This window comes from Nonomuraea aurantiaca (assembly GCF_020215705.1).
GTDB classification, from domain to species: domain Bacteria; phylum Actinomycetota; class Actinomycetes; order Streptosporangiales; family Streptosporangiaceae; genus Nonomuraea; species Nonomuraea aurantiaca.
This window is the reverse complement of sequence record NZ_JAIWNB010000010.1, coordinates 113,505-170,861: the sequence shown is the minus strand read 5'-3', so window position 1 is coordinate 170,861 and position 57,357 is coordinate 113,505. Positions and strand designations below refer to the sequence as shown.

Genomic DNA, 57,357 nt, shown 5'->3' with positions numbered 1-57,357 from the left:
CAAGCTGCTGGAGAGCCGTGGCGAAGCGGTGACCCACCCGCTGGTGGTCCGGCTTGACGGCAACAACGCCTTGCTCGGGCGGCAGATCCTGGCCGACGCCGCGCTCCCGCGCGTCGAGCTGGTCGACACGATGGACGACGCGGCCAAGCGGGTCGCCGAGCTCGCTGCGGTAGGTGCGTGACACATGGCTATCTGGCTGACCGAGAACAGCAAGATCATCGTTCAGGGCATGACCGGCGGTGAGGGCACCAAGCACACCCGCCGCATGCTCGCCTCCGGCGCCCGCGTGGTCGGTGGCGTCAACGCCCGCAAGGCGGGCACGACGCACGAGGGCCTGCCGGTGTTCGGCACGGTGAAGGAGGCCATGGAGCAGACGGGCGCCGACGTGTCGGTCGCCTTCGTGCCCCCGGCCTTCACCAAGGACGCCGTCAAGGAGGCCATCGACGCGGAGATCCCGCTCTGCGTGGTGATCACCGAGGGCGTGCCGGTCCACGACTCGACCGAGTTCTGGGCGTACGCGATCGCCAAGGGCAACAAGACCCGCATCATCGGCCCGAACTGCCCCGGCATCGCCTCGCCCGGCGCCTCCAACGCCGGCATCATCCCCGCCGACATCACCACGGCCGGCCGCATCGGCCTGGTGTCCAAGTCGGGCACGCTGACGTACCAGCTCATGTACGAGCTGCGTGACTTCGGCTTCTCGACCGCGGTGGGCATCGGCGGTGACCCGGTCATCGGCACGACGCACATCGACGCGCTCCAGGCCTTCCAGGACGACCCGGGCACCGACGCGATCGTGATGATCGGTGAGATCGGCGGCGACGCCGAGGAGCGGGCCGCGGCCTACATCGAGCAGCACGTCACCAAGCCCGTGGTGGCCTACGTCGCGGGCTTCACCGCCCCGGAGGGCAAGACGATGGGCCACGCCGGCGCCATCGTCTCCGGCTCCGCCGGCACCGCGCAGGCGAAGAAGGAGGCCCTCGAAAAGGTGGGCGTCCGCGTCGGCAAGACTCCGTCCGAGACCGCGCGCCTCATGCGCGAGATCATGCAGTCGCGCTGATTTTCGGCTGAAGAACGCCCCGCCCGTTTCGTGGCGGGGCGTCTTTTTTGTGCCGAGCCGATGGGTGGCGTCCCCTGTGAAACCGCGGAGACCCCCCAAAGAGGGCGAAAAATGGGAGAGGGAAAGCATCCCGCGCGGCGCGTCAACCAAGCGTTGGTTGGTAAAGCTTGAGAAAATAACTACTTGTGACGGCGCTCCTCGAATCGGTACTAGGTCGGCTGCCCGGCGTCTCGAGTGATGACGACGAGACGCGCCGGCCGCTGCCCGTGTCCGGGATGCTCGCCGCCGCCATCACGCTTGGCGTCGGCCTGGCCGTGCTCACCACGCTGACCCTGGTCGGGTGGATCGCCGCGCCGCGCGGCGCCCTGGGCGCGGGGCTGCCGGGCGTGTTCCGTACGGCGGCGCAGGTGTGGCTGGCCGCGCACCACGCCGGGTTCGCGATCCCCGGTGGCAAGGTGGGGCTGCTCCCGCTCGGCCTGACGATCCTGCCCGCGATGCTGCTCTACCGCGCCGGGCGGTGGATGGCGCGCGACGCCGACCTGCGGCTGAGGCTGCCCGCTCGGCTGCCCAAGAACAGCCCGCGCGAGCAGGCCAACGCGCGCCGCCGGGCCCAGCTCGTACTGGTCGCGCAGGCCGGGGTCTCGCTGGCCGCCCCCTACGCCCTGCTCGCCGGGCTCATCGCGCTCGTCGCCCGCAACGACATCACCCAGCCGTTCATCGGCGAGGCGCTGATCAGCCACTTCGCGCTGGCGTTCTTCGCGGGGGCGCTGGCCACGGCGCGGACGATCGGCCCGTGGCGGGCGATGCTGCGCCTGCTGCCCGAGCGGGTGCGCGCCCTGACCGTCGGCACGGCCGTCGCCACGTCGGTGCTGCTCGTCGCCGGGCTCGCCCTCGTGCTGACGGCCCTGATCGTGAACTTCGGCCAGGTACGCGAGCTGTCCAACGTGCTCGCGCCCGGCTTCGTGGGCGGCGTGCTGCTCCTGCTGGTCCAGGTCCTCTACCTGCTCAACACCGTCATCTGGGCCGCCTCCTACATCGCCGGGCCGGGCTTCGCCGTCGGCGCCGACACCCTGGTCGCGCCCACGGGCGTGCAACTGGGCACGGTGCCGAGCCTGCCGCTGCTCGGCGCGCTGCCCGAGAGCGGTCCTGTGCCCGGCTGGACGATGGCGGTGATCGCGCTGCCGTTCGCCGCCGGGACCGTGGCCGGCATCGTGGTGGCCAGGATGGCGCCGTCGCCGTCGTACGAGGCCGCGCCGCTGTGGGGGTTCTTCACCGGGATCACCACCGGGCTGGTCGCCGCGCTGCTCGCCGCGCTGTCCGGCGGCCCCATCGGCGGCGGGCGGCTGGCCACGGTCGGGCCGTCGCCGTGGGAGGTGGCGCTGTCGGTGGGCCTGGAGGTGGGCGTCGCCGCCGGCATCTCCGCGGGCGTGGCCAACGTGCTGCTGCTCAACCGGCGGGCTCGCGCCCCGCTCGACAAGGCCGCGGTCCCGGTACGCAAGGCGGGCGCCGCGATCGCCAGGGCGGCGAGCAAGGTCGGCCTGGCCGAGGCCGACGCCCGGCCCCTGCCCGGCCACTGGATGGACGCCACCGAGGCCGACACCCAGGCCATCCCGGTCATTCGCGACGACTGGCAGGACGAGCACGCCTCGGCCGCGGCGGAGACGCTGGCACAGGCCCTGCCGGTCCTGCCGGAGCGGGATCGGCCGCGACGCACGGACATCGTCGACGAGTCGGACGACCGTGGTGGTCACGTCATCTACGTCGACCCGTATGCGTGGGACCGCGACTAGTCCAAGGGGTTCCTGGATGGTCCGTCACACGACCGTCTCGATCCCTGCGACGGTCCGTGGTGGCTGGGGTCCTTGGGGGAGACCCCCTCTGGGGGAGGGGAAGTAGACGGTCCGTTGTGGTCGGGGGTCCCTATGGCGGGATCCCCTTCAGCCGAGGGAAGGGCCTAGGGCTGCACCGCGCCCAGGAGTTCGAGTACGTCCGGTGGGAGCTTCTTCTGGGCCGCGTCCCTGAACTGGGTGAAGCACTCGCCCTGCGACGAGACGGTGCCCGCGCCCTTCATGCAGTTCTGGTAGGCGGAGTATTCGTCCATCAGATAGAGCTGCATAGCCGTGGCCAACGCCGACAGCGTGAGGGCGATCGAGGAGACGGCGATGCCGCCCACGGCGATGCCCGGCGGCTTGCCCGCGTTCTTCAGCTGGGGCAGCGCGCGGATGCCCGCCATCAGCGCGAACACCGCCATGACCAGCCCCGCCAGCGGCAGCATGAACGTCATGGCCAGCGCCGCGATGGCCAACCAGATGGCTCGGCGGCCCGCGGAATCCGCGGGCTGCTGACCCGCCGGTGCCTGCACCGGTGTCGACACCTGACCTCCTCTGCGTCGCCGGACGAAGAGCGGATACGCTTGCAACCCCACCCCGGTTTTCCCATTGGAGTGCGCGTGTCAAAGGCTGGGCGGCTCGTCGTCCTCGTGTCCGGCTCTGGAACAAACCTACAGGCCCTGCTGGACGCTTCGGCCGACCCGTCCTACGGCGCCCGCGTGGTGGCCGTCGGCGCGGACAGGGACGGGATCGAGGGACTGGCTCGGGCGTCGCGGGCTGACGTCCCTACTTTCGTCGAGAAACTGGGTGATTACGAGAAGCGGTCAGAGTGGAATATCGCGCTCGCGAACCGGATCGCTTCCTACGAACCCGACCTCGTGGTGTCGGCGGGCTTCATGAAGATCATCGGCGCCCCGACGCTCGACGCGTTCCCGGTGCTCAACACCCATCCCGCGCTGCTGCCCTCCTTCCCGGGAGCGCACGGGGTGCGTGACGCGCTCGCCCACGGGGTCAAGGTGACGGGCTGCACGGTCATGCTGGCCGACGCCGGCGTCGACAGCGGGCCGATCGTCGCTCAGGAGGCCGTGGCCGTACTGCCGGATGACGACGAGGCGGTTCTGCACGAGCGCATCAAGACCGTCGAGCGCCGCCTGCTCGTCGAGATCGTCGGCCGGATGGTCCGTGAGGGCTGGACGGTCAGCGGACGGACCGTCCGTATCGGTGACCGACCAGAGGTCGGCGGACAGACCGTTCGCATCGGTAACCAATCAGAAGGGGAATCGAAGTGACTCGCATCGCCATCCGGCGCGCGCTGATCGCGGTGTACGACAAGTCCGGGCTGGAGGAGCTGGCCAGGGCTCTCGACGGCGCGGGGGTGGAGATCGTGTCAACGGGCGGCACCGCCGCCGCCATCGCCTCCTACGGCATCCCCGTCACCAAGGTCGAGCAGCTGACCGGGTTCCCCGAGTGCCTCGACGGCCGGGTCAAGACCCTCCACCCGCGCGTACACGCCGGGCTGCTGGCCGACCTCACCAAGCCGCACCACGTGGCCCAGCTCGACGAGCTGGAGATCGACCCGTTCCAGCTGGTGGTGGTCAACCTCTACCCGTTCGAGCAGACGGTGGCCTCCGGCGCGTCCGACGAGGAGTGCGTCGAGCAGATCGACATCGGCGGGCCCGCGATGATCCGCGGCGCCGCCAAGAACCACAGCACCTGCGCCGTCGTGGTCGACCCCCGCTTCTACGGCGACGTGGTGGGCGCGCTCGGCGAGGGCGGCTTCACGCTGACCGAACGCCGGCGGCTGGCGGGCATCGCCTACGCCCACACGGCCTCGTACGACGTGGCCGTGGCGTCCTGGTTCGCCAACTCCTACCGGGTCGACGACGGCTGGCCCTCGTTCATGGGCGCCACCTGGAAGCGCAAGTCGACCCTGCGCTACGGGGAGAACCCGCATCAGTCCGCCGCCCTCTACACCGGCGGCCTCGACGGCTTGGCCAACGCCGAGCAGGTGCACGGCAAGGAGATGTCCTACAACAACTACCTCGACGCCGACGCGGCCTGGCGGGCGGCCTGGGACTTCGCCGACCCCTGCGTCGCGATCATCAAGCACCAGAACCCGTGTGGCATCGCCATCGGCTCCGACGTCGCCGACGCGCACCGCAAGGCGCACGCCTGTGACCCGGTCTCGGCGTACGGGGGCGTCATCGCGGTCAACGGGGCCGTCACGGCCGAGCTGGCCCGGCAGATCGCCGAGGTGTTCACCGAGGTCGTCGTGGCGCCGTCCTACGAGCCCGAGGCGCTGGCCGTACTGACGCAGAAGAAGAACGTCCGCCTGCTGATCTGTCCCTCGGGCCCGGCCAACCCCGCCGAGTTCCGCCGGATCGACGGCGGCCTGCTCGTCCAGCAGAGCGACCGGGTCGACGCGCCCGGCGACGCGCCGGAGCAGTGGCAGCTCAAGGCGGGCGAGCCGGTCTCCGACGAGATGCTGGCCGACCTGGCGTTCGCCTGGCGGGCCTGCCGCTCGGTCAAGTCCAACGCCATCCTGCTGGCGTCCGGCGGGGCGACCGTGGGCGTCGGGATGGGGCAGGTCAACCGGGTCGACTCCTGCCGCCTGGCGGTGAGCCGCGCCGACGCGCGGGCCAAGGGGTCGGTGGCGGCCTCGGACGCGTTCTTCCCGTTCCCCGACGGGCTGGAGGTGCTCATCGAGGCGGGCGTCAAGGCCGTTGTGGAGCCCGGCGGATCGGTCCGCGACCAACTGGTCATCGAGGCGGCGGAGAAGGCGGGCGTGGCGCTTTACTTCACGGGGACGCGCCACTTCTTCCACTGACGGTCTACTTCACGGTGGCGCGTCACTCCTTCTCTTGAGAGTCCAACGCGCCACTTCCACTCACGGTCCAGGGTAAAAGGGCGGTATGAAGCCGCCCTTTTGCGCACAAGCATAAGTAATGTCCGGTTACGCTGTGGGCCTTGCCGCTCATCCGTTCTCCGGGAGTACTCCTTATGGCGCCGCTTGATTCGGTTCTGTATGCCTTCGTGACCATGAACGGGTTCGCCACCAGCCCGGTCATGCTGGTGGTGCTCGCCTTCCTGGGCGCCTACCTCGGGGCGCGCGTCGTGGAGGTCATCCCGTTCACTCGCCGCATCCTCGAGCGGCGCGCCGCGGCCCAGACGGCCGAGCGCGAATAGCCCACCCGGCCGCCTGAGCGTCTCAGGCGGCCGTACCTGAACTTCTCAGGCGACCGTACGGGACTGGCTCCAGGCGAGCTTCGCGGCTCCGGCGAGTCCGGCCCGTACGCCCAGGGTGGTCGGCTCCACCTTCACCGCCCTGACGAACGCCAGCCCGGCCACGTCGTCCAGCGCCCGCGCCAACGGGTCGAACAGGACCGGTCCCGCCGCTGAGACGCCGCCGCCGATGACCACCTTGGTGAGTTCGACCGCGGCCGCGGTCGAGGCGATCATGCCGGCGAGCGCCCTGGCACCCCGTTCGAACGCCGCCACCGCCACAGGATCCCCACCTGCCGCGTCCCGCGCCAGCGCCCGCGCGTCGGCCGTGCCATTCGGCGCGTCGGCCACGCTGTTCCTTGCGTCGGCCGTGCCCACCCGTGTGTCAGCCGCGCCGTTCCGCTCGTCGGCCGTGCCGTCCAGTCTGTCGGCTGTGCCGTCCAGCCCGTTAGGTCGGCCTGGGGTCCAGCCGTTGGCCAGCGCCCAGCGGGCCAGGTTCGGGCCGCTGGAGTAGTGCTCGACGCAGCCGCGCCCGCCGCACTCGCAGCGCTCGCCGTACGGGTCGATGGTCATGTGACCGACATGTCCGGCATTTCCGTTGGGGCCCAGGAGCGGGACGCCGTCGATCACCAGGCCACCGCCGATCCCGGTGGACACCACGATCCCGAGCAGCGAAGAACTCCCGCGCCCCGCGCCCAGCCAGTGCTCCCCGAGCGCCATGCACTGCGCGTCACCCGCCAGCATGGTCGGCAGGCCGGTCAGCGCGCGGACCTCCTCACGCAGCGGGAAGCCGCGCCAGCTGGGCATGTTGACGGGGCTGACGGTCCCGGCGGCCAGGTCCAGCGGGCCGGCACAGCCGATCCCGACCGCCTCCGGCGCCGGGCCGCCTCCGGTCACCTCCTCGACCAGAGCCGCCAGGGCGACCATGACCTCCGTCCGCGGCGTGGGCCGGGTCGCGGAACGCAGCATGGAACCCGCCTCGTCCACCAGCGCGGCGGCGAGCTTGGTTCCCCCGATGTCGATGGCGAGTACGCAGGCCATCAGTGTTTGTGGTGGTTGTCGGGCTGGCGGGGATCGCCAGGATGTTCCAGTCCGGGCACGAGTTCGACCTTGGCGGCCCGCGACTCGTCGAGCCACCGCGCGAACATCCGGCGCCGCGCCGCTTCCCGCTGCGAGACCGCACCGGGGGAGGGGGATGGGGTAGGCGCCGGATGGGCCACCGCTACGTGCCAGCCCAGGGCGTCCTCGACCGGACCGACGAGCATCCCGTACGGGCGGCGCGGGATGGCGTCGGCGATCGCCGCGGGCAGGGAGCCCAGCGTCACCGGCCCCAGCGGTTCCAGATCGTCGGCCGTGGCGGCGGCCGCCTCGGCGCGGTCGGCGAACACCCGATGGCGTACGACATGCCACGCCACCCCCTGCGCCGTCGCCTGCGCCGCCCCGTCCGCTGTCGTCTGTGCCGCCCCCTGTGCCCTCGTCGGCGAACGCCACTCCGGTGGTACCTCGACCGTGGCCGTCAGGTGCTCGAACAGCGCGCGGACCCACGGGCTCCCGTTGTAGGCGGAGGCGTTGATCGACCCCAGCTCCACGGCGGCCAGCGGGTCGAGCCGCCCGACCTCCACCGGCGACAGCCCGCGAGCCGCGGCCTCGTCCTCGCACAGCGCCTCGGTGAGGATCACCTGCGTCAGCCACCTGGCCAGCTGCCGGTCCTCGGAGCTGCCCGGCTGCGGCAGCGCCGCGCTGAGCGGGCTGTCGCGCAGCTCACGGACCCGCCGGTCCAGCGGCTCACGGGAGATCGGCCGCCCGCCGACCCAGCCGATCACCGCGCCGATGTCGGGCGCGGTGGCCGCCCCGGTCGCGGCGGGCCGCTCCCGTACGGGGCCAGCCGTCCCGGTCGCGCCGGGCAGTTCCCGTACGGGACTACCCGTCCCAGTGGTGGCGCGTTTCTCCTGTACGGGACCGCCCGCCGTATCGGTGAGAGCGTGGTTCATCGGGTTACCTCCAAGCGGACGGCGGGGGCGTACTGGCAGCGGCCGTACCACATGACCTTGGCCAGTGCCCAGGAGTGCCCGGCCGCCATGTCGTAGGGCACCTCCACGGGGAACGACACGTCGACAGTCTCGCCCGGTGCCACGGTGAAGCCCTGGATGACCGAGGGCAGGAGCTCCCACGAACCCCATGGGGCCGCGAGCTGCGACTCGCCGTGTATCTCGTCCGAGGTGGTGTTCGCCAGCCGTACGACGAGTGAGGTGCGGTCGCCGGGGCGGAGGGAGAGCGACTCCGTGAGGGCGGTGACGGACAGGCCGGTCGCGCGGCCCTCGGTGGCCCTGGTTCCGTTGAACGCGTCCCTCATGTTCGGGACGGCGCCCTCGACGGGCAGCTCGGGCGCCTCGCCCAGCGCGACGGTGGCGACGTCCTCCACCAGCTGGCCGCCCACCGAGGTGCGGGCCGAGACGAAGTACAGGCCCTGGCCGGGGGCGGGTGTGACGGTGACGGGGAAGCGGAGGTGGCCGCCGGGTTCGAGGCGGAAGGCGCGCTGGGCGGGCGTGGCGCTCCAGCCGTCCGGGACGCGGATGTCCACCACGCCCTCGTGCGGCGCGTCGACGAGGTGGGACGACACCACGACCGACACCTCGACCGCCCCCTGCGCGGCCGCGATGCGGTCGGGCGTGACGAGACCGGGCGTGACGGCGACCGACACCGGAAGGTAGCCGAGTGGCGCGGGCCCCTTGTTGTGCAGCCAGTAGCGGCTGTAGACGGGCTGGGCCTGCTCGGCGGTGGCGCCCAGGTCGGGGCGCGCCGGCCGGGGCGGGGCGGGGGCGAGGTAGGTGGCGACCTCGGCCCCGGCCAGGTCGAGCGTGGTCACCGGGTCACCGGGCCGTTCCAGCAGGTCGGCGTGGATGAGGCCGTCGAGGTCCAGGACCGGCGACTCGATCGCGGCCCGCGAACCGAGTCCGGTCGACTCCACGAGCCGGATGGTGACGCCGCCGGTGGGGGACAGGCCACCGGTGGCGGACTGGCCGTCGGTGGGGGACTGGCCGTGGGCGTGCGGGTTGCCGGTGGCCTTGATGGTGCCGAGCAGGACGTCCCGGGCGGGCTCCACCCGCAGGAGCGAGTGCACCTGGGGCAACGTGCCGTCGGCGGCCGGCGCGACCTCCCGCGCCAGCAGCGGCGTGATGAACTCCTGTCCCGCCGCCGGCAGGCGCAACGCCCGCCAGTCGCCGTCCCCGCCGGCCAGCGCGTACGAGAACTCATGCGTCCAGTGCTGCACCTGGAACCCCGCCCCATCAGGGCCGGTACGCCGAGGCGGATCCAGCCAGACCCCCGACGGCCACCCGGTACAGGACCGCATGAGCGACAGATGCAACGCCCCAGCGGAATCCACCGCGAACCCCGGCAACCCATATGTGAGCAGCGCGACCGTCCGAGACTCCAGCACTTCCTCACCCACCGGGCAAACGGCGGAGATCACCGCGTCCGCCAGATCCGCGACCAGTGCCTCCACCGGCCCGGCGACGATGAGCGCGGGCAGCGCGCGTACGTCACGTAGGTCGGCGCCGGGCTGCCACACCTCGGCCAGCGGCCGTTCGGCGGGCACCCAGACCAGCGGTGCCCCCGACTTGAGCGCGTCGAGGAAGGCCGGGTCGCTGCGGGAGAGGAGCTCGGCGGCCAGCGGGTTGGTGTCCGGGCCGCCCAGGAGGATGCGTACGTCCGGCAGGTTCGAGTCGACGTCCAGCCAGCCGTACCGGGACCCGGAGGCGGACGAGGTCGTGGCGGTCACGCCCGCGCGGGCCAGTGCCACGACCAGCGAACGGGCCCCGGGCGCGTCCTCCAGAGTGGGCACCACCACCTCGGCGACCCCCAGCGCCCGCGCGCCCGCCTCGCCCAGGTCCACCCTGGCCGTGGTGGACAGCCCGAACCAGGTGTTGGCCGGGTTGTCGAGCGTCCACGGGTGCTCGGCGGTGTCGACCTCGGGCTGTGCGAACCCGCGCCCCACCACCGCGCCCGCCACGTCGGAGACCGGCAGCGCGCCCGTCACGTGCGCCGGGAAGCGGACCCGGAGCAGCCGGTCGGCGCCGGTGTAGTCGAGCACGCGGGTGGTGAACTCGACCCGGTCCGAACCCGTCCACAGCGTGACGATCTGCTCATAGGACACCTCGCCCACCTGGCCGGTGATGGTCAGGCGCTGTCCAAGGGGACTCTGGGAGGCGTGTACGGCCAGCGCGGCGGCCTCGCCGGAGCCGGTGGCGTGACCGGTCGGCAGCAGGTGCCACGGTCCCTCGCCCATGTCGGGGTGTGTCGGGTATTCGTCGTACAGCCGCAGCTCGTTCCCGAGCCCCGACAGCAGTTCGCGGCCCGAGGCGCGGTCGAACACCGACTCCAGGCCGCCGCCCCGCGCCGGATCGGCGACGACGCGCCACCGGTCGTTCGAGATCGAGGTGGTCCCGGGCAGCGGCTGCCAGGTGTCGGCCGGCCCCTCGACGATCCGGTACGTCCGCCAGCCCATCGAGGGCACGTCCTTGGCCAGGAAGACCAGCGTGCCGTCCTCCTCGACCGCCGGGACCTCCGTCTCCACCCGCTCACCCGGCGCGAGACGTACCCGCACCAGGCCGTCACGCGCGAACGGCAGCGTGTTGGTGACCACGACGCTGCGGCCGTGGAGCGAGATCTGGCCGAGCAGCGCGTCCAGCGCGCGGTCGCGGGCGTCGGCGGCCAGGTCGTGCGCCTCGCGCCAGCCCGTCAGCAGGTCGATGTAGACCTGGTCCGACTCGGAGCCGGTGATGCCGTCGTGGTGCGCGCCGTACGCCAGCTGCCGCCACACCTTGTCCAGCGCGGTGTGCGGGTAGCCGCCCAGCCCCAGCAGCGACGCGAACGCCGACAGCCGCTCGGCGTCGAGCGCCGCCACCTCGGCCGCGCGCTGGGCCTGCTTGGTGTCGATGTACGAGACGTCTTTGCCGGTGTAGATGGGGTTCATATCCCGGGTCTGCGGGCTGAATGCCGATATTTCCCCGCGCACCGCGTCGAGGAAGTCCCGCGGCGTGCCGCAGACGAACCGGGGCCAGACGTAACGAGCCGCCCAGGTCCGGTGGATGTCGGTCACCCACTTGTTCGGCGGGGTGTAGTCGGTGCCGACGGGCAGCAGGATGTTCCGGGTCGCGGCCACCGGCTTCAGCGAGCGATAGAGCTCGTACGTCGCCCGCGTCGCCTCCTCCAGCGACGGCGAGGAGTCCATCCACCAGCCCGCCGAGTAGTGGGCGGGCATGTAGTGCGTCAGCACGCCCTGTCCCGACGGCGAGATCCACTCGAACTCGCTCGGGAACTGCATCAGGGAGGCGTCGTTCTTGGCCTCCCTGAAGTTCTTGCTGATCGGCCCCCACTGGTGGAACGGCCCCCGCGCCCACGCGCTGCCGGTCAGCCCGGCCGCCGCCAGGTAGCCGGGGAACTGCGGGTCGTGCCCGAACACGTCGAGCTGCCAGGCCGTACGCGGATCGCCGCCGAGGATGTCACGCTGGTAGCCGATGCCGTACACGATGTTGCGGATGGTGCTCTCGGCGCCGGTCAGGTTGGTGTTCGGCTCGTTGTAGGTCCCGCCGAGAAGCTCCACCCGGCCCTCGTCGAGCAGCGCGCGCAGGTCGGCCCGGCGCTCGGGGTGGGTGTCGAAGAACGGCTTGAGATAGTCGACCTCGGCCAGCACGAACCGGTAGTCGGGATCGCGCAACGCCAGCTCGATATGCGCCTCGACCAGCGCGAACGCGTTGTGCTCCCATAGCGGCCGGGTGGTGGAGTCGACCGAGAGCAGCTCCCAGGGGCTGGTGTAGGCGGCCTGCGTGTTCCACCAGACCGGGTCGTAGTGGAAGTGCGACACCATGTACATCGTCCAGCCCGGCTCCTCGGCCGTGACCTCGACGTCGAGCGACGCGTCGCCGTAGGTGACGGCGCAGGGCACCACGGTCCCGTACGGCACGGTGACGTCCAGCGGCACCTCGACGGTGACCGGGCCCACCCCCGCCGGCACGCTCACCGGCGCCGCGCAGGACACCCCGGGTCCGCGGACGTCGAGCGGCGTCTCCTGCCCACTCTGCTCCAGCGTGACCTTGAGCACCTGGTACGGTCGCTCCGCCGTGCCGACGAACAGGTCGGTCGACTCTGCGGACAGCAAGTGAGCAGGCAAGACGACTCCTTAGTGGGCACATAGGCGGTGACGTCACCATATGCCCTTCCAAGATCCATGACAACGATGTCATCGCCGCTCCCAGCGAACCCATGGAAGGATGACGAGACATGAGCGCAGTGAAACTCGACGGCAAGGCGACCGCGGCCAGGATCAAGGCCGACCTCACGACGCGGGTGACCGCGCTCAGGGAGCGTGGCATCACCCCCGGTCTCGGCACCGTGCTGGTCGGCGACGACCCCGGCAGCCAGATCTATGTGGCGGGCAAGCACCGCGACTGCGCCGAGGTGGGCATCTCCTCCATCCGCGTGGACCTCCCGGCCGACGCGACCCAGGCCGAGGTCGAGGCGGCCATCGACGAGCTCAACGCCTCGCCGGAGTGCACCGGCTACATCGTCCAGCTTCCCCTGCCCCGCCACCTCGACACGATGGCGCTGCTGGAGCGCATGGACCCGGCCAAGGACGCCGACGGCCTGCACCCGGTCAACCTGGGCCGCCTGGTCCACATGGTCGACGCGCCGCTGCCCTGCACGCCGCACGGCATCGTGCTGCTCCTTCAGGAGTACGGCGTGCCGATCAAGGGCGCCGAGGTGGCCGTGGTGGGGCGCGGCATCACGGTGGGCCGCTCGCTCGGCCTGCTGCTGACCCGGCGCAGCGAGAACGCCACGGTGACCCTCTGCCACACCGGCACCCGCGACCTGGCCGCGCACGTCCGCCACGCCGACATCGTGGTGGCCGCCGCGGGGGTGCCCGGCCTCATCACCCCGGCCATGGTCAAGCCGGGCGCGGCCGTGCTCGACGTGGGCGTCTCACGGGTGGACGGCAAGATCGCCGGCGACGTGGCCGCGGAAGTGGCGGAGGTGGCGGGCTTCCTGACCCCCAACCCCGGCGGCGTCGGCCCCATGACCCGCGCCCTCCTGCTCTCCAACGTGGTCGAGGCAGCCGAACGCACCTGATCCCACCCACCGTCTCGCTAGGGCTGGAAGTCGGGGTCCACGGCGACGGTCACCTCAAGCAGCAGGGGCTCCTCGCGGTCCACAAGCGTGGGCACCACCTCGTCGAGCACCGCCGCGAGCTCCTCCGCGGTGTCCACCCGCTTGGCCGCGCAGCCCAGCGACCGGGCCATCCCGCCCATGCTGACCTCGGTGAACGCGGGCCACGGCGCCTTGCCGCCCGCCTTGTCGGCCAGCCGGTCCATGATCGCGTACCGGCCGTTGGCGAGCACCACGAACAGCGCGCCCACCCGGTAGTGAGCCGCGCTCCACAGCGCGTGCACGCCGTACAGCGCCGAGCCGTCACCCACCACCGCGACCACCGGCCGGTCGGGCAGCGACATGCGCAGGCCGACCGCCGCGGGCACCCCGAACCCCAGCCCGCCCATGGCGGCCGACACGAAGCCGAGCGGGTTACGGGCCGGAACCAGCCGGTGCAGGTCAGGGCGCGACGACGGCGTCTCCTCGACAAGCACCGCATCGGCGGGCAGACGCCTGGCGAGCTGGTGCAGGACGTGCGCGGCGCGCAGCACCTCGCCTTCCGGGGGCAGCTCGGATCCGCCGGGCGCGGGCCGTAGTGGAGCGGGCCGGGCGGGCACGAGTACGGCCAGCCGCTCGCAGACGGCGGCCGGGGCGGCGAGATAGGCCAGATCGGCCGGACTGCGGTGCGCCTCGGCCGGGTCGTCGGTGACCAGCGCGACAGTGGTGCCGGGCTCGACCAGCGGACCGGTGTCGAACGGGTACTGACGGAAGACCGGGGCCCCCACGGCAAGCACCACGTCGTGCGCCGCCAGCGCCGCGCGCAGCCGGGCGCGATCGGCGGGCAACACCCCGGCGTACTGCGGATGGTCCTGCGGGAAGCCCGCCATGGCGCCGAACGACTCCTGCCAGACCGGACACCCCAGCCGCTCGGCAAGCGCCACCACCGCCGCCCAGCCCGCCGCCCGGACACCTGAGCCCGCGACGATCGCCGGGGAGCGGGCATCGGACAGCAGTGCGGCCAGGGGCGCGAGCGACTCGTCCGGCACGGCGGCGGGCCGCAGCAGCCGCGTCGGCGCCGCGATCGTCTCGTCCTCGAACGGCGCCGCCCAGTCGTCCAACGGCACCACCACCAGCGCGGGCCCCCGGAACGTGACCGCCTCGTGGTAGGCCCGCGCCAAGGCCCCTGGCACGTCCTGCGCCCGCACCGGTTGGTCGACCCACACCGGATAGTCCCCGGCCAGCCCCGCCAGCCGTCCGGTCAGGAACGGCTCCAACGCCAGATGGCGACGATCCTGCTGCCCGACCAGGATCACCAGCGGCACCCGATTGGCCCGCGCGGTGGCGATGGCGCCGACCGCGTTGCCCAGACCCGCCGCGGTGTGCAGCACGGCCAGCCCCGGAGCCCCGTGACCGATCGCCCACCCGGTGGCCATGCCGACCACCGACCCCTCATGCAGGGCCAGCACGAACCGCAGATCGTCGGGCAGCCCGGTCAGCAGCGCGACCTCGGTCGAGCCGGGATTGCAGAAGATCGTGGTCAGCCCGAACCGCCGGAGCACCTCGAACGTGACCTCTCGAACCGTGCTCACCGCGCTCACCGTGCCCGCCTGAGTCCGCCCACCGTGTGCCTCACAGAGCCCGGCTGACCTTGCTCACCAACCATGATCACTGTGGGTGACGACGATAGCACGACCACCCGTTGTCGCAGGTAGGCCGCCTGGAGAACCTATTGCGGCGTCCACGAACCTTCGCCGGGCTTCCACTCCCCGAAGGGGCGTTTCTCCCTGGGACCTCAGCCACCAAGGACGGTCATCTTCCGTCCCCCGGAGAGGGCATCCCTCCCAAGGGGCCTCAGCCTCCAGGGATCGTCAACTTCCGTCCCCGAAAGGGCCGTCCCTCACAAGCGACAGGGTATCCCCAGAAGGACCCCAGCCTCCACGGACCGTCACAAGGATCGCGACGGTCGTGTGACAGACCCCTGGGGTCCAGTGCGATCACCGCGCTACCGGCGCCGATAGCGGTCCGTGGCCTCCTTCGTGGCGCGGATCGCGGCGTCGGCCCTGTCGTACGTGCGCTGCGCCAGCCCGACGAAGATGCAGTCGACGATCAAAAGCTGGCTGATCCGGCTGGCCAGCGCCCCAGGCCGGAACGCGGTCTCCCGCCCCGCCGACACCAGCGTGTAGTCGGCCAGCCCGGCCAGCGACGACCGCGGATTGTTGGTGATCGCGACCACCAGCGCCCCCGCCTCCGCCGCCGTGCGGGCCGGGTCCAGCACGTCCGGCGTCTCCCCGCCGCAACTGATCGCCACCACCACGTCGCCCGCCCGCAGCAGGGCCGCGCTGGTCAATGCCAGGTGCGCGTCACTGAACGGGTGGCTGGACAGGCCGATCCGCAGCAGCTTCTGGGACATGTCGGCCGCCACGAGCCCGGAGGCCGCCACGCCGTACACGTCCACCCGCCGGGCCCCGGCGATGGCCGTGACGACCTCCCCGAGCGGCTCGGGGTCGAGTTGCGCCGCCGTGTCGGCCAGCGCCTCCGACTCGGCCCGCGCCACCTTGGCGATGACGTCGGTGAGCGGGTCGTCGGGGCCGAGGTCGCCCGGCACCAGCCGCTCGGGCTCCTTGGCGACGGCGGCGGCCAGGGCGAAGCGCATCTGCGAGTAACCGGCGAAGCCGAGCGCCCTGGCAGTGCGTACGATCGTCGCCTCGCTCGTCCCCGACACCCCGCTGAACTCGGTGATCGTGCTCCGGACGACCACGCCGGGGTCGGCGAGGATGATGCGCGCGATGGCCTGCGCGGCCGGCGTCAGCGACGGCAGCACCGCACGGACGGCGGCCACCGGGTTGGCCGGCTCGTTCATCCGCCCGCCCAGCCCGTCGACAGCCAGCCCGTCCAACTCGTCAACAACGAGCCCGTCAACAACGAGCCCGTCAACAGCCAGCCCGTCGATAGACGGAGGTGCCCGGTCATCGGGTCAGCCATTCGGCGGCCGCCTGCGCCGAGACGCGCGAGATGCCGTGCGTGACCAGGTGCGCCGCGCCGTCGGGCGCCCCGGGGATGCCGGTGTCCACGACGATCACCTCCGGCCGCACCTGTACGGCCCGCGCAACCGTCTCCCGTACCCACGGATAACGGGCGGCGTCGTGCACCACGAGGACGACCGGCCGGTCGTCGAACGGCGGCAGCTCGCCCTCCGGCTCCATCTGGATCCGTGTGGTCCCCGGCAGGAGCGTGCTGAGCGCCGCGGTGATGCCGGTCGGCGTCGAGGGGTCCACCGCCTTGTTGAAGCGCGTGTTGACCTCCACGACCAGCGGCGGCCGGGTCAAGGTGGCCGTCCCCGTCACGGTCAGCGCGGCTCTGGCGGCCTCCAGCCCCGCGCCCTCGTCGACGTCGGCCCGGACCTTCTCGCGCAGCGCCGACTGCCGGGCGTACCAGTCGGACAGGGCGAGGACCCGGGCGGCGGCCTCGGCCAGGCGCTCCTCCGGGAGCGCGCCCGACTGGACGGCGGCCACGATGGCGTCGCGGATGTCGTGCAGGCTCCGCTCGGTCGACAGGCCCACGCAGATGGCGTCGACGCCCGCGCCGAGCGCGCGGACCGCGATCTCCCCGGGGTCGAACATCGCGGCCACCGCCCGCATCTCGATCGCGTCGGTCACCAGCATCCCGTCGAAGCCGAGCTCGCCCCTGAGAAGCTCGGTCATGACGGTACGGCTGAGCGTCGCGGGCATCGACGGGTCGAGGGCGGGGACGAGCAGGTGACCCGACATGACCGAGCGCACCCCGGCCGCGATCGCGGCTCTGAACGGCGGCAGGTCGCGCTCGTCGATCAGCTCGCGCGAGGCGTGTACGGTCGGCAGCGCCAGGTGCGAGTCCGTGACCGTGTCACCATGACCGGGGAAGTGCTTGGCGCAGGCGGCGACCCCGGCGCCCTGTACCCCGTTGACGTAGGCCACGGTGTGGCGGGAGACCAGGTCGGCGGTCGGGCCGAACGAGCGGACGCCGATCACCGGGTTGGCGGGGTTGGCGTTGACGTCCGCGGAAGGCGCGTAGTTGAGGGTGATGTCCGCTTCGGCGAGCATCCGGCCGATCTGGCGGCCCACACGTTCCGTCAGGGCCACGTCGTCCACCACGCCGAGCGCCCGGTTGCCCGGGAAGGAACTGCCGGACGTGACCTCCAGACGGGTGACCGCCCCGCCCTCCTCGTCGATCGCGACGACGGCGCCCGGGTTCTCGGCGCGAAACCGCTGGACGAGCTGCTGCCCGGGGTTGTTGCGGGCGAACAGCACCAAACCGCCGAGTCCTTCGCCGAGCGCCCTGAGCAACCAGTCGGGAGCCGACGTGCCTTCATAGCCTGGCTGGAGCACTGTCATCGCTAGTCGGTACAGGTCAGGGGACATGCGGCATTTTCCTTCACGATTGTTGAATTGAAGGTAATTTTCTGTCATCGTCGCCCTCGACACAACCACTTCCGAGAGGCCAAACCCCCCATGCCCAGCCGAAGGACGTTACTGAAGGGCCTCGCCCTCGCCGCTGCCGCCTCCGTCGTACCGCTTCCCGCCTTCGCCGCAGACTACGTCCCGCCGTTGCGTCAGATGCGCGGCATGTGGATCGCCTCCGTGGTCAACATCAACTGGCCCTCCAAGACCGGGCTGACCGTCGAGCAGCAGAAGGCCGAATACCTCGCCTGGCTGGACCTGGCGGTGCAGCGCAAGCTGAACTCCGTCTTCGTGCAGATCAGGCCGACCGCCGACGCGTTCTGGCCGTCGCCGTTCGAACCGTGGTCGCAATGGCTGACCGGCACTCAGGGGCAGGACCCCGGCTACGACCCGCTGGGCTTCATCGTCGAGGAGACGCACAAGCGCGGGCTGGCCTTCCACGCCTGGTTCAACCCGTACCGGGTCTCGATGCAGGCCGACCCGGCCAAGCTGCACCCCGACCACCCGGGACGCAAGCACCCCGATTGGATCCTGCCGTTCGGCGGCAAGCTCTACTACAACCCCGGCATGCCCGAGGTGCGGAAGTTCTGCCAGGACGCGATCATGGACGCGGTCACCCGGTACGACATCGACGGCCTGCACTTCGACGACTACTTCTACCCGACGAACACCACGGCCTTCGACGACAGCGCCGCCTTCGCCCAGTACGGAGCCGGCTTCCCGGACCTGGCCACCTGGCGGCGCAACAACGTCGACCTCATGGTCTCGGAGATGCAGCAGCGCGTGCGCGCGGTCAAGCCGGAGATCGCCTGGGGCATCAGCCCGTCAGGCATCTGGCGCAACAAGGCCAGCGACCCGCTCGGCTCCGACACCAGCGGCGGCCAGTCCTACGACGGCCTGCACGCCGACACCAGGGGCTGGGTGAAGAAGGGCTGGCTCGACTACATCGCGCCCCAGCTCTACTGGTACATCGGGCAGCCGCCGGCCGACTACGCCAAGCTCGTCCCGTGGTGGTCCGACGTGGCGAACGGCACCGGCACGCTGCTCTGGATCGGCCAGGCCGCCTACAAGGCGGGCGACCCCGCCCAGACCGCGCCCGAATGGCAGAACCCGGCCGAGCTGTCCAAGCACCTCACGCTCAACCGGGACAACCCACCCGTCAGCGGTGACATCTGGTACAACGCCAACGACCTGCGGGCCGACCGGATCGGCTCCATCAGCACGGCCGTGAACGACCACTACACCCGGCCCGCCCTGGCCCCGGTGCTGACCAGACTGGCGGGCGGCCAGGCGCCGCACCGGCCGGTGCTGGCGTACGCGCTGCGGAAGCACGGCGGGGTGGAGGTACGCGCGGTCGCGACGGACCGGCACGAGCCCTTCCAGTTCGCCATCTTCCGGTTCCCCGGCAAGGCCGCGTCCAGCGCGTTCGCCGACGCCCGCAACCTGGTCGCGGTGCTGCCGGGCGACCGGCAGGTGAGCTGGGTGGACCCGGAGGGCAAGCGCGGGGATCACTACTACGTGGTCGCCGTCGACCGGGCCAACCGGACCAGCAAGCCGAGCAACGGGTTCCGGGTGCTGTAGCGGATTCCCCGGTGGTTCGTCACGCGACCGTCTCGATCTCTGTGACGGTCCGTGGTGGCTGGTGTCCCTTGGGAGGGATAGCCCCTCCGGGGGAAGAGGAAGAAGGCGGTCCGTGTCCCTCGGAAGGGACACCCCCTCCGGGGGAAGAGGAAGACGGTCTGTCGTGGCTGGGGTCCCCCGCCGCGGGAGCGGAAGAGACGGCCCGTCGTGGCTAAGGGTCCCACGAGGGACAGTGGAGGAGAAGGAGCGTGATGCGGGTTCTCGGCCTCATCTCGGGTACATCCCACGATGGGATAGACAGTGCGGTCGTGGACTGGTCGCTGGACGGCGGCGTGCTGACCGGCACGCTGGTCCACACCGGCGAGCGGCCGTACGACCCCCGTCTGAGAGCCCGTATCGTGGCCGCGCTGCCCCCCAGCCGGATCGACCTGGGCGAGGTCTGCGCCCTGGACACGCTCATCGGCCAGGCGTTCGCCGAGGCGGCGGCGGAGGGGCTGGCGGCCGACCTGATCTGCTCCCACGGGCAGACGCTCTTCCACTGGGTGGAGGGCGGCCGGGTGCTCGGCACCCTGCAGCTGGGCCAGCCCGCCTGGATCGCCGAGCGCACCGGGCTGCCCGTGGTTTCGGATGTGCGGGTGCGTGACGTGGCCGCGGGCGGGCAGGGGGCGCCGCTCGTCTCCTACCTCGACCTGCTGCTCATGGCCGGGCTGCCGGGGCGTACCGGGGCGTTGAACCTGGGCGGGATCGCCAACCTGACCGTGCGGGAGCCGGCCATCGCCTACGACACCGGCCCCGCGTGCGCGCTCATCGACGCCGCCGCGCCCCCGTACGACAAGGACGGGGTGCTCGGCGCGGCCGGGACGGTCGACGCGGCGCTGCTGGCGGAGCTGCTCGCCGAGCCGTACTACGCGAAGGAGCCGCCGAAGTCCACCGGTAAAGAGCTCTTCACGCCCGGGTACGTCAAGGCGGACCTCCCGCAGGCCGACCTCGTCGCCACGCTGACCGCACTCACCGCGGAGACCGTGGCGGCCGAGATCCGGCGGCACGGGCTCGACACCGTGATCGTCTCCGGCGGCGGTGTGCGCAATCCCACGCTCATGGGCATGCTGCGCGCACGCGTGCCGGGGACGCGACTCGTGACCAGCGACGAGCTCGGCGTGCCCGCCGACGCGAAGGAGGCGATCGCCTTCTCGTTGTTCGGCTGGCTCACCGCGCACGGCCTGCCGTCGACCGTGCCCAGTTGCACGGGCGCCTCAGGGGCGCGTGTCCTGGGCACGGTGACGCCGGGCTCCGGTCCGCTCGCGCTCCCGGAACCCCTCGCCGTGGCACCGGTCGCGATCCGTTTCCTCTAGTGGGCCACGCTCAGCGGCCCACCACAGGTAGCGGGGTCCGCACCTATGAAGCCCTGCGTCCGGCCGCCGTCGGTTGCTGTTGCTCGGCCGGCGTCCCCGACCGTTGTGGTGGCACCACGGGGGTCGGGCGCACCAGGCCCAGCGCGACGACCTCGTTGGCCAGCCGCGTGCGCCGGTTGGTGCCCTCGGGAATCCGGAACTTCTGGTACAGCCGCAGCAGGTGTTGCTTGACCGCGGCTTCGGTCACGACCAGGTCGTCGGCGATCTCACGTGCGGTCGCCGGGGCGACGAACGCCTCATCCGACAGCGCCGGCCTGCAGAGCGAGGTCAGCACATCGACCTCGCGCCTGGTCAGCTCGGGCGCAGCGGCCCTGCGCAGTTCGACCTCGGGGGTGAAGTCCTCGCGGGGGACTCCGCCGATGCGACCGCGCGCCGCCCCGAAGGAGACGACGTCGCCGTCGTCAAGCACCCTCCGGGCGATCGGCCTGCCGTTCACCCGTGTGCCGTTGCGGGACAGGCCCAGATCAACGACGTACAGGTAGGGTCCTCGCCTGACGAACTCGGCATGGAGTCGAGACACACTCGGGTCGGTCAGCCGGATGTCCGCGCCCCGGCCCCTCCCTACCGTTGTGATCTCGGGGCGCAACGGGACCACCTCGCCGGTGTCCTCGATGCGTATGAACGGCCCCTCCACGGCAGTTCCTCCCCAGGTAGCCCGCCGTAACTATTACTACAGCTCCGGCTTACCCAAACGAGGGGATGCGGAATCGCCTTTGCCATAAGGAGAATCCAGCATGAAATTGGTCTGGACCTTCGCGGACGGTTTTGCCTGCTCACGGGTAGACTTCGGGCGGAGATATGCGGAGGAAACACTCATGGCGGACAAGCCCACGAAAGGCCTGGCCGATGTCGTAGCCGCGTCGACAGCGCTCAGCGACATTGACGGGAAGGCCGGTCGTCTCTTCTATCGCGGATACGACATCCACGATCTGGCCGGCCGCGCGACGTTCGAAGAGACCGCTCACCTGCTGCAGTGCGGCAAGCTTCCCAATCGGGATGAGTTGAACAGGTACGGCGAGGAGCTGGTGCGGGGCCGCGAGCTCGGCGCCCTCGTCTCCGCGAACATCTCGGAGATCGCCGAGAAGCAGAAACCGATGGAGGCCCTGCGCTCGCTGGTCTCCCTCTCCGGGGCGGACGACCCGGACAAGGACTCCATCGCCCCCGACGCGAACCTGCGCAAGGCCGCCCGCCTGACCGCGCAGCAGCCTCTGCTGGTCGCCCGCTACCACGCCGCCCGCAACGGCGCCGAGGTCCCGGAGCCCGACCCGGCGATGAGCATCGCGGCGAACTTCCTCCTGCAGGTCACCGGACGCGTTCCGGCCCGGCGCGAGGTCGAGATCTTCGACACCTGTCTGGTGCTGCACGCCGACCACACCATGAACGCCTCGACGTTCGCCGCCCGCGTCTGCGCCGCGACCCTGTCGGACATGCACTCGGCCATCGTCGCCGCCATCGGGACGCTCAAGGGCCCCCTGCACGGCGGCGCGAACGAGCAGGTCATGAAGACCCTCGAATCGATCTCGCCCACCGGGGTGGCGCAGGCCGTACGCGAGAAGCTGGCCGCCGGCGAGAAGATCATGGGCTTCGGCCACCGCGTCTACAAGACCGAGGACCCGCGGGCCACGCATCTGCGCAGGATGTCGGAGGAACTCGCCGAATCCACCGGCGACGACACCTATTATCGGATGTCCAAGGAGATGGAGGAGGTCGTCTTCGAGATGAAGGGCCTCTATCCGAATGTCGACTTCTACGCGGCATCGGTCTATCACTATCTCGGCATTCCGACGGACCTGTTCACCCCGGTCTTCTCGATCAGCCGCATGTCCGGATGGACGGCGCACGTGATCGAGCAGCATGCCGACAACAGACTGATCCGCCCCGACAGTGAGTACATCGGTGAGCGTGACCAGAAGTGGAAGCCGATCGAGGAGCGATGAGCCTGGACCGGAGAGAGCGAGGCCACGATGCCAACGGAGGTCCGCAGCGAATGCGACCACAAGCGGGCGCGATGAGCCTGGACCGGAGAGAGCGAGGCACGATGCCAGCGGAGACGCGCAGTGATTGCGTCCGTAAGCAGGCACGTTGAGTCGTTCTGGAGAGAGTTGGGGGCCGTACCCGCTGGTTCTGGCGGGTGCGGTCGTCGGCGTTGCGCTGGTTTTCCTCGTGGACCCGCGGTGGGGCGGGTTCGCGCTGGGCGCCGCCGTCATGGTGGCCGCCGCGCTCCGTTTCGCCGGGTACGACGGGCTCGCCGTACGCAGCAAGAGGACGGACGTCATCACGCTCGGGGTGTTCGGATTCGTGCTCGTCCTCACCTCGCTGATCTTGGCGAACGACGAGCTCAAGGGAATGATCATGTCCCTTTTGGCCCGGTGACCCCACCTCCACCAACCCGATCGACGCAGGGCCGCCTTCGGGCGGCTCTTCCGTTTTCTCTAGAACATCTCTTGGCCCTCACAGAGCGTGACGGAGTTGATCAGATGGGTAAGAGTCCCTGGTAAGAGTCATAGGTGGCCCAGGGGGTTCGGATGCGATTGCGTCTTTTGAGTGGGGTGGGGCTGATCGCGGTCACGGCGGTCGTGTGCGGCTGTGGCTCGGAGCCGGCCGCCCGGCCGGTGAACACCGCGGCCAACACGGCGGCCAAGCTGAAGCAGGCCAAGGCCGCCCAGCTGGCGCTGGCCGCCAAGGTGAAGGCCAACGAGCTGGGGCAGATCCCGGTGCTGATGTTCCACCGGGTGATCAAGAACCCGGCGACCACCGACGACCGGACCCCCGAGCAGTTCAGGGGAGACCTCGAGCGGCTGGTCAAGGACGGGTACGTGCCGATCACCGCCGCCGAGTACGTCACCGGCAAGATCGACATCCCGGCGGGCAAGCACGCGGTCGTGCTGACCTTCGACGACTCCTCGCCGTCCCAGCTGACGCTGGACGAGATGGGCAACCTGGCGCCGGACACCGCCATCGGCATCCTGCGTGACGTGGCGGCGAAGAATCCCGGCTTCCGGCCGGTGGCCACGATGTACGTCACGCGCGACATGTTCGGCAAGACCGTGCGCGACGAGCAGGCCCAGATGCTGCTCTGGCTCAAGGACAACGGATTCGACATCGGCAACCACACCCGCGACCACATCAACCTGCGGGGCCGGTCGCAGAAGGAGGTCGAGGAGCAGATCGCGACCGTCCAGACGATGATCAGCTCCCTGGCCTTCGTCAAGCCGGTGACCCTGGCTCTGCCGTACGGCAACCAGCCGCACAACAAGAAGTGGGCCATGCACGGCAAGCTCGGCGACGTCACCTATGACCACAAGGGAGTCTTCCTGGCCGGTTACACGCCCGCGCCCGCGCCGTTCAGCAAGTCCTTCGACCCGCTGGGCATCCCGCGCATCAGGGCCATGGACAAGAAGGGTGACTGCAAGCAGTTCTGTTCGGTGGCCTGGCTCGACTGGCTGAAGAACAACCCGGACATGCGCTACACCTCGGACGGCGATCCGTTGACCGTGGCCTTCCCCAAGTTCAAGAATCCGTTCCTGCGGACGTCCTTCACCTCGCGGGCTCTCGCGTACTGAACGTGATGCCCGCCCGGCGCAGGCGCTCGATCAGCGGGCGGCCCATCGCGGAGGCGGTGGTGACCTGGCCCGCGATCTCCGGCACGTCGTCGAAGGCCAGGCAGAGCGCCGACTCGCCGAGCATCTTGGCCGTCTCGTCGTAACCGGGGTCGCCGCCCGCGACCTCGGTGACGACCCGCCGGCCGCCGCCCTCGCCGAGGATGGTGACCTTGAACCAGTTGCGGGCCCGCTGCTCGGGGGTGGGCCCGTCGCCCGGCTTGACGCGGCTCGCCATCCAGTCGCGTACCGGGGGGATCTGCGCGAGCGCCGCCATCGTGCCCGCTCCCGCCGCCACCGCGAGCGCGGCGGGCAGGGTCTTGACGGCGTAGTACTGGCGGTAGGTGAAGTCGGGGCCGTAGCGGTCGAGCAGGCGGGCCGAGCGGCCGACGATCAGCGGGTCCAGGCTCGGCATCGGCAGCGCCCACCCGCCGACATAGCGCAGGCCGCCGGGCAGTGAGCTGACCCGGCGGCCGAGAGGCAGCGGCTCGGCCGCGCGCCGCCGGGCTCCCGCCTCCAGGAGCTGCAGGGGGCGCGAGACGATCGTCATCCCGGAGGCCAGTGTGCCTCCCGATGCCCGCATGTGGCTCCTGAGGAACCCGCTGACCCTGAGCGGCACGTGCTCCGGCAGCCGGTCGACCGTGAAGAGCACGCCGAGGTCGTAGGGGATGGAGTCGAAGCCGCACGCGTGCACCAGCTTGGCGCCCGTGGCGGTGGCCTGGCGGTGGTGGCGGACGTACATCCGGTCCACGAATTCGGCCTCGCCGGTCAGGTCCAGATAATGGGTGCCGGCCTCGGCGCAGGCGGCCACGAGCGGCTCGCCGTACCGGAGGTAGGGGCCGACGGTCGTGACGAGGACGCGGGTCGCGCGGGCGATCGCGGCCAGCGAGGCGGGGTCGGTGGCGTCGGCGATCAGGATCGGGACGTCGAGGCCGAGTCGCTCCAGCTTGGCCCGGTCGCGCCCGGCCAGTGCCCAGCGCACCTCGGAGCCGGCCGTCCTGGCGAGGTAGGCCGCGGTGAGCGCGCCGGTGAAGCCGCTCGCGCCGAACAGCACGATGTCGTACGCACGGGCCATAATCCCGAGCCTCCTCGGTGCTTCTCGTAGTTTCGCCCTATTCTGGGGTAATTCGGCGTTTCTCCTCATCATGGTGATGGCGGGTGGCCATACTGCTCCTGGCGACAAACCGTGACGTCACGAACGGTTAACGGTTCCCTGAGAGCTTACTGAGCGTCGTAAAGTTTGCGTCGTTGGGCTTTGTTTGAACGTGGGGAAGATGGATGCCGCAGATCTCGCCGCTGGTCGCCGGCGACCCCGGCCAGCTGGGGTCGTTCCGGCTGGTCGGCCGGGTTGGGGAAGGCGGCCAGGGCATCGTCTACCTGGGCGTCACCGATGAGGGTGAGCAGGCTGCGATCAAGCTGCTGCATGTCAAGTTCAGCGGGGACACGATCGCCAGGTCGCGGTTCGCCAGGGAGCTGAAGGCCGCGCAGCGGGTGGCGTCGTTCTGCACGGCCCGGGTGATCGAGGCCGATCTCGACGGCGACACGCCGTACATCGCCAGCGAGTACATCGACGGGCGCGCCCTCAGGGACATCGTCGACGACGACGGCCCGCTGCGGGGGACGGCGCTCGACCGGCTGGCGATCGGGACGGCCACCGCGCTGACCGCGATCCACCACGCCTCGATCGTGCACCGCGACTTCAAGCCCGACAACGTGCTGATCGCCGCCGACGGGCCGCGCGTGGTCGACTTCGGTATCGCCAGGATCATCGACTCGAGCGGCACTATCACCAGCCGGGCCATCGGGACGCCCGCGTACATGGCTCCCGAGCAGATCGCCGGGGACGATGTCGGGCCTTATACCGACGTTTTCGCCTGGGGGGCGGTGATCGCGTTCGCGGCCACCGGGGAGACCGTGTTCGAGGGCAACTCGATCGCGGTGGTGCTCAACCGGATCCTCAACCACGAGGTCGACGTGTCCATGCTGCCCGAGCCGCTGCGCGGCGTGGTGCGGTCGGCGCTGTCGAAGTCGCCCGACGAGCGGCCCTCGGCCGACCAGATCCTGCTGCGGCTGCTCGGCCAGCCCGAGACGGTCGGGGCCTCCACGGCCGTGCTGACCCGGGGCGTACAGGTGGCCAGCGACGACACCACCCCCTTCATCAGGGTGCCGGCCGGGACGCTCGGCACGGGCTCGCCGTCGAAGGCGCAGCTCATGCATCCGCCGGAGCAGTCCTCCGTGACCGGCGGCGAGCCGATCCCCTGGGCGACCGGCTCCACGTCGCCGCCGCGCGGCATCCTGGACGAGCGCCCGGCCGCATCCGCCACGGACCCTCGCCCGCTGGCGCCGCGCGGCCGCCGCGCGGGATGGGTCGCACTGGTCGCGGCGATCCTGCTGATCGCCGCCGCCTCGGTCGTGGCCGTGCAGAACAACTGGCTCCAGCTCGCGCTCGGCGGCAACCCCTCGCCCCATCCCGCCCCGCCGAACTCCTTCACCTCCGTGGCCGACAAGGTGGCGCAGACGAAGAAGATCGTGATCGGCGTGAAGGGCGACCTGCCAGGCGTCTCCCTGGAACGTGACGGCGGATTCGAGGGCTTCGACATCGAGCTGGCCAAGCTCGTCGCGGCGCAGCTCGGCGCCAAGCAGACCCAGTTCGTCAGGATTCCCAAGTTCGAGAGGGAGAAGGCGCTGGAGGACGGCACCGTGGACCTGGTGATCGCCACCTACTCCATCGACAAGAGCGGCGTCGAGTTCGCCGGCCCGTACTATGTGGCCCACCACGACCTCCTGGTCAGCGACGGCGCCTCGATCGAGTCGATCGACGACCTCGAGGGCAAGAAGATCTGCGCCCCCAACAGCCCGTCCGTCGGCAATGTCCAGGCCCGCGTGAAGGTGGAGCTCGTCACGGCGACCGACTACGCGCAGTGCATGGACCTGCTCAGGAGCAGCAAGGTCGACGCGGTGCCGGGCGAGGACATCATGCTGGCCGGCTTCGCCAGCCGCGAGAACCAGCGCTTCAAGATCCTCGGCGCCAAGCTCAACGACGAGCGCTACGCCATCGGCATCAAGCACGGAGACGTGAAGACCTGCAAGGCGGCCAACGGGATCATTGCCGAGCTCTACCGCAAGGGCGTCGTCAAGAGCCTGCTGGCCCGGCATTTCGCCAACGTGGACTTCACCCCGGAGCTGGAAACGCCCTCGATGGTCTCCTGCGGATGACGAACGGGTAGCATCCGAAAGTCAATGATTCATCCTGCGAGTTAGGGGAAGGCCATGGCCACGCCCGTCAAGGTGACCGTCACCGGAGCCGCCGGTCAGATCGGCTACGCACTGCTGTTCCGCATCGCGTCGGGGCAGCTGCTCGGCCCGAACGTCCCGGTCAAGCTCAGTCTGCTGGAGATCCCGCAGGCGGTGAAGGCAGCCGAGGGCACCGCCATGGAGCTCGACGACTGCGCCTTCCCGCTGCTGTCCGGCATCGAGATCACCGACGACCCGAACGTCGCGTTCGCGGGCACCAACGTCGCGCTGCTCGTCGGCGCCATGCCGCGCAAGGCCGGCATGGAGCGTGGCGACCTGCTCGGCGCCAACGGCGGCATCTTCGGCCCGCAGGGCAAGGCGATCAACGACCACGCGGCCGACGACATCAAGGTCCTGGTCGTGGGCAACCCGGCCAACACCAACGCGCTCATCGCCCAGCAGAACGCGCCCGACGTCCCGGCCGACCGCTTCACCGCGATGACCCGCCTCGACCACAACCGCGCGCTGTCCCAGCTCGCCGCGAAGCTCCAGGTCCCGGTCACCGAGATCAAGAACATGACCATCTGGGGCAACCACTCCGCCACCCAATACCCGGACCTCTACCACGCCGAGGTCGGCGGCAAGATCGCGGCCGAGCAGGTGGAGTCCGAGTGGCTGCGCGACACCTTCATCCCGACGGTGGCCAAGCGCGGCGCCGCCATCATCGAGGCCCGCGGCGCCTCGTCGGCCGCCTCCGCGGCCAACGCCGCGATCGACCACGTCTACGACTGGGTCAACGGCACCGACTGGACCTCGGCCGCCGTCGTCTCTGACGGGTCCTACGGCGTGCCCGAGGGCCTCATCTCGTCGTTCCCGGTGCGGGCGGCGGGGGGCCGGTTCGAGATCATCCAGGGCCTGGAGATCGACGCCTTCTCCCGCGAGCGCATCGACGCCAGCGTCCGCGAGCTCACCGAGGAGCGCGACGCGGTGGCGTCGCTCGGCCTGATCTGATCCATCCCGACAAGGCGCGCGTCCGTTTCCGGGCGCGCGTCTTTTTGGTTATATGTACGGTTTGCGGCCTATTTCCCTTTTGTGCATCTACGGGCACATAGTGATGTGCGCAGCAGGATTCGGCGGGGAGGTGGCGAACAGCACCCCCGCCGCCGCCGCGAGGCTACCCAGCACAACGAGCACGCCGAAGACTATCTTCGTGACCCTTGGTGAAAAGCTCCTCACATTTCGATATCACAGCACATATCGGGACTTCCTATACCTATTTCCCGGAAAGCGCTGCCCAAGCGTCAGAGACGATCTCCCGGAGGGAGGGGCGCTCGGCCTTCCAGCCCAGTTCGCGCTGGATCTTCTCGGACGACGCGACCAGCACGGCCGGATCGCCCGCCCGGCGTGGCCCGACGACGGCGGGGATGTCGTGGCCGGTGACCTCGCGGCAGACCGAGATCACCTCCTGGACGGAGAAGCCGGCGCCGCTGCCCAGGTTGTAGATCTTGTGCTCCCCGGGGGTGAGCGCCTCCAGCGCCAGCAGGTGGGCGACCGCCAGATCGGCCACATGGACGTAGTCGCGCACGCACGTGCCGTCGGCAGTCGGGTAGTCGGTGCCGAACACGCTGACCGACTCGCGCTCGCCGGTGGCCACCTTGAGCACGTTCGGGATGAGATGGGTCTCGATGGTGTGCCGCTCGCGGAAGCGGCCGTACGCGCCGGCCACGTTGAAGTAGCGCAGGCTCACCGCCCCGAGCCCGTGCAGGCCCGCGTAGGCGGTCAGGGCGGTGTCGACGGCCAGCTTCGAGGCTCCGTACGGATTGGTGGGCCGCGTCGGGTCGCTCTCCAGGATGGGGGAGCGCTCGGGCTCGCCGTACGTGGCCGCGGTCGAGGAGAACACGATCCCGCGCACGCCCTGCTCCCGCATCGCGTCGAGCAGCGCCAGCGTGCCGCCGAGGTTGTGCGACCAGTAGAGGCCGGGCTTCTCCACCGACTCGCCGACCAGCGACTTGGCCGCGAAGTGCAGCACCGCCTCCACGCCCGCCAGCGCGTCGTGGGCCTCGGTGATGGACCCGCGGACGAACCGCGCCCCCTCGGGCACCGCGTCCTCATGGCCGGTCGACAGGTCGTCGAGCACGGTCACCTCGTGGCCCGCCTCGACGAGCTGCGCCGCGACGACGCTGCCCACGTATCCGGCGCCTCCGGTGACCAGCAATCTCATGTTCACTCCTGTGGTTATATGTTTAATTTTGTCGGGCTCGGTGTTCAGCATACGCGGGAAACGTGCCGAGTACGCTGCCAACCACCATGTTTGACACCCTCGCGGCCAATATCGCGCTGGTCCTTCTGTTCATCCTCGTCGGCGGCTTCTTCGCCGCCGCCGAGATGGCGATGGTCTCCCTGCGGGAGAGCCAGGTGCGCAAGCTCGCTCAGAAGGGGCGCCGCGGCGAGCGGGTCGCCAAGCTCGCCCAGGACCCCAACCGCTTCCTGTCCGCCGTGCAGATCGGGGTGACCGTCGCCACCATGCTGTCGGCCGCGTTCGGCGCCGACCGGCTCGGCATGCAGTTCGTGCCCGTGCTCGAACGGTGGAACGTGCCCCACGCCGTCGCCCCCGTACTCGCGCTGGTGCTGGTGACGCTGGCCATCTCGTACGTCTCTCTCGTGCTCGGCGAGCTGGCCCCCAAACGCCTGGCCCTGCAGCGGGCCGAGGGGCTCTCGCTGGTCGTGGCGCCCTTCCTCGACCGCGTCGCCATGCTGTCGCGCCCGGTCATCTGGGCGCTGTCGAAGTCGACCGACGGCGTGGTCAAGCTGCTCGGCGGCAATCCGGAGGCCGACAGGGAGGAGGTCACCACCGAGGAGCTGCGCGACATGGTCGTGGGGCACACCGACCTGACCGCCGACGAGCGCAAGCTGATCGCGGAGGTGTTCGCCGCGGGCAAGCGCCAGCTCCGCGAGGTCATGCTGCCCCGCACCGAGGTGGAGTTCATGGAGGCCGACACCACATTGGCGGAGGCGGCGGTGCTGGCCTCTGGGCTGCCGCACTCGCGCTTCCCCGTCTACCGCGAGTCGTATGACGAGGTCATCGGGTTCGTGCACGTGAGGGACCTGCTCGACCCGGTGCTCACCGGCCGGATCGAGCCGATCAGCGAGCTGGTGCCGATCCGGCCGGTCAAGTTCGTACCGGCCTCCAAGCGCCTGCTCACGACGCTCTCGGAGATGCGCGACGAGGGCCACCACCTGGCCATCGTCGTCGACGAGTACGGCGGGACGGCCGGCATCGTCACCCTGGAGGACCTGGTCGAAGAGCTCATCGGCGACATCAGGGACGAGTACGACGTCGAGGGCGACACCGTCGTCCTCCCGGCGGGCGAGATGGAGATCGACGGTCTGACGAACCTCAACGACTTCGCCGCCCAGACCGGCATCCGGCTGGCCGACGGGCCGTACGAGACGCTGGGCGGGTTCGTGATGTCCATGCTCGGCCACGTGGCCGCCGTCGGGGAGATGGTGGAGGTGCCCGGGTTCGAGCTGACCGTCACCGAGCTCGACGGCCGCCGTATCGCCAGGGTGAGGGTGAAGCGCCGTCCGGCGGTCGAGTCGCCGCCCGAGCTGGATTCCTGACACAATTGGCTGCTATGGCCAGACCTCGTGTCCTCTCCGGCATCCAGCCCACCGCAGACTCCTTCCACCTGGGCAACTACCTGGGTGCGGTCCGCCAATGGGTGACGCTGCAGGAGACTCATGACGCCTTCTACTGCGTCGTCGACCTCCACGCGATCACGGTGCCGACCGAGCCCGCCGCGCTGCGCCGTCGCACCCGCGTGGCCGCCGCGCAGCTGTTCGCCGCCGGGCTCGATCCCGAGCGCTCGACCGTGTTCGTCCAGTCGCACGTGCGCGAGCACAGCGAGCTGGCCTGGATCCTCATCTGCCTGACGGGCATGGGCGAGGCGGCCAGGATGACGCAGTTCAAGGACAAGTCAGCCAAGTTCGGGGAGAACGCGGCCAGCGTCGGGCTCTTCACCTACCCGGTGCTCCAAGCCGCCGACATCCTGCTCTATCAGGCCAACAGCGTGCCGGTCGGCGCCGACCAGAAGCAGCACCTGGAGCTCACCCGCGACCTCGGCCAGCGCTTCAACCACCGCTTCGGCGACACCTTCACCCTCCCCGAGCCGTACATCCTCAAGGAGGTCGAGAAGATCACCGACCTCCAGGACCCGACGGCCAAGATGTCCAAGTCGTCCTCCAGCCCGGCCGGCATCCTCGACGTCCTGGAGCAGCCGGGGCCGCTGCGCAAGAAGGTCATGCGCGCGGTCACGGACACCGGCTCGGAGGTCCTGTTCGACGAGGACGGCAAGCCCGGCATCTCCAACCTGCTGCGCATCCTGTCCGCGCTCACGGCCACGCCGATCCCCGACCTGGTCGCGCGTTATGAGGGGCAGGGCTACGGGACGTTCAAGAAGGACGTGGCGGAGGCCGTCGTGGAGACGTTCACGCCCATCCGGGAGCGCACGGAGAAGCTGCTGGCCGACGAGGCGGAGCTGGACCGGCTGCTGGCCATCGGCGCCGAGCGAGCCGGCGCCGTGGCCCGCCAGACCATGGCCGAGGTCCGCGAGCGGGTCGGTTTCCTGCCCCGCCTCTGACAGAGGTGCGCGACTTCCTGCCCCGCCGCTTGCCGAGCCGCCGAGCCGCCGGGCGGTCGCGTAGCCGATGCCCTCGTCGGCTCCTGAGCCTACGATCGACGATCCCCGGCATTCGTCAGTTGTGACTAGTGGAAGCGGCGGCGGCCCACTGCCAGGAGGACCTCCCGGAGGGCGTCCGCCGCTTTCCGTACCGTTTCCTCCGGGACGCCCGCCATCACCTCTTCGTGGGCCTTGCCCGAGACCTCCAGGGCCGTGTTGGCCAGGCTCAGGCCCTCGGGGGTGAGCTGGACCCAGCGGCTGCGCGCGTCGCCCTCGTTCGCCGCCCGCTCCACGTAGCCGGCTGCCGTGAGGCGCTGCAGGACGTTGCTCGTGCCGCCTGAGGTGAGGTAGAGGCCCTTGGACAGCTCGCTGGGCTTGAGCCGGTGCGGGGGGCCGGTGCGGGCCAGGGCGGCGAGGACGTCGAACTCGGCATAGGTCAGGCCCAGGTCCGCCAGCTCGGCCTTGATCGCCGTCTCGAAGAGCATGTTGAGGCGGGACGTGCGCTTGCTCAGCTCGAGGTCGGCGATGAGCGACGACGACAGGCCGGAGTTCTGCCAGCGGGGGACCATCGCGTCGACGTCATCGTGCTTCATGGATCGAGGATACTTGGCGGCATATTGCTTTCTGAAAAGCTTCTTACTAAGCTTTTGGCATGACAATAACCTTGATCAAGAACGGGATCGTCGTCGACACGGAGCCGGAGCCTGTCGTGCTCGGGCAGGTGGACGTGCGGGTCGAGGGCGATCGGATCGCCGAGGTAGGGCCGGATCTGCCCGAGGTGCCGGGGGCGGAGGTCGTCGACGCGACCGGGATGATCGTGCTGCCGGGGTTCGTCGACAGCCACCGGCACACCTGGCAGGCCGGCATCAGGGCGATCGCGCCGGACATGACGTTCGGCGGCTATCTGCAGCGCATCCTGGGTGAGCTGGCACCCGGCTACCGGCCCGAGGACGTCTACGCGGGCAACCTGGCCGGCGCGCTGGAGTGCCTGGACGCCGGGATCACCACGCTGCTCGACTGGTCGCACGTGCAGTTCACGCCCGAGCACACCGACTCCGCCGTACAGGCGCTGCGCGAGTCGGGCATCAGGGCGATCTTCGGCTACTGCCACGGCGGGCCCCGGGAGAACCTGCACAAGGAGGGGCGCCGGGTCCATGACGAGCATTTCGGCACGGCCGGCCTGGTGACCATGGCGATCGCCGCTCTCGGGCCGGAGATCGTCAGTGAGGACGACGCGCTGGCGGAGTGGCGGCTGGCCCACGAGCTCGACCTGCCCGTCACCGCGCATCTCGGCGGCCACGGCAGGGAGAGCTCCGCCAAGGGGCTCGCGTTCCTGAAGGCCAACGGGCTGCTGGCGCCGCGCACGACGTACGTGCACGCCAACCACTACAGCGACGACCAGCTCAAGCTCATCGCCGACAGCGGCGGCGGCGTGTCCGTGTCGCCGATCGACGAGATGGCCCTCGGCATCGGTTACCCGATCAGCGGGCGGGCGCGGGCCGCCGGGATCCCCACCTCGCTCAGCATCGACAGCGTGACGTGCGCGCCCGGTGACATGTTCAGCCTGATGCGGACCGCGTTCGCGCTGGAGCGGGGGCGCCCGGACGGGCAGGGGATGGGATTCCGGGCCCGTGACGCGCTGCGGATGGCCACCATCGAAGGCGCCGAGGTGGTGGGGCTCGGTGACACCGTCGGCTCGCTGCGGGTCGGCAAGCAGGCCGACCTCGTGCTGCTGCGTACCGGCACGCCGGGCATGGCGGCCGCGCACGATCCGATCGGCGCGGTGGTGCTCAACGCCGACACCAGCGCCGTCGACACCGTCCTGGTGGCCGGGCGGGTGGTCAAGCGGGACGGCAGGCTGCTGCACCACGACGTCACGGCGGTGCTCGCGAGGCTCGCGGAGTCCGCCCGCGCCGTCACGAGCGCGCCCCGCTCGTGACCGCGCGAAGCTCCTGGGTACGAAGCTCCTGGGTACGAGGCTTCGTGGTAGAAGAGCGGTAGCCAGGGCAGGTGCCCGGCGACGGCGGGGCACCTTGAAAGGCGGCGCGCGGCACGGTGTTGGCGAAGCTGATGGCACGCGTCGAGTCGGCCAAGGCCCGGAGTGGCCGCGTCGTCGAGTCCTGGCGGGTCCGCCGCCTCTGGATCGACCATCTGATGAGGACCGTGCAGCGCTACCAGCTGCGGTTCGGCGACCGGCTGGCCGGGGCGGTGACCTACTTCGCGTTCCTGTCGTTCTTCCCCCTGGTCGCGCTGGCGTACGCGCTGTTCGGCTACGTCCTGTCAAACGACCAGAACGCCATCAGCACCCTCGAGTCGGCGATCAAGGACCAGCTGCCCGGACTCGCCGACCAGATCGACCTCCAGGCCATCGCCAAGGCCAGGGCGACCGCCGGGATCATCGGCCTGGCCGGTCTGCTCTACGCGGGGCTGGGCGCCGTGGACGCGCTGCGCGGGGCGCTGTGGGAGATGTCGATGACCACGGTTCCGCCGCCGAACTTCTTCGTCGCCAAGCTGCGCGACCTGATCTCCCTGCTCCTGCTCGGCGTGACCTCGATCGTGTCGGTGTTGATCGGCGGGGCCGCGACGCAGGCGACGACCAAGGTCGCGGTGACTCTCGGGCTGGGCAGCGCGCCGGTGACGACCGGCACGCTCTGGCTGGTGGGCCTGCTGGCCAGCGTGGCCGCCGACTGGGTGCTGTTCCTGATCCTGCTGGGCTGGGTGGGCCGCGCCACCCAGCCCTTCCGGGTGCTGGCCAGGGGCGCGCTGCTCGGCGCCATCGGGTTCGGGCTGCTCAAGCAGGTCGCGTCGCTGCTGCTGGGGCAGACGCTGAGCAACCCGATCTACGGCGCGTTCGCCGTCATGGTGGGGCTGCTGGTCTGGATCAACTTCTCCGTCAGATTCGTCCTGTACGTCGCCGCCTGGACCGCCACGGCCGGGCTCTGCCCGCCGCCCTCACCCTCGCCCATCCCCTCCTCCAACGGCGTTATCTGACCTCACGCCGCGAGTTGCGCCGGCGGCGGATGCCGTAGCCCAGCCAGGTCAGGCCGAACAGCAGCCCGCCCCCGATCACGATCGAGCCCACCGTACGGCTGGTGTCCGTCTGCTTCGAGGCGGCCGAGTCGAGCAGCGGCGCCGTGGCCGGCGGCCCGGTGACGACCGGCGAGGTGGTCACCTGCTGCGCGGGCAGCTCGACCGGCAGCGGATCGACCAGCTGCCCGACCGGCGTGACCTTGCCCCGGGCGGCGAAGCCCCAGTCGAGCAGGCTCGCCACCTCCTCCCAGAAGTACCCCTCGTGCCGCATGATGGTCACGATGATCGTGTGGCCGCCACGTGTCGCGGCGCCGACGAAGCTGGCCTGGGCCTTGGACGTCCAGCCGTTCTTGACGCCGATCATGCCCTGGTAGCGCCACAGCAGCTTGTTGTGGTTGCTGATCTCGTAGTACTTCTTGGGCGCCGGGAACTTGGCGATCTTCGTACTGATATATCGACGGAAGTCGGGGTTGCCGAGGCCGGCCCGTGCGATGAGCGCCAAGTCGTACGCCGAGCTGCTCTGCCCCGGCTTGTCCAGCCCGCTGGGCGTCTTGGCCACCGTGTCGTTCGCCTGCAGCTGCTTGGCCTCGGCGTTCATGTCGCGCATGGTCTTGGCCAGGCTGCCGTTCGTCTCGGCCAGGGCCATCGCCGCGTCGTTGCCCGACGACATCAGCAACGCCTTGAACAGGTCGTCGACCTTGTAGAGCGGCTTGGTCGTCAGGCCGACGGCGGTGCCCTCCTGGTCGACCGCGTTCCGGCTGGGCTTGACCGTGAGGTTCTTGTCCAGCTTGGGGATGAGCGTGAGCGCGGTGAGCGTCTTGAGCGTGCTGGCCGGCAGGTAGCGCCCGTGCGGGTCCTTGGCCGCGAGCACCTCGCCGGTCTCCAGGTCGGCGATCACGTACGAGGTGGCCTTGGACTTCGGCGGTGCCTTGATGCCGGCGGGCCTCACCAAGCCGCGGCTGCCCAGCAGCTCCCCGCCGACGGGCTTCGGCGTCGGGGTAGGGGTCGGCGTGGCATGGGCGGTCCCCGTGAGCGCGACCGCCGCGAGGAGTGCCGTGAGGAGTGCCGTGACGGGCACCGGTTTCATCAGCATGGCGGTCTCAGCGTAGCTTCGTGTCATTGCACATGTGCCGACACATCCCCTGATGATCGGCACCTGATACTAGAGAAGTGGTCATGTCGCGAAAGATCGCCGGATTCCTCATCGTGCTCGGCGTGTTCATGGTGTTCGAGTGGATCAACCTCGGGTTTAACCTGGCAGACGGCCATCCCACGAGCTTCTACGTGGTGCACGGCATCCTGATCGCGGTCAATCTCATTCTCGCGGTCGTGCTGGCCGTCATCGGCTGGAAGGGGCTCCGCAGAGCGCGCGGCGAGTGAGCCGGTGCAGCTCGTCGGCCTCCTCGCGGGAGTCGCCGATCGTGGTGAAGCCGAGCTTGCCGTGCTCGGGGAGCGCCCCGAGCAGGTGGAAGACGTTTCCCGTCCGACGGGTGTGGTCGAAGCCGAGACCGAGCGCCTCGACCATCCGCACGACCTGGCCGGGGGAGCGGCCGCGCAGGCAGCCGGCCGCGCAGTTGTCGGTCGCGGTGTAGTACTTGGGCTGGTCACCGGCCATGAGCAGCCCGGTACCCGGATCGTAGGAGGCGCCGGTGGTCAGCACCGCGGCGCCGAAGGGATGCGTGGTGCCGCCGATCCGCAGGTTGATCTCGCACAGCAGCGCCGCGTATCCGGCGTCGGTCTCCAGCGCGAAGAAGTCCATGCCGAACAGCCCCACCACGCCCCGCTCCGCCATGACGCGGGCGATCCGCTCGGCCGACGCGCCCACCTCGGCCCGGTACTCCGGCGCCGCCGGGAACGTGCAGCCCTGGTAGACGTCCTGGTTGGCGCCGCCGAGCACCTGGTCGTGGGTGGCGACGACAGCATGCCGGCCGCCGGGCGTGATGCGGGCCAGCGCACTGGGATAGTGCAGCGGGCGGTGCTCGATGAACTCCTCCACGACCGCGCCGCGTTCGCGGATCTTCGCGGTGAAGCTCTTCCAGGTCTCGCCGTACGCGGAGAAGCTCGTCCCCGCCAGATCGCCCTTGGGCACGATGGCGTTGCCGAGACCCGAGTAGCCGTCGTTCAGCTTGACCATCACCCGCTCGCCCGGCAGAGCCTCGATCGCGTCCTCGATCTCGGCCATGGAGTGCAGATCTCCGAACCCGCGGGCCATCGGCACGCCGGCCTCCTGGCCGACCTCGCGGGAGCCGCTCTTGGAGCCGTAATAGGCGAGCGACGTGGCCGGGCCGTACACGGGGATGCCCAGCAGCGCGGCGAACTCCTCCTCCAGCTCGCTCAGCACGAACGGCACCAACCACGCGTCGCCGTCGATCGCCGCACGCACCTGCTCGACCACCTCGGGCCGCGAGAGCAGGGTTCTGGTGAGCGGCTGCGAGTGCGGGTCGTCGAGAGTGATCAGCCGCAGCCGTTTGGCGGCGTCATCCGGATCAGGCAGGAAGCCGAAATAGTAGGCGATGATGTCCGGATCGATGGGCGCGGAGGAGAGGTAGATCACTTTGACGCCGGGCTCGCGGAGCGTGAGGAGGAGGAAGAGCAGGCGCTCCTCATAACATCTCGCACCGGTGATGCGGCGCAGCTCGTCCTGCGGAAGGGAGAGCGAGGGTACGACCACCAGGGTCCCCTCGCTCGGCTCGAAGATGCTCAACCCGGCATACTTCTCCCCGAACGGGATTTTAGTGATCATATTGCGAGTGAAACACGCATTCTACGCTAAAGCATCCATCGTCGGAGTGTCATGACCATGACGGGAGGTGACAGGATTCGAAAGCGCAGACCACGTTTGGAAGTCGTGTCCACGGGTCACCATCTAATGATCCCTTGTGACTATTTTCCGGGTCATCTGCGCCCTCACTCACGGTGACGACCTGCGGTTACGGGCATGCAGTCGCCTGGCTTTCGGGGTTTCTGTCGGCGCGAAGCCACCCGCAAGAGATAAAGTTGGAACATCGCCTTCGGGTTCATGGCCGACCGCCGTGTTTCCGCAGTGGGTTGTCCTCAGGAGGGGATCACAACCCCGTGCTGACGATCTCTGGCACCGAAACCTGTGGGTGCGGCATTTTCGCCGGACGGCTGCTCTGACCGGACAGCCGACCGCAGCGAGGCCAAAGGACGATTTACGGCGCTATAAGCCGTGTGACTTCGGGCAGTTGACGATCACATGGCAATTGGACGGGACGGTGACTCATGCGGGGACGTGAGCTTCGGGGGGAACTCGACGCGTTCCTGACGGAGACCGATCAGGAGTTGGTGGCATTCCGCCGCGACTTGCACATGCATCCTGAGCTGGCCTTCGCTGAATATCGCACGACTCAGCGCATCGCCGAGCGGCTCACCGCCGCCGGCCTGGTGCCGTCGGTGCTGCCCCGCGGCACCGGCCTGATCTGCGACGTGGGCAGCGGAGACGGCCCCACGATCGCGCTGCGCGCCGACATCGACGCGCTGCCGCTGCACGACGAGAAAGACGTGCCCTACCGCTCGACCGTCCCCGGCGCCTGCCACGCGTGCGGCCACGACGTGCACACCACGATCCTGCTCGGCACCTCGATCTTCCTCGCCCAGCAGGCCGCCGCGGGCCTGCTGCCCGGCCGGGTCCGGCTGATCTTCCAGCCCGCCGAGGAACTGCCCGGCGGCGCGCTCGAGGTCATGGCACACGGCGGCATCAGCGGCGTGGAGCGCATCTTCGGCCTCCACTGCGACCCGCGCGTCGACCTCGGCCACGTCGGGCTCAAGCCCGGCCCGATCACCTCCGCCTGCGACAAGCTGGCCATCAGGGTGTCGGGTCCCGGCGGCCACACGGCCCGCCCGCACCTCACCGCCGACCTGGTCTTCGCCCTCGCCAAGATCCTCACCGAGTTGCCCGCCGCGCTCTCGCGCCGGGTGGACCCGCGCTCCTCGCTCAGCCTGGTCTGGGGCAGGGTCCAGGCCGGTTCCGCGGCCAACGCGATCCCCGACGACGGCGTGGCCGAGGGCACGGTGCGCTGCCTCGACGAGAACGCCTGGCACGCCGCGCCCGACCTGATCAAGTCGCTGCTGGAGTCGGTCGCCGGCGCCTACGGCATCGACGCGAAGATGGAATACACCCGCGGAGTGCCGCCCGTCGTCAACGACGAGATGAGCGTCGACATGCTGGCCGAGGCGGTCGAGCGGGCGCTGGGGCCGGGCGCGGTGGTGCCCACGCAGCAGTCGCTCGGCGGCGAGGACTTCGCCTGGTACCTCGAGTCGATTCCGGGAGCGCTCGCGCGTCTCGGCACGCGCACGCCAGGTGGCGTGACGTACGACATCCACCAGGGGACTTTCGACATCGACGAGGCGGCGATCGCCATGGGCGTCCGCCTCATGGCCGCCACCGCCCTGACCGCGCTATGGGAGCCCGTAGTCGATTCTGTTCTCGCTTGATTTTTTTCCTTTACGGCAAGCATGGGCCAGCCCCACCCTTCTGGGCGGGGCTGGCCTCTGTCCAGGGAAACAAACGCTCCTCCGGTTTACCGGGTTGAGCGCCGTGACGTGCGCATTCTTGGCCCCGGCCGCCCTACGGCCTGACCACCGGCAGGACCAAGGATGACTTGGCCGGGTTGACAGTGAATTTCGAGCCCTCCGGGTAGCGGAGCGTGTAGTCCCTGTCCGTTGACGTGATGATCAGGCCGATCTTGTGGCCCTGGTCGAACCGGTAGTCCTTTGGCTGGAAGTCCCAGGTGAAGGTGTACTCCTGGGACGGTTTGACGGTCTCTGTTCGTGCCGGGTCGTGGCGGTTCCTGATGTCCAGCCAGCCCCTTGAGACGATCTTGTATGGGGTGGTCGCGGTGCCAAGCTTGCGCAGTGCCGTGCAGCCCGTGTCGCCCGGGACGCCTTCGCCGTAGCAGAGGGTCTCGCCTGTGGGGACCAGGGTTCCGTCCGCTCGAGTGCCCGTGCCGTAGTCGACCAGCAGGGCCGTGAGGTAGGGGCTGGAGCCGCTGTCGCGGGCCGCGCGGAGCGAGATCGTCGGGGTGCCGGAGATCCGGACGGCGGCCGGCAGTTCGGGCGTCAGGTAGGCCAGGCGGTTGGGGTCCGCGGCCGGGGCCGCCTCCACCAGCTGTTCGGCGGTGCGGGACTTCTGGTCGACGAAGGACTCGCGGGCCGCGTACTGCGGGAAGGCGCTCAGCTTCGAGCCGGAGCCGAGGTGGAGGGCCACGGGCTTGGTGGCCGGAAGTGGCCACGATGCGTGAGTGCCCCACTCACCAGGGGCGATTTCGACGTCCGCCTGCGGCTCGCGCATGATGCCGCTGTCGATGCCGTACAGCCAGTAGTCGAACCAGCCGTGCAGCTGCCGCAGCCATTCCACGGTGCGCAGGTTGAAGGGGTTCATGTGGGTGCCCTGGTGCAGCCAGATCTTGCGCGGCACGTGGCGCTTGGACAGGGCGTACCACCACTGGGCGAACTGCTTGGTCTTGACATTCCAGTCGTTGAGGCCGTGCACGACGAAGACGCTGGCCCTGACCTTGTCGACGTCGTTGAGGTAGTTGCGGGCGTCCCAGAAGCGGCTGTAGTCGCCGCTCACCCGGTCCTGTGTCGCCGTCAGGTAGTCCATGACGGGGCCACAGATTTTCTGCCCGTCGGCGCGGGTGAGCACGTACTTGGCCAGCACGTCCGCGTCCTCGCCCTGGAAGCCGCCCGCCGCCAGCACGCCGCCGTTCGCCCGGTAGTAGTCGTACCAGGAGGAGATCGCGGCGATGGGCACGATCGTCTTCAGCCCCCGGACGCCCGTCGAGGCGACCGCGTTGGGCAGCGTGCCGTTGTAGGAGACGCCGATCATGCCCACGTTCCCGGTTGACCAGGTGGCCGAGACGGGCGCGCCCTCCGGGGTGAACCCCTTCGCGCGGCCGTTCAGCCAGTCGATCGCGGCCTTCGGGCCGGCCGTCTCGTTGCGGTCGCCGGTGGTGGGGCAGCCGGTGGCGCGGCCGCTGCCCAGATTCTCCACCAGCGCGATCGCGTAGCCGCGGGGCAGGAAGTAGTTGTCGTAGTAGCCGTCGAACGGCTCGGCCGCCAGCTTGTTCGCGAACGAGCGCAGGGTCGGCAGCGGGTTGCCGTTCTCGTCCACGTCCACCACGTGGTTCGGCACGTCGTTGCCGCCCGCGTAGTAGGGGCTGGCCTCCATGATGACCGGGACCTTCAGGCCCTCGTCGGTCTCCTTCGGGCGCAGGATGTCCACGGCGACGCGGTCCGGCAGGCCGTCGCTGTCGCTGTCGGTCCCCGCGACCTCGACGTACACCGTCTGCTTGACGGCGTCGGCGCGGGAGAAGACGGGCTGGGTGGCGTTGTTCTCGATCTTGATCGACGGGAGGGTGGGTGTATCTGCTGTGGCGGGCGCCGCGCCCATGGCCGCGATGAGGACCGCGGCCATGGGCATGATCATGGCCTTCCAAGGATGCATGTCGGGCTCCAGGATGAAATCCACCGTTGATCAGGAATCTCTGCCATGATCGACCTGACGGCAAGGGCCCCCTGGTGTCCAAAGTTGGGTAAAGCTTCCAGCGCCGGTCTCCGGAGCGCATCCGCAGATTCAGGTCACGGACGCGAGTGATGTCGATAACGGAGCGGTTGCGACCCTGTGTGCCGGTTTTGTCCGCCCTGGTCAACCAACTATCTTCCGTGCAGGGTTGCCGTACATTTCTTCGCGCCTGCGACGAAGTTTGACGGCGGGGAAATGGAAAGGAGTCGCCTTGCTCAGCAAGCGATTCGGCAGGATGGCGGCCGGCTCGATAGCGGGTGCCATGCTGATGGCGGCCGCGGCCTGTGGCGGCAGCGGCGGCACGGGAGGCGACGCCACGTCCAGCGCGGCGCCGACCTCTGGAGCCAGCAGTGAGGCGCCGAAGTCCGGCGCGCTCAAGGTCGGTCTCGCTTTCGACGTCGGCGGCCGTGGCGACAAGTCCTTCAATGACGCCGCCTACGCGGGCCTGGAGAAGGCCAAGACGGAGCTCAAGGCCGACATCAAGGAGCTGAGCCCCGCGGCCGACGGCTCCAACCGCGGCGAGCTCCTCCGCCAGCTGGCCGACGCGGGCTACAACCCGATCATCGGCGTCGGCTTCGCCTACGGCGACGACATCAAGAAGACGGCCGAGGAATACCCGGAGATCCAGTTCGCGGTCGTCGACTCCGCCTCGAACGCGCCCAACGTCACCGGCCTGCTGTTCGCCGAGGAGCAGGGCTCCTACCTGGCGGGCGTCGCCGCGGCGACCAAGGCCAAGAGCGGCCACGTGGGCTTCGTCGGCGGTGTCGAGAACGACCTGATCAAGAAGTTCCAGGCGGGCTTCGAGGCCGGTGTGAAGTCGGTCAAGAAGGACGCCAAGATCGACATCAAGTACCTGACCCCCGACGGTGACTTCAGCGGCTTCAAGTCTCCCGACAAGGGCAAGGTCGCGGCCGAGAAGATGTACCAGGACGGCGCGGAGATCGTCTACCACGCCGCCGGTGACTCGGGCCTGGGCGTGTTCCAGGCGGCGGCCGCGGCCAAGAAGAAGGCCATCGGCGTCGACTCCGACCAGCGCCAGACGGTCAAGGAGGCCGACCTGCAGCCGGTCATCATGACCTCGATGCTCAAGCGCGTGGACGTCGGCGTGTTCGAGTTCGTCAAGGCGTTCCAGGGCGGCGCCAAGGGTGGCAGCAACACCATCTACGACCTCAAGGTCGACGGCGTGGGCCTGGCCACCACCGGTGGCGAGATCGACGACATCCAGGACAAGCTCGATGCTGCCAAGCAGGACATCATCGACGGCAAGATCACGGTTCCGTCCAAGCCGTAATTGAGGTAGGAACGTTGACCGAGGGCCCGGAGTCCAGACCGACCCCGGGCCTTCGGCCTATCCGCTCTTGGAGACACCAGTGAGCGGAGCGATTGAGGAGCGGTGAGCGATCTGTGAACGCCGACACCCTCGCCGCGGTGCAACCCGCCGTCGAGCTGGAGGGCATCACCAAGCGCTTCCCCGGCGTCGTCGCCAACCATGACATCCGCATCACCGTCGAACCCGGCACGGTGCACGCGATCGTGGGGGAGAACGGCGCGGGCAAGTCCACCCTGATGAAGATCCTGTACGGCATGCAGAAGCCGGACGAGGGCACGATCAAGGTGAACGGTGTGGAAGTGGCCTTCCGCACGCCGAGCGACGCCATCAACGCGGGCATCGGCATGGTCCACCAGCACTTCATGCTGGCCGACAACTTCACCGTGCTGGAGAACATCGTCCTCGGCGCCGAGCCGAAGAAGGGCGGCCGCCTCGACGCCGCCGGGGCCCGGGCGCGCATCAGCGAGCTGGCCGCCGGCCATGGCCTGCGGGTGGATCCCGACCGGCTGGTGGAGGACCTCGGCGTCGGTGACCGGCAGCGAGTGGAGATCCTCAAGGTCCTCTACCGTGGCGCGCGCATCCTGATCCTCGACGAGCCGACCGCGGTGCTCGTACCCCAGGAGGTCGACGAGCTCTTCGACAACCTGCGCGAGCTCAAGGCCGAGGGCCTGACGGTCATCTTCATCTCCCACAAGCTCGACGAGGTGCTCAGCATCGCCGACGCGATCACAGTGATCCGGCGCGGCACCACGGTCGCCAGCGTCGACCCCGCCGAGGTCACCGCGCGGCAGCTGGCCGAGCTCATGGTCGGCAGCGAGCTGCCCACGCCCGAGACGCGCGAGTCCACGGTGACCGACGAGACGGCGCTGAAGGTGTCCGGCCTCACCATGGAGGCCGACGGCTTCCGTCCGGTGCCCAAGGGCACCTCGATCCCCCTGTACGTGGAGAGACTCCGCGCGGAGGGTCGCCGGCTGCTCCTCGACGACGTGTCGTTCGAGATCCACAGGGGCGAGATCCTGGGCATCGCCGGGGTCGAGGGCAACGGCCAGTCCGAGCTGATCGAGGCCATCATGGGCATGCGGCCCGTGCACGGCGACATCTCGCTCGACGGCGCCGACATCAGCACCTGGTCCACCCTCAAACGCCGCGAGTCGGGCATCGGCTACATCCCCGAGGATCGCCACCGCCAGGGTCTGCTGCTGGAGGCGTCGCTCTGGGAGAACCGGGTGCTCGGCCACCAGACAAGGCCGCCGGCGCGCAAGGGCATCTGGGTCAACCGGCGCTCGTCCAGGGCCGACACCGAACGCATCGTCAAGGACTACGACGTCCGCACCCCGAGCGTCGATACGCTGGCGCTGGCCCTGTCGGGCGGCAACCAGCAGAAGCTGATCGTCGGGCGGGAGATGAGCGGCGAGCCGAAGTTCCTCATCGCCGCCCACCCCACCCGTGGCGTCGACGTGGGCGCGCAGGCCGCGATCTGGGACCACCTGCGTAACGCCAGGGCGGCGGGCTTGGCCGTACTCCTGATCTCGGCCGACCTCGACGAGCTCATCGGCCTGTCCGACACGCTGCGGGTGATCTACGGCGGGCGGCTCGTGGCCAGCCTCGACCCGTGCGACGTCACACCTGAGCGGTTGGGCGGCTACATGACCGGGGCCATCACCAGCACTGAGGAGACGTGATGCCCGCCGGGCTCTACCGGGCGCTACTGACGGTCGTCGGCGCCATCGCCGCCATCGTCCTGGCGATCGTGATCTCCAGCGTCGCGATCATCGCGGCGGGGGCCAGCCCCGAGGCCGCGTTCGCCGCCTTCTTCGACTTCGGCGAGACCGAGCGGGCGGTGGTCAACGGCATCGTGACCATGCTCAACCGGGCCGTGCCGCTGTTCATCGCGGGCCTGGCCGTGGCCGTCGGCTTCCGCATGAACCTCTTCAACATCGGCGTGGAGGGCCAGTACCGGATCGCGGCCGTCTGCGCCGCGTACGTCGGCTCCACGTTCGCGGCGCCTGCCTGGATCCAGATCCCGGTGATCATCGTGGTGGCGATGGCCGTGGGCGGCTTCTACGCGCTGATCCCCGCCGTGATGAAGGTCACGAGGGGGGTGAACGAGGTCATCGCCACGATCATGCTGAACTACATCGCGATCAACCTGGCCGCCTTCCTTGTCCGCGGCCCCTTCACGGGGGAGCGCGCCAAGGGCGTGCTCACCACCACGACGCCCACGCTGCCCGAGTCGGCCTGGTTCCCCAACCTCAACGTCCTGTTCGAGATGTTCGGGCTGCCGGCGCCCCGCGGCGGCGGTCTCTGGGGCTTCCTCCTGGTGGCCGTCCTGCTGGGCATCGGGCTCTGGGTGGTGCTGGAGCGGACTCGGTTCGGCTTCGAGGTCAAGGCCAGCGGTCTCAACGCCTCGGCCGCGCTGGCCTCCGGCGTCAGCCCGAAGAAGATGGTCATCTCCGCGATGGTGCTCTCCGGCGCGATCGCCGGGCTGATCGGCATGCCGGAGATCCTCGGTGACAAGCACTCCTTCGGCTCCAACTTCACCCCGGGCCTGGGCTTCCTGGGCATCGCCGTGGCGTTGCTCGGCCGGAACAAACCCGCGGGCATCGCGGTCGCGGCGCTGCTGTTCGGCTTCCTGGACCGGGCGCAGGGTCCGCTGCAGTTCGCCAACGTGCCGCCCTCGGTCATCATGATCATGCAGGGCACGATCGTGCTGCTGGTGGTCATCGCCAACGAGATCACCAGCAGGATCGCGCTGCGGCGCGAGGAACGGCGGGCCGCTCAGCAGCTCGGCAGGAACACTCCCGTTGAGGTGGCAGCATGACAAAGGTCAGCCGATATCACCTGGCGCTCATCGGCGTGGCCGTGCTCATCCTGGTCATGTCGGTGGTCCGCGTCGTCTCCGGGCAGGACGACATCACCTCGTCCGGCACGTTCAACGCCGCCCTGATGCTGTCGGTGCCGATCGGCCTGGCCGGGCTCGGCGGCCTCTGGGCCGAGCGGGCGGGCGTGGTCAACATCGGCCTCGAAGGCATGATGGTGCTCGGCACCTGGTTCGCCGGCTGGGCCGGATACCAGTGGGGCTTCATGGCCGCGCTGGTCGCCGGGCTGATCGCGGGTGCGCTCGGCGGTCTCATCCACGCGGTGGCGACCGTGACGTTCGGCGTCGACCACATCATCAGCGGCGTGGCCATCAACCTGCTCGGCCCCGGCATCACCCGCTTCCTGTCGGAGGTCCTCTACGCGGAGGGCGCCCGCGCGGCCGCGGCGGGCGCGGGCATCACCACTTCGCCGGCCATGTCGTCGGAGGCGCCCGAGGTCAGCCTGCCGCTGTTCTCGTTGGGTCCCGACTGGCTCGGCAGCCTGGAGCGCACCCACTGGTTCCTGGTCTCCGACGTCGCGGGTATTCTGCGCGGGCTCACCCATGGGGTGAACGTCCTGGTCATCCTGGCCGTGCTGCTGCTCCCGCTGACGTTCTTCGTGCTCTGGCGTACGGCGTTCGGCGTGCGGCTGCGCTCGGCGGGCGAGAACCCGTGGGCGGCCGAGTCGCTGGGCGTGAACGTCTATCTGATCAAGTATGTGGCCGTCGTCATCTCCGGCGCGTTCGCCGGGCTCGGCGGCGTGTTCCTGGTCTTCGTCTCCACCAAGTACGTCGAGGGCCAGACGGCGGGCCGCGGGTTCATCGGCCTGGCCGCCATGATCTTCGGCAACTGGCGCCCCGGCGGGCTGGGTGCGGGCGCCGCGCTGTTCGGGTACGCGGACGGCCTGCAGCTGCGCAGCTCCGGGGCCGTGACGTCGTTCTTCCTGTTCGGCGCCATCCTGCTGCTCATCTACATCGGCACCAAGGTACGCGCGCTGCTGTCGTCCGGTCAGCCGGCGGAGATGGTCACCAGGGGCGCCAGGGAGTACAACCTGATCGCGGCGGCCGCCGCGGGCATGATCGTGCTGATCTGGCTGTGGCTGACCGTCGACCGGTTGCCGAACGAGTTCGTCTTCATCACACCACACGTGCTCACGCTGCTCGTGCTCCTGGTGGCTTCGCAGCGACTGCGGATGCCCAAGGCCGACGGCGTGCGCTATCGCCGGGGGGAACAGCATTGAACGTCGACTGGGACGGCCTGCGCACGGAGGCCGTCGAGGCCATGCACCACGCGTACGCGCCCTACTCCAAGTTTCCCGTCGGCGCGGCGGCGCTCGTTGACGACGGCCGCGTCATCACCGGCTGCAACGTCGAGAACGCCTCCTACGGCCTGGGCCTGTGCGCCGAGTGCGGCCTGGTCTCGGCGCTGCACTCCTCAGGCGGCGGCCGGCTGGTGGCCTTCACCTGCGTGGACGGCCACGGGGAGCTGCTGATGCCGTGCGGGCGCTGCCGTCAGCTGCTCTTCGAGTTCGGCGGCGAGGAGCTGCTGGTCGAGACCGTGGACGGGCCGAAGCGGATGGCCGAGATCCTGCCCTACGCCTTCGGCCCCGACGACCTGTCGAGGTCTGCCTGATGTCCATGGACGTCATCGAAGTCATCGTCGCAAAACGGGACGGTGGCGAGCTGACGGGCGCCCAGATCGACTGGGTGATCGACGCCTACACCCGCGGCGAGGTCGCCGACGAGCAGATGTCCGCGCTGGCCATGGCCATCCTGCTGAACGGCATGAACCGGCGGGAGATCGCCGGCTGGACGCAGGCGATGATCCGCTCGGGCGAGCGGATGGACTGGTCCGCGCTGGACCGGCCCACCGCCGACAAGCACTCCACCGGCGGCGTCGGCGACAAGATCACGCTGCCCCTCGCCCCGCTGGTGGCCGCGTGCGGCGCCTATGTCCCGCAGCTCTCGGGCCGCGGCCTCGGCCACACGGGCGGCACGCTGGACAAGCTGGAGTCGATCCCAGGCTGGCGGGCTTCGCTGTCCAACGACGAGATGCTCTCGGTGCTGCGCTCGGCGGGCGCGGTCGTCTGCGCGGCCGGCTCGGGCCTCGCCCCCGCCGACAAGAAGCTGTACGCCCTGCGCGACGTCACGGGCACGGTCGAGTCGATCCCGCTCATCGCTTCGTCGATCATGTCGAAGAAGATCGCCGAGGGCACCGGGTCGCTGGTGCTCGACGTCAAGGTGGGCTCGGGCGCGTTCATGAAGACGCCGGAGCGGGCCCGCGAGCTGGCCGAGACGATGGTCGCGCTGGGCACCGACGCGGGCGTGCGTACGGTCGCCCTGCTCACCGCCATGGACCGCCCCCTGGGCCGCGCCGTGGGCAACGCCCTGGAGGTCGAGGAGTCGGTCGAGGTCCTCGCGGGCGGCGGGCCGCCGGACGTCGTGGAGCTGACCGTACGGCTGGCGCGGGAGATGCTGGAGGCGGCCGGGATCTCCGGTCCGGACCCGGCCCGGGCGCTGGCGGACGGCTCGGCCATGGACGCCTGGCGCCGGATGATCACCGCCCAGGGCGGCGACCCGGACGCGGTCCTGCCCAGGGCGGCGGAGACGATGGTGGTCGAGGCGCCGTCCTCGGGGATTCTGTCGCGTTTGGATGCCTATGCCGTGGGCCTGGCAGCCTGGCGGCTGGGGGCGGGCCGGGCTCGTAAGGAAGATCCGGTGTCGTTCGGAGCGGGCATCGTGCTGCATGCCAAGCCGGGTGACCTCGTACGTGCGGGGCAGCCTCTGATGACGCTGCACGCGGACGAGACGGGTCGTTTCGAGCGGGCCTTGGCGGCGCTGCAGGGCGGCTACGAGGTCGGGACAGGGAGCGCCGAGGTGCTGCCTCTGGTGCTGGACCGGATCACGGCCTAGTACACACGGGCGTCGGCGGGCTTTGGGCACGTCGGCGCTTTGTGCTTCGACGATTGTGCGCCGCAGCCTCAGCGTACGAGCACGGGCGCGTCGGCGAAGATGTCGGCGAGGACGGCGCGCTGCGTCGGGAGGGCCTCCTTGTGGCGCGCTCTCCCCGCCTCGGTGATGCAGACGAAGACGCCGCGGCGGTCCTGGTCGCACACCCCGCGCGAGACCAGCTGAGCCTTCTCCAGCCGCGCCACGACCCTGGACAGCGCGCTCTGGCTCAGGTGAACCTCGTCGCAGAGCTCCTGGATGCGGAGCTTCTTGTCGTGATGGACGATCCGGTCCAGCACCTCGAACTCGCTCGGCCCCAGGCCGTGCTTGTCGCCCAGCTCGCGTTCCAGCGAGCACATCGCCTTGGCGTGCTTCGCCAGGACGTAGTGCCAGGTCTCGACCACGAACTCCTCGTCCATGTCGCGGAGGTTACCACTTCGCTAAAACTGATGCAACGGCATTAAATGCGTTTGCATTAGATGCGGTTGCATGTAGTGTACTGACCCATGTCCTCTCACTCATCCCGTTGGGGCGCGCTCGCCGTGCTCTGTGCAGTGATCTTCCTTGACGCCCTTGACGTGTCGATGGTCGGCGTGGCGCTGCCCGCGATCCAGCACGACCTGGGCCTTTCTACCTCTTCTCTGCAGTGGGTTGTCAGCGGCTACGTGCTCGGTTATGGCGGTCTTCTGTTGCTGGGCGGCAGGACCGCCGACTTGCTCGGGCGACGCAGGGTGTTCCTGGTCGCGCTGGGTGTCTTCGCCGTCGCGTCGTTGCTCGGTGGTCTGGTGGACGACGGCGCCTTGCTGATCGCGGCCAGGTTCATCAAGGGGGTGGGCGCCGCCTTCACCGCGCCGGCCGCCCTTTCGATCATCACCACCACGTTTCCCGAGGGGCCTGAGCGCAACAAGGCGCTCAGCATCTTCACCGCTTGCGGCGCCAGTGGTTACTCGCTCGGGCTGGTGCTGTCCGGCCTCCTGACCGAGATCGGCTGGCGGTGGACGCTGCTGATGCCGGTGCCGGTCGCGATCATCGCGCTGGTCGCCGCGCTCAAGGTGCTGCCGCGCGGCGAGGAGGAGCGGGCCGAGGGCGGCCATGACCTGATCGGCGCCGTGCTGATCACCGCCTCGATGCTGCTGCTCGTCTTCACCGTCGTCCAGGCGCCCGAGGCCGGCTGGACCTCGCTGCGCACGATCGGCTCGCTGGTCGCCGTCGCCGCGCTGCTCGGCCTGTTCGTCCTCGCCGAACTGCGGATGCGGCACCCGCTGGTCCGGCTGGGCATCCTGCGCTCCGGCTCGCTCGTCCGGGCGAACCTGGGGCTGCTCATCCTGATGGGCTCCTACGTGGCCTTCCAGTTCGTGGCCATGCAGTACTTCCAGAACCTGCTCGGCTGGTCGGCCCTGGGCACCGCGCTGGCGTTCCTGCCCGCCGGGCTGCTCGTCGCGATCACGTCGACCAAGATGGGCGACTTCGCCGACAGGTTCGGCACCACCAAGCTGACCATCATCGGCGCGGCGGCGCTGGCCGGTGGCTACGCGATGTTCCTGGGCATCGACGAGCACCCCAGCCTGGGCGGTCTGGTCATTCCCGGCATGCTGCTGCTGGGCATCGCGTTCGCGCTGTCGTTCGCGCCGCTGAACATCCAGGCCACGAACGGCGTGCACGACGACGAGCAGGGGCTGGCCTCCGGGCTGCTCAACACCTCCGGCCAGGTGGGCGGCGCGATCGTGCTCGCCGTGGTCTCGGCGGTGCTGACCTCGAACGGCGCCACCCTGTCGATCGAGTCGCTCCGCTCGGCGATCGTGGTGTCGCTGGTGCTGGCGCTGGTCGGGGTGGCGATCTCGGCCACCGGGCTGCGCGTACGCAAGCCGGTGGCGGTCCCGCAGGAAGAGGCGAAGGTGTACGAGACGGTCTGACCTACGCCGTCCGATTCGTCGGCAGGGCCCCGCGCGGTCGCGTACCGCGCGGGGCCTTCCCGCTCATCTCGTACGCTCGCCGCTTGTGGTCCTCTGTACTGGGGAATCAATCTGGGTATGCGCCCGTCACCCGCGCTCGGGCATCCGTCGCGACGCCGCCCGGCCCACGCCGCCGCTTTGGCCTGCCTCGCCTGTCTCGTCGTACTGACCGCGTGCGGTACGACCGCGCCGGGCGGTGCCGGGAGCGGCGCGACCACGAGCGCGTCAGCCGAGCTCACCGCCCCACCCAGGGTCGCTACACCATCGACATCGGACGATCGGACCTCCACCTCCACCTCGACTTCCTCGTCCTCCACCTCCACCTCCGTCTCCGTCGACACGGGCAGGCGGGAGGCGGCGCCGACGAGCACGGTCGAGGTGGACGTACAGCACAACACCGACGACCCGGCCGTCGTGCTGGCCGTCCGCTACGCCACCCACGACACCTACGACCGGGTGGTGATCGACCTCAAGGGCTCCATGCCCGGCTACAACGTCAAATGGGTGGACAAGCTGCTGCAGGACGGCTCAGGCGAGGACTTCGACCTCCCCGGCGGCGCGTACCTCCAGCTCATCCTCGCCCCCGCCGACGCCCACGACGCCAAAGGCCGGCCCACCTGGAAGGGCGGCCCCATCTTCCCGGCCAACCTCGGCAACGTGACGCACGTGGTCAAGACCGGCGACTTCGAGGGCCGCGTCGGCGTCGGCCTCGTGCTCAACCATCAGGCGGCGTTCGAGCTGAAGGAGCAGTCCCACCCCGACCGGCTCGTCATCGACGTGGCACACTGACCTGGTGGTGAGAAAGATCGAAGCGGCGACCCGCATCCCGGTGCCCGGCGGCAAGCTCATCGACGAGCACGTGGGCCGCGTCAACAGCGGCGACGAGGCGATCTCCATCGCCCACATGGTCGCCCCGCCCGGCTGGGACGAGCCCGCCCAAACGCCCTCGTTCACCGAATACACCGTCGTCCTGCGCGGCACGCTCCTGGTGGAACACGCGAACGGCACGACCGAGGTCACGGCGGGCCAGTCCATCGTCACGGACCCAGGCGAGAAGATCCGCTACCGCACCGGCCCGGACGGCGCCGAGTACATCGCCGTCTGCCTGCCCGCCTTCTCCCCGGACGCGGCCAACCGCGCCGAGGCTTGACAGGCAGCTTGATCAGCACGGATCACTCTCGGCTGATTGCCGTCTCCCATCGCCACAGCCTGGCTCAGATCGATGTCCGCGGCGTTTTCGCCGCTCACATGGTGTGAAGCGATTTCGGATCGAGCATGGGCGCCCACCTTGCGTATACGGAGCTGACGCGCTGAGCGCTGTCCGGTGGGCGTCCGGCCGGTGCGGTCGTGGTCATCTTCTCGGCGTCGAGGTCGGCGGGCGCGACCGGTCCATCACCGGACCGAACCCCTGGAAGGCATAAGCCACACAGCGCCGCCCATGAAAACGTCCTGCATGCCGTCTCCCACAAGGCCGGTTAATCGTCGCGCGCTCTGGCGCCTTCAGACGTCGACGATCGGCGACGAGGTGCTAGCAATGTGATATCATCCAGATATCATGCGATATTGAGGCTCGTTGACTGCTGGACTCATCATGAGCGCGAACACGGGCAAGGACATGTCCGCACGTCGTATCGGTCGACGGCGGCGATCACGGCCGATGGTCGACGGCGTGGATGTGACGAGGCCGCCGGCGGGTTCCCGATGGTGGGCGGTGCCGTGGCCGGTGTGGCTGGCAGCCGGGCTGATGGTCGCCGGGTTGCTCAGCCTGTCGGGGGCCTACGGCTTCCATGGTGACGAGATGTACTTCGTGGTGGCGGGGCGGCATCCGGCGTTCGGGTACGTGGATCAGCCACCGCTGACGCCGTTGCTGTCGGCGGCGTCGGTCGCGGTCCTGGGGGCCTCCCCGACGGCGGTGCGGATCCTGCCGGCGCTGGAGATGGCCTCGGTCGTGATGATCGTGGGGTTCATCGCCCGCGATCTGGGTGGCTCGCGCCGGGCGCAGATACTGGCCGCGGTGACGGCCGGCGTCTCGGGGTATCTCGGCGCGGGGCATCTGGACACCACCACAGAGCCGGACCTGCTGGTCTGGGCGGTGCTGATGTGGTTACTGGTGCGGCTGCTCGCCGGCGGCGATCGGCGGCTGTGGGTGGCGGTGGGGCTGAGCGCGGGCATCGGGCTGGAGAACAAGGACACACCGCTGTTCCTCGCCGCGGGACTCGCTGTCGGGGTGCTGCTGTGCCGGCGCTGGGAAGTCCTCCGCTCACCGTGGGCGTGGGCCGCGGCCGGGATCGCGGCCGCGATGTGGGCACCGAACCTGGCATGGCAGGCCGTGAACGGCTGGCCGCAGCTGACGATGGCCTCGCGGATCGCCGGGTACGCGGCGACGAACCGCGCCCAGGTCCTGCCGTTTCTGTGGCTGTTCACCGGTCCCTTGCTGTTCCCGGTCTGCGTCATGGGCCTGGTCTGGGTCCTGGGGTCGCGGGCGGCCACGCCTTGGCGACCGCTCGGGGTCGCCGCCCTCGTGGCCATGGTCTTGGTCCTGATCAGCGGCGGCAAGGCGTACTACGCGATCGGCAGTGCCGCGCTGTTCATGGCGGCCGGCGGGATCGTCCTGGACAAGTGGATCGCCCGGGGCCATCGACGGCTCAAGATCGCGGGGTTCGGCGCGGCGGGCCTCGCCTCCGGTGGGCTGATCGCACTGCTGACCCTGCCGGTCCTGCCGGTCGCCGCGTACGCCAGGACCACCCTGCCGGCCACGGTGCCCGACGTGGCCAACCAGATCGGCTGGCCGCAGTTCGTGGCGACCGTGGAACAGGTCGTGGCCGCACTGCCCCCGGCGCAACGCGCTCACGCGGTGATCCTGGCCAACAGCTACAGCGAGGCCGGCCCGCTCATCCTCCTCGGCAAGAGCCTGCCGCCGGTCCACTCCGGCCACAATTCCTCCTGGACCTGGGGACCTCCGCCCGCCGAACGCACCGTCGTCGTCCACGTCGGGGACTGGCGACCGGCCGACTGGGCCCAGTACTTCACCGGCTGCCGGGACGTGGCCCGTATCGACAACCGGCTCGGGATCGACAACGGCGAACAGGGCAAGCCGGTCACGGTGTGCACCGGCATCCGCGCCCCGTGGACGACGATATGGCCCGCCCTCCGCACCATCAGCTGACCCGGCAAGCGCGCGATCACGGAACGCCTCGCCGGCGGGAGTGAGCCAGGTTTTCATAGCTCCTCACCCATCGACCGCCGTCTCCGCAGCGGGGCGGTGCCGTGTGATCGGCCTGGTACCAGTGAGGTGGGGACGGGCCCGAAGCGGACGACCGTCATACTGACGCCCAGAGCACAAGCCGGCACCGGCAATGACGATGGAACGAGAAGCCCATGCGCTATCTGCTCCCCGGACGTCGCGCTGCGCCTGGCCGCCGGCTGGCAGCTCGACCACGTCAGTGTCGGTTCGGCCGGACACATCAACTCCGCCAGCCGACTCGGCCGATGGGATTTCGGGCGCGCATTGCTCACAGCCTTCACCGCCGGCACGCGTCGGTCCTGACCGGCCTCCCGCCGTGATCGTAGTTCAGGCGCTCGTCCGACCCGCAGCCACGACGATCCTGATGTACGAGCGGCAAGCGTTGATCAAGAGGGCTGTAAGCCGATGCCTCTAGTAATGGGCTGAAAGTAATGGACTGAAAAGCGCATCATGTGGGAGCACACCGGCCGCCGGGGCGCCCAAGGGATCTGGAGGCTTCGCCATGACACGTATGCCCCTCGCGAAGTCCCGTCCCGCCGCCGGTGCGTATGTGCTCGGCTTAGCCATCGCCGGTGTGCTGCTCGCCGGATGTAGACCCCATGCGGAAAAGGCCGAAGGCGGCGACACCAAGACGACGGGCGGCTGCTCGCTCACCGCGGAAGAGCTCTCCAAGGCCACGTCGTTGACCTGGGAGCTGAAGGAGAAGAGGGACGACCACCCGCTGGAGACCCTCGAAACGGTCAAGGCGAGCGTGTGTCTCTACACGACGGCGGATGCTCCGCAGGCGGGGTCTGATCCGCTGGTGCTGAGGACCGACACCGTCGGCGGGAAGGACGTCGCCGCGGTTCGTCAGGATTTCACCGACTCGTGCACGGGGTACGACGGCAAGGTACGCAAGTCGGCGGCCGTTGACGGCGCGGTCGTGTGCGACCGGGGCGGCGCCGTGGTGGAGGGGCTGGTGGGTGTCGCCGACCGGTTGGTGAGCGTCTATTTCGTGAACGCCGACAAGAGCACGGCCACCAAGCTCACCAAGAAGTTCGACGCGATCCTGAGCGCCGTGGGGTGAGCGGCGACATCGGCCCAGTTGGAGCGCGGAGTTCGTCGGCGGAAGACGCATATCATGGGCGGATGAGGCCCACGCTTGACGAGATCCGACGGGCGCCCAAGGTGCTGCTGCATGACCACCTCGACGGCGGCCTGCGGGCCGAGACCATCGTCGGGCTGGCTCGCGACTCCGGCTATGGCGAACTACCCACGACCGACGCGGACAACCTTCGGGAGTGGTTCGAGGAGGCGGCCGACTCGGGCTCACTCGAACGCTACCTGGAGACGTTCCAGCACACCGTCGGCGTCATGCAGACGCGCGAGGCACTGACCCGCGTCGCCGCCGAGTGCGCGGAGGATCTGGCGGCCGACGGCGTCGTCTACGCCGAGGTGCGTTTCGCCCCCGAGCAGCACACCACCACGGGGCTCAGCCTCGATCAGGTGGTCGAGGCGGTGCTGGACGGGTTCAGGCAGGGCTCCGAGGGGCGCGGGATCAAGGTCGGCACGCTGCTGACCGCGATGCGGCATCAGGCGCGGTCCATGGAGATCGCCGAGCTGGCCGTGCGTTATCGGGACGGCGGGGTGGTGGGGTTCGACATCGCCGGGGCCGAGGCGGGCTACCCGCCCACCAGGCACCTCGACGCGTTCGAATACCTGCAGCGGGAGAACGCGCACTTCACGATCCACGCGGGCGAGGCCTTCGGGCTGCCGTCGATCTGGCAGGCCATCCAGTGGTGCGGCGCCGATCGGCTCGGGCACGGGGTGCGGATCATCGACGACATCTCGGTGTCGGACGACGGCTCCGCCAAGCTGGGCCGCCTGGCCGCCTACGTCCGTGACAAGCGCATCCCCCTGGAGATGTGCCCCACCTCCAACCTGCAGACCGGTGCCGCCGACTCCATCGCCGAGCACCCGATCGGGCTGCTGCGCCGCCTGCACTTCAGGGTGACGGTCAACACCGACAACCGGCTGATGAGCCGCACCAACGTGTCGCTGGAGTTCGACAAGCTGGTGGAGGCGTTCGACTATGGCTGGGATGATCTGCAGTGGTTCACGGTCAACGCGATGAAGTCGGCGTTCATCCCCTTCGATGAGCGGCTGGCGCTGATCAACGGTGTGATCAAGCCTGGATTCGCGCGGATGAAGTGGCAGTCGTGAAAGAGACCTATCGCTCCAAGACCGCCTTCGTGCTCGGCTGGGTGTGGCTGGCGTTCGTCGCCTTCAACATCTGGGATCTGACCGCCCGCTACAACGGGAAGCCCTCGCTGGTGGCGGGTGCCGTGCTGGGCGCGCTGACCGCCGTGGTCTACCTGGTCGCGCTCCGTCCCGCGACCGTGGTGACCGAGGAGGGGCTGGTGGGGCGCAACCCGCTCCGCTCGACGTTCGTGCCCTGGGCGTCGGTGAACGACGTGGTGGTCTCCCACACCATCAACGTCCGCTACGGCGCCGAGCAGGTGCTGCGGCTGTGGACGCCGATGAGCACGGCGCGCGAGCGGGCCAGGGCGCAGCGCCGGGCCACGCCCAGGCAGGAACGCGGTCGCTTCAAGACCGAGCCCACGCTGAGCAAGGCGGAGCAGGCCGCCGCGGAGGCGTTCGCCGGGAAGACGCACGCCGACTGGGTGGGGCAGCAGATCACCGAACGGGCGGAGTCGGCCAGGCGCCGCGACGTGGCGGCCCCGCCCGCCCGCGCCAGCTGGGCGATCGACTCGTTCGCGGTGCTCGCCGCGGCGATCGCGCTCGTGGTGATGGCGGTCGTGATCGGCTAGCCAGAGGTACGAGGCGACGCCATGGCGTTGACCCTGACACCGTGTCAGGCCCTACACCTGGAGGGGTCATGTTCAGTATCGGAGACTTCGCCAGGCTCGGGCTCGTGTCCGTGCGCATGCTGCGTCACTACGACGCGATCGGGCTGCTGCGCCCCGCGCACGTGGACCCGGCCACCGGCTACCGCTCATACCAGGCGGCGCAGCTGTCCAGGCTCAACCGCATCGTCGCGATCAAGGACCTCGGCTTCACGCTGGAGCAGGTGAGGGCGATCCTCGACGACAAGGTCAGCACGGAGGAGCTGCACGGCATGGTACGCCTGCGCCGCGCCCAGTTGGAGGCGCGGATCAGCGCCGACCTGGCCAGGCTGCGCGGTGTCGAGGCGAGGCTCCGGACCATCGAGACGGAGGGGCACATGCAGACCGACGAGGTCGTGCTCAAGGAG

50 protein-coding genes (2 of these 50 running past the window's edge) are annotated in these 57,357 nt (G+C 69.8%); 35 read left to right on the top strand and 15 right to left on the bottom strand.

The genetic code is table 11. From position 1 onward, the window contains the following. From sucC to LDL49_RS24315, 3 genes are all read left to right on the top strand, one after another. Positions 1-181: the end of an ADP-forming succinate--CoA ligase subunit beta gene (gene sucC / locus LDL49_RS24325; RefSeq protein WP_225293673.1), read on the top strand. 1,001 nt of this gene lie to the left of the window's left edge; 181 of the gene's 1,182 nt are visible here — the last part of the coding sequence; its start codon lies off the left edge, out of view; it ends in the stop codon at positions 179-181. Positions 182-184: 3 nt separating this feature from the next. Beyond that, positions 185-1,060 carry a succinate--CoA ligase subunit alpha gene (sucD, locus tag LDL49_RS24320; protein WP_219531323.1) on the top strand — a complete coding sequence of 292 codons (876 nt, stop codon included), beginning with the start codon at positions 185-187 and terminating at the stop codon, positions 1,058-1,060. A gap of 185 nt (positions 1,061-1,245) precedes the next feature. Continuing rightward, positions 1,246-2,850, top strand: coding sequence for a cell division protein PerM (locus LDL49_RS24315; RefSeq protein ID WP_225293671.1), 1,605 nt, complete (start codon positions 1,246-1,248; stop codon positions 2,848-2,850). Between the two features lie 164 nt (positions 2,851-3,014). Here LDL49_RS24315 and LDL49_RS24310 read toward each other — a convergent pair whose 3' ends face one another. Continuing rightward, on the bottom strand, positions 3,015-3,434 hold the full coding sequence (locus tag LDL49_RS24310) for a hypothetical protein (protein ID WP_225293669.1): 420 nt from the start codon (positions 3,432-3,434) through the stop codon (positions 3,015-3,017). Between the two features lie 75 nt (positions 3,435-3,509). Here LDL49_RS24310 and purN point away from each other — a divergent pair, with 75 nt between their 5' ends. From purN to LDL49_RS24295, 3 genes are all read left to right on the top strand, one after another. Then, positions 3,510-4,178, top strand: coding sequence for a phosphoribosylglycinamide formyltransferase (gene purN, locus LDL49_RS24305; protein WP_225293667.1), 669 nt, complete (start codon positions 3,510-3,512; stop codon positions 4,176-4,178). Further along, positions 4,175-5,716: a bifunctional phosphoribosylaminoimidazolecarboxamide formyltransferase/IMP cyclohydrolase gene (gene purH / locus LDL49_RS24300; RefSeq protein WP_225293665.1), complete on the top strand. Its 1,542-nt coding sequence runs from the start codon at positions 4,175-4,177 to the stop codon at positions 5,714-5,716. Before purN ends, purH begins: the two co-directional genes overlap by 4 nt. A 212-nt stretch (positions 5,717-5,928) precedes the next feature. Continuing rightward, positions 5,929-6,075: a hypothetical protein gene (locus LDL49_RS24295; RefSeq protein ID WP_225293663.1), complete on the top strand. Its 147-nt coding sequence runs from the start codon at positions 5,929-5,931 to the stop codon at positions 6,073-6,075. 45 nt (positions 6,076-6,120) lie between these two features. Here LDL49_RS24295 and LDL49_RS24290 read toward each other — a convergent pair whose 3' ends face one another. Genes LDL49_RS24290 through LDL49_RS24280 form a run of 3 tightly spaced genes read right to left on the bottom strand, consistent with a single transcriptional unit; the run spans position 6,121 to position 12,283 of the window. After that, positions 6,121-7,152, bottom strand: a complete 1,032-nt coding sequence (locus LDL49_RS24290; protein WP_225293661.1) for an ROK family protein — start codon at positions 7,150-7,152, stop codon at positions 6,121-6,123. After that, positions 7,152-8,102: a DUF7158 domain-containing protein gene (locus LDL49_RS24285; RefSeq protein WP_225293659.1), complete on the bottom strand. Its 951-nt coding sequence runs from the start codon at positions 8,100-8,102 to the stop codon at positions 7,152-7,154. The genes LDL49_RS24290 and LDL49_RS24285 overlap by 1 nt, the downstream gene beginning before the upstream one ends. Further along, the gene (locus LDL49_RS24280; protein WP_225293657.1) at positions 8,099-12,283 is read right to left on the bottom strand and encodes a glycoside hydrolase family 38 N-terminal domain-containing protein; all 4,185 of its coding nucleotides are present in this window, start codon (positions 12,281-12,283) and stop codon (positions 8,099-8,101) included. The genes LDL49_RS24285 and LDL49_RS24280 overlap by 4 nt, the downstream gene beginning before the upstream one ends. Before the next feature lie 110 nt (positions 12,284-12,393). Between LDL49_RS24280 and LDL49_RS24275 the strand changes: the two genes are divergently transcribed. Then, positions 12,394-13,239, top strand: a complete 846-nt coding sequence (locus LDL49_RS24275) for a bifunctional methylenetetrahydrofolate dehydrogenase/methenyltetrahydrofolate cyclohydrolase (protein WP_225293655.1) — start codon at positions 12,394-12,396, stop codon at positions 13,237-13,239. Between the two features lie 17 nt (positions 13,240-13,256). Here LDL49_RS24275 and LDL49_RS24270 read toward each other — a convergent pair whose 3' ends face one another. The 3 genes from LDL49_RS24270 to LDL49_RS24260 form a co-directional block, all read right to left on the bottom strand. Next, positions 13,257-14,846 (bottom strand): thiamine pyrophosphate-dependent enzyme, encoded by a 1,590-nt coding sequence (locus LDL49_RS24270; protein WP_225293653.1) that lies wholly within the window; start codon positions 14,844-14,846, stop codon positions 13,257-13,259. A 413-nt stretch (positions 14,847-15,259) separates the two neighbouring features. After that, entirely contained in the window at positions 15,260-16,153 is an 894-nt protein-coding gene (locus LDL49_RS24265) for a MurR/RpiR family transcriptional regulator (protein ID WP_225293651.1), read from the bottom strand. Positions 16,154-16,223: 70 nt separating this feature from the next. Further along, positions 16,224-17,627 (bottom strand): glycoside hydrolase family 3 protein, encoded by a 1,404-nt coding sequence (locus LDL49_RS24260; RefSeq protein WP_225293650.1) that lies wholly within the window; start codon positions 17,625-17,627, stop codon positions 16,224-16,226. 117 nt (positions 17,628-17,744) lie between these two features. Here LDL49_RS24260 and LDL49_RS24255 point away from each other — a divergent pair, with 117 nt between their 5' ends. Both LDL49_RS24255 and LDL49_RS24250 read left to right on the top strand, forming a co-directional pair. Next, entirely contained in the window at positions 17,745-19,274 is a 1,530-nt protein-coding gene (locus tag LDL49_RS24255) for a glycoside hydrolase family 10-like protein (protein ID WP_225293648.1), read from the top strand. A 251-nt stretch (positions 19,275-19,525) separates the two neighbouring features. After that, a complete protein-coding gene (locus LDL49_RS24250) occupies positions 19,526-20,626 on the top strand; it encodes an anhydro-N-acetylmuramic acid kinase (RefSeq protein WP_225293969.1) in 1,101 nt (366 codons plus the stop codon). 43 nt (positions 20,627-20,669) lie between these two features. On the opposite strand, the gene LDL49_RS24245 is transcribed toward LDL49_RS24250, so the two are convergent. Further along, entirely contained in the window at positions 20,670-21,320 is a 651-nt protein-coding gene (locus tag LDL49_RS24245) for an FHA domain-containing protein (RefSeq protein ID WP_219468773.1), read from the bottom strand. Between the two features lie 181 nt (positions 21,321-21,501). Here LDL49_RS24245 and LDL49_RS24240 point away from each other — a divergent pair, with 181 nt between their 5' ends. From LDL49_RS24240 to LDL49_RS24230, 3 genes are all read left to right on the top strand, one after another. Next, positions 21,502-22,623 (top strand): citrate/2-methylcitrate synthase, encoded by a 1,122-nt coding sequence (locus LDL49_RS24240; RefSeq protein ID WP_225293646.1) that lies wholly within the window; start codon positions 21,502-21,504, stop codon positions 22,621-22,623. 145 nt (positions 22,624-22,768) lie between these two features. Further along, a complete protein-coding gene (locus LDL49_RS24235; protein ID WP_225293644.1) occupies positions 22,769-23,059 on the top strand; it encodes a DUF3017 domain-containing protein in 291 nt (96 codons plus the stop codon). A 152-nt stretch (positions 23,060-23,211) separates the two neighbouring features. Continuing rightward, entirely contained in the window at positions 23,212-24,249 is a 1,038-nt protein-coding gene (locus tag LDL49_RS24230) for a polysaccharide deacetylase family protein (protein WP_225293642.1), read from the top strand. On the opposite strand, the gene LDL49_RS24225 is transcribed toward LDL49_RS24230, so the two are convergent. Continuing rightward, entirely contained in the window at positions 24,224-25,360 is a 1,137-nt protein-coding gene (locus LDL49_RS24225) for a saccharopine dehydrogenase family protein (RefSeq protein WP_225293640.1), read from the bottom strand. The two genes, LDL49_RS24230 and LDL49_RS24225, sit on opposite strands and share 26 nt — an antisense overlap. A 203-nt stretch (positions 25,361-25,563) precedes the next feature. On the opposite strand from LDL49_RS24225, the gene LDL49_RS24220 reads away from it, so the two are divergent. Both LDL49_RS24220 and LDL49_RS24215 read left to right on the top strand, forming a co-directional pair. Beyond that, positions 25,564-27,501 carry a serine/threonine-protein kinase gene (locus tag LDL49_RS24220; protein WP_225293637.1) on the top strand — a complete coding sequence of 646 codons (1,938 nt, stop codon included), beginning with the start codon at positions 25,564-25,566 and terminating at the stop codon, positions 27,499-27,501. A 54-nt stretch (positions 27,502-27,555) separates the two neighbouring features. Next, positions 27,556-28,530 (top strand): malate dehydrogenase, encoded by a 975-nt coding sequence (locus LDL49_RS24215; RefSeq protein WP_225293635.1) that lies wholly within the window; start codon positions 27,556-27,558, stop codon positions 28,528-28,530. Between the two features lie 262 nt (positions 28,531-28,792). Here LDL49_RS24215 and galE read toward each other — a convergent pair whose 3' ends face one another. Beyond that, a complete protein-coding gene (gene galE / locus LDL49_RS24210; RefSeq protein WP_225293633.1) occupies positions 28,793-29,740 on the bottom strand; it encodes a UDP-glucose 4-epimerase GalE in 948 nt (315 codons plus the stop codon). 86 nt (positions 29,741-29,826) lie between these two features. On the opposite strand from galE, the gene LDL49_RS24205 reads away from it, so the two are divergent. Continuing rightward, positions 29,827-31,140, top strand: coding sequence for a hemolysin family protein (locus LDL49_RS24205; protein WP_225293630.1), 1,314 nt, complete (start codon positions 29,827-29,829; stop codon positions 31,138-31,140). Between the two features lie 14 nt (positions 31,141-31,154). Then, positions 31,155-32,159, top strand: a complete 1,005-nt coding sequence (gene trpS, locus LDL49_RS24200) for a tryptophan--tRNA ligase (RefSeq protein WP_225293628.1) — start codon at positions 31,155-31,157, stop codon at positions 32,157-32,159. Between the two features lie 125 nt (positions 32,160-32,284). Here trpS and LDL49_RS24195 read toward each other — a convergent pair whose 3' ends face one another. Continuing rightward, positions 32,285-32,791, bottom strand: coding sequence for a MarR family winged helix-turn-helix transcriptional regulator (locus LDL49_RS24195; protein ID WP_225293627.1), 507 nt, complete (start codon positions 32,789-32,791; stop codon positions 32,285-32,287). 59 nt (positions 32,792-32,850) lie between these two features. Here LDL49_RS24195 and LDL49_RS24190 point away from each other — a divergent pair, with 59 nt between their 5' ends. Then, complete coding sequence (locus LDL49_RS24190) at positions 32,851-34,137, top strand: amidohydrolase family protein (protein ID WP_225293625.1); 1,287 nt, start codon at positions 32,851-32,853, stop codon at positions 34,135-34,137. Positions 34,138-34,268: 131 nt separating this feature from the next. Beyond that, positions 34,269-35,189 carry a YihY/virulence factor BrkB family protein gene (locus LDL49_RS24185; protein ID WP_225293623.1) on the top strand — a complete coding sequence of 307 codons (921 nt, stop codon included), beginning with the start codon at positions 34,269-34,271 and terminating at the stop codon, positions 35,187-35,189. Here the strand turns inward: LDL49_RS24185 and LDL49_RS24180 are convergent. After that, positions 35,182-36,321: a D-alanyl-D-alanine carboxypeptidase family protein gene (locus tag LDL49_RS24180; protein WP_225293621.1), complete on the bottom strand. Its 1,140-nt coding sequence runs from the start codon at positions 36,319-36,321 to the stop codon at positions 35,182-35,184. The two genes, LDL49_RS24185 and LDL49_RS24180, sit on opposite strands and share 8 nt — an antisense overlap. An 83-nt stretch (positions 36,322-36,404) precedes the next feature. On the opposite strand from LDL49_RS24180, the gene LDL49_RS24175 reads away from it, so the two are divergent. Then, the gene (locus tag LDL49_RS24175) at positions 36,405-36,608 is read left to right on the top strand and encodes an SCO4848 family membrane protein (protein WP_225293620.1); all 204 of its coding nucleotides are present in this window, start codon (positions 36,405-36,407) and stop codon (positions 36,606-36,608) included. On the opposite strand, the gene LDL49_RS24170 is transcribed toward LDL49_RS24175, so the two are convergent. Then, positions 36,568-37,971 carry a peptide ligase PGM1-related protein gene (locus LDL49_RS24170; RefSeq protein WP_225293618.1) on the bottom strand — a complete coding sequence of 468 codons (1,404 nt, stop codon included), beginning with the start codon at positions 37,969-37,971 and terminating at the stop codon, positions 36,568-36,570. The two genes, LDL49_RS24175 and LDL49_RS24170, sit on opposite strands and share 41 nt — an antisense overlap. A gap of 500 nt (positions 37,972-38,471) precedes the next feature. Between LDL49_RS24170 and LDL49_RS24165 the strand changes: the two genes are divergently transcribed. Continuing rightward, positions 38,472-39,683 (top strand): M20 family metallopeptidase, encoded by a 1,212-nt coding sequence (locus LDL49_RS24165; protein ID WP_225293616.1) that lies wholly within the window; start codon positions 38,472-38,474, stop codon positions 39,681-39,683. Positions 39,684-39,816: 133 nt separating this feature from the next. Here LDL49_RS24165 and LDL49_RS24160 read toward each other — a convergent pair whose 3' ends face one another. Next, positions 39,817-41,694: a Xaa-Pro dipeptidyl-peptidase gene (locus tag LDL49_RS24160; protein ID WP_225293614.1), complete on the bottom strand. Its 1,878-nt coding sequence runs from the start codon at positions 41,692-41,694 to the stop codon at positions 39,817-39,819. Between the two features lie 289 nt (positions 41,695-41,983). Between LDL49_RS24160 and LDL49_RS24155 the strand changes: the two genes are divergently transcribed. From LDL49_RS24155 to LDL49_RS24130, 6 genes are all read left to right on the top strand, one after another. After that, on the top strand, positions 41,984-43,063 hold the full coding sequence (locus LDL49_RS24155; RefSeq protein ID WP_225293611.1) for a BMP family lipoprotein: 1,080 nt from the start codon (positions 41,984-41,986) through the stop codon (positions 43,061-43,063). Positions 43,064-43,176: 113 nt separating this feature from the next. After that, entirely contained in the window at positions 43,177-44,784 is a 1,608-nt protein-coding gene (locus LDL49_RS24150) for an ABC transporter ATP-binding protein (protein WP_225293609.1), read from the top strand. Continuing rightward, positions 44,784-45,923 (top strand): ABC transporter permease, encoded by a 1,140-nt coding sequence (locus LDL49_RS24145; RefSeq protein ID WP_225293608.1) that lies wholly within the window; start codon positions 44,784-44,786, stop codon positions 45,921-45,923. The genes LDL49_RS24150 and LDL49_RS24145 overlap by 1 nt, the downstream gene beginning before the upstream one ends. Next, positions 45,920-47,200 carry an ABC transporter permease gene (locus LDL49_RS24140; RefSeq protein WP_225293606.1) on the top strand — a complete coding sequence of 427 codons (1,281 nt, stop codon included), beginning with the start codon at positions 45,920-45,922 and terminating at the stop codon, positions 47,198-47,200. Before LDL49_RS24145 ends, LDL49_RS24140 begins: the two co-directional genes overlap by 4 nt. Next, positions 47,197-47,592: a cytidine deaminase gene (locus LDL49_RS24135; RefSeq protein WP_225293604.1), complete on the top strand. Its 396-nt coding sequence runs from the start codon at positions 47,197-47,199 to the stop codon at positions 47,590-47,592. Before LDL49_RS24140 ends, LDL49_RS24135 begins: the two co-directional genes overlap by 4 nt. A gap of 5 nt (positions 47,593-47,597) precedes the next feature. Further along, complete coding sequence (locus LDL49_RS24130; RefSeq protein ID WP_225293602.1) at positions 47,598-48,872, top strand: thymidine phosphorylase; 1,275 nt, start codon at positions 47,598-47,600, stop codon at positions 48,870-48,872. A 68-nt stretch (positions 48,873-48,940) separates the two neighbouring features. Here the strand turns inward: LDL49_RS24130 and LDL49_RS24125 are convergent, their stop codons facing one another. After that, on the bottom strand, positions 48,941-49,327 hold the full coding sequence (locus tag LDL49_RS24125; RefSeq protein WP_225293600.1) for a MarR family winged helix-turn-helix transcriptional regulator: 387 nt from the start codon (positions 49,325-49,327) through the stop codon (positions 48,941-48,943). A gap of 87 nt (positions 49,328-49,414) precedes the next feature. On the opposite strand from LDL49_RS24125, the gene LDL49_RS24120 reads away from it, so the two are divergent. From LDL49_RS24120 to LDL49_RS24080, 9 genes are all read left to right on the top strand, one after another. After that, positions 49,415-50,821 (top strand): MFS transporter, encoded by a 1,407-nt coding sequence (locus LDL49_RS24120; RefSeq protein WP_225293598.1) that lies wholly within the window; start codon positions 49,415-49,417, stop codon positions 50,819-50,821. A gap of 117 nt (positions 50,822-50,938) precedes the next feature. Continuing rightward, positions 50,939-51,649 carry an AMIN-like domain-containing (lipo)protein gene (locus LDL49_RS24115; RefSeq protein ID WP_225293596.1) on the top strand — a complete coding sequence of 237 codons (711 nt, stop codon included), beginning with the start codon at positions 50,939-50,941 and terminating at the stop codon, positions 51,647-51,649. Between the two features lie 4 nt (positions 51,650-51,653). Then, positions 51,654-52,010 (top strand): cupin domain-containing protein, encoded by a 357-nt coding sequence (locus tag LDL49_RS24110; protein ID WP_225293594.1) that lies wholly within the window; start codon positions 51,654-51,656, stop codon positions 52,008-52,010. 441 nt (positions 52,011-52,451) lie between these two features. Next, positions 52,452-54,026: an ArnT family glycosyltransferase gene (locus LDL49_RS24105; RefSeq protein WP_225293592.1), complete on the top strand. Its 1,575-nt coding sequence runs from the start codon at positions 52,452-52,454 to the stop codon at positions 54,024-54,026. A 96-nt stretch (positions 54,027-54,122) separates the two neighbouring features. Then, entirely contained in the window at positions 54,123-54,407 is a 285-nt protein-coding gene (locus LDL49_RS59255) for an alpha/beta hydrolase (protein ID WP_372470412.1), read from the top strand. A gap of 199 nt (positions 54,408-54,606) precedes the next feature. Beyond that, a complete protein-coding gene (locus LDL49_RS24095; RefSeq protein WP_225293589.1) occupies positions 54,607-55,170 on the top strand; it encodes a hypothetical protein in 564 nt (187 codons plus the stop codon). A gap of 62 nt (positions 55,171-55,232) precedes the next feature. Continuing rightward, positions 55,233-56,306 carry an adenosine deaminase gene (locus LDL49_RS24090; protein ID WP_225293588.1) on the top strand — a complete coding sequence of 358 codons (1,074 nt, stop codon included), beginning with the start codon at positions 55,233-55,235 and terminating at the stop codon, positions 56,304-56,306. After that, positions 56,303-56,914, top strand: a complete 612-nt coding sequence (locus LDL49_RS24085; protein ID WP_225293586.1) for a PH domain-containing protein — start codon at positions 56,303-56,305, stop codon at positions 56,912-56,914. Before LDL49_RS24090 ends, LDL49_RS24085 begins: the two co-directional genes overlap by 4 nt. A gap of 68 nt (positions 56,915-56,982) precedes the next feature. Then, a protein-coding gene (locus tag LDL49_RS24080; RefSeq protein WP_225293584.1) for a MerR family transcriptional regulator crosses the window boundary here: on the top strand, positions 56,983-57,357 show its start. Its footprint extends 444 nt past the window's final position; the window shows 375 of its 819 coding nt (coding positions 1-375); its start codon is at positions 56,983-56,985; its stop codon lies off the right edge, out of view.

Bases quoted from the DNA above. Each gene is read 5' to 3' on its own strand.
- LDL49_RS24140 (WP_225293606.1), top strand. From the start codon at position 45,920: ATGACAAAGGTCAGCCGATATCACCTGGCGCTCATCGGCGTGGCCGTG.
- LDL49_RS24175 (WP_225293620.1), top strand. From the start codon at position 36,405: ATGTCGCGAAAGATCGCCGGATTCCTCATCGTGCTCGGCGTGTTCATG.
- galE (WP_225293633.1), bottom strand. From the start codon at position 29,740: ATGAGATTGCTGGTCACCGGAGGCGCCGGATACGTGGGCAGCGTCGTC.
- LDL49_RS24285 (WP_225293659.1), bottom strand. From the start codon at position 8,102: ATGAACCACGCTCTCACCGATACGGCGGGCGGTCCCGTACAGGAGAAA.
- LDL49_RS24215 (WP_225293635.1), top strand. From the start codon at position 27,556: ATGGCCACGCCCGTCAAGGTGACCGTCACCGGAGCCGCCGGTCAGATC.
- LDL49_RS24120 (WP_225293598.1), top strand. From the start codon at position 49,415: ATGTCCTCTCACTCATCCCGTTGGGGCGCGCTCGCCGTGCTCTGTGCA.
- LDL49_RS24115 (WP_225293596.1), top strand. From the start codon at position 50,939: ATGCGCCCGTCACCCGCGCTCGGGCATCCGTCGCGACGCCGCCCGGCC.
- LDL49_RS24145 (WP_225293608.1), top strand. From the start codon at position 44,784: ATGCCCGCCGGGCTCTACCGGGCGCTACTGACGGTCGTCGGCGCCATC.
- LDL49_RS24250 (WP_225293969.1), top strand. From the start codon at position 19,526: ATGCGGGTTCTCGGCCTCATCTCGGGTACATCCCACGATGGGATAGAC.
- sucD (WP_219531323.1), top strand. From the start codon at position 185: ATGGCTATCTGGCTGACCGAGAACAGCAAGATCATCGTTCAGGGCATG.
- trpS (WP_225293628.1), top strand. From the start codon at position 31,155: ATGGCCAGACCTCGTGTCCTCTCCGGCATCCAGCCCACCGCAGACTCC.
- LDL49_RS24295 (WP_225293663.1), top strand. From the start codon at position 5,929: ATGAACGGGTTCGCCACCAGCCCGGTCATGCTGGTGGTGCTCGCCTTC.
- LDL49_RS24170 (WP_225293618.1), bottom strand. From the start codon at position 37,971: ATGATCACTAAAATCCCGTTCGGGGAGAAGTATGCCGGGTTGAGCATC.
- LDL49_RS24275 (WP_225293655.1), top strand. From the start codon at position 12,394: ATGAGCGCAGTGAAACTCGACGGCAAGGCGACCGCGGCCAGGATCAAG.
- LDL49_RS24165 (WP_225293616.1), top strand. From the start codon at position 38,472: ATGCGGGGACGTGAGCTTCGGGGGGAACTCGACGCGTTCCTGACGGAG.
- LDL49_RS24160 (WP_225293614.1), bottom strand. From the start codon at position 41,694: ATGCATCCTTGGAAGGCCATGATCATGCCCATGGCCGCGGTCCTCATC.
- LDL49_RS24125 (WP_225293600.1), bottom strand. From the start codon at position 49,327: ATGGACGAGGAGTTCGTGGTCGAGACCTGGCACTACGTCCTGGCGAAG.
- LDL49_RS24130 (WP_225293602.1), top strand. From the start codon at position 47,598: ATGGACGTCATCGAAGTCATCGTCGCAAAACGGGACGGTGGCGAGCTG.
- LDL49_RS24190 (WP_225293625.1), top strand. From the start codon at position 32,851: ATGACAATAACCTTGATCAAGAACGGGATCGTCGTCGACACGGAGCCG.
- LDL49_RS24240 (WP_225293646.1), top strand. From the start codon at position 21,502: ATGGCGGACAAGCCCACGAAAGGCCTGGCCGATGTCGTAGCCGCGTCG.
- LDL49_RS24105 (WP_225293592.1), top strand. From the start codon at position 52,452: ATGAGCGCGAACACGGGCAAGGACATGTCCGCACGTCGTATCGGTCGA.
- LDL49_RS24225 (WP_225293640.1), bottom strand. From the start codon at position 25,360: ATGGCCCGTGCGTACGACATCGTGCTGTTCGGCGCGAGCGGCTTCACC.
- LDL49_RS24090 (WP_225293588.1), top strand. From the start codon at position 55,233: ATGAGGCCCACGCTTGACGAGATCCGACGGGCGCCCAAGGTGCTGCTG.
- LDL49_RS24260 (WP_225293650.1), bottom strand. From the start codon at position 17,627: ATGACAGTGCTCCAGCCAGGCTATGAAGGCACGTCGGCTCCCGACTGG.
- LDL49_RS24095 (WP_225293589.1), top strand. From the start codon at position 54,607: ATGACACGTATGCCCCTCGCGAAGTCCCGTCCCGCCGCCGGTGCGTAT.
- LDL49_RS24195 (WP_225293627.1), bottom strand. From the start codon at position 32,791: ATGAAGCACGATGACGTCGACGCGATGGTCCCCCGCTGGCAGAACTCC.
- LDL49_RS24180 (WP_225293621.1), bottom strand. From the start codon at position 36,321: ATGCTGATGAAACCGGTGCCCGTCACGGCACTCCTCACGGCACTCCTC.
- LDL49_RS24230 (WP_225293642.1), top strand. From the start codon at position 23,212: ATGCGATTGCGTCTTTTGAGTGGGGTGGGGCTGATCGCGGTCACGGCG.
- LDL49_RS24205 (WP_225293630.1), top strand. From the start codon at position 29,827: ATGTTTGACACCCTCGCGGCCAATATCGCGCTGGTCCTTCTGTTCATC.
- LDL49_RS24290 (WP_225293661.1), bottom strand. From the start codon at position 7,152: ATGGCCTGCGTACTCGCCATCGACATCGGGGGAACCAAGCTCGCCGCC.
- LDL49_RS24185 (WP_225293623.1), top strand. From the start codon at position 34,269: ATGGCACGCGTCGAGTCGGCCAAGGCCCGGAGTGGCCGCGTCGTCGAG.
- LDL49_RS24220 (WP_225293637.1), top strand. From the start codon at position 25,564: ATGCCGCAGATCTCGCCGCTGGTCGCCGGCGACCCCGGCCAGCTGGGG.
- LDL49_RS24255 (WP_225293648.1), top strand. From the start codon at position 17,745: ATGCCCAGCCGAAGGACGTTACTGAAGGGCCTCGCCCTCGCCGCTGCC.